The organism is Ktedonobacter racemifer DSM 44963, from assembly GCF_000178855.1.
Lineage (GTDB): Bacteria > Chloroflexota > Ktedonobacteria > Ktedonobacterales > Ktedonobacteraceae > Ktedonobacter > Ktedonobacter racemifer.
The window spans coordinates 1,960,652-2,018,322 of sequence record NZ_ADVG01000002.1 but is presented as its reverse complement, the minus strand read 5'-3'; the positions used below and the strand labels follow the sequence as shown (position 1 = coordinate 2,018,322).

The following is a 57,671-nucleotide window of genomic DNA, read 5'->3' as shown; positions in this document are numbered from 1 at the left end:
GGCTTAGCCCTTGTTGTGGCTGAATGGCTGGAAGCGAACCTGAACTGGCTGACATTCCACTAGGCCATGGGCGTGGAAAAGAGCCTGTATTCTGTTCTGCAACATAGCTCTGCGCACCAAGGGGGCCGGTTGGAGTATTGGAGGCATAGTGGATTGTCCCCATGCGTATGCGGTCACGTTGTTTTGCTGGACAATCAACACGATCAATCATTGCAGCCGTCAAGCTACCTTTGAAGGGCTCGGGTTGACGTGACCAATCTGCATAAGCGCGAGCAACCATTACTGTTCCATAGCGACGAGCCACCGCGATCAACTCTTGTGGATCGGGTTCTCGTCGTTGAATATTTAGCATACTGTAACGTATGTTCTCAAAGTCAATGAATAAAGCAATATCTTCGGGCACAACCTTCTCCTCTCGTTGGGAGAAACCGCGCAGGCCAAGATTTATGATTGTTCAGGTGCTCGGATAACCTTACAGTAACCCTAATACTATGAGCATATCATACTTTATTAGTAAAGTCGAGAGGCCTACGCTTTACTTAGCGTACCATCCTATGGTATATTCTTAAGTTAAGAATGGACTGTTTACAAAGAGTATAAAGTCATGGAACTAACAAAGACCCACCTCGATGATGCCGTTTGTCCAGTGGCACGTACCGCTGCGATTATTAGCGGTAAATGGACCTTGCTGATCATACGCGATCTGGCCTCTGGCCTGAAGCGTTTTCATCAACTGGAGCGATCCCTTTGTGGCATTAGCCCCAAAACTCTTTCTGAACGGCTGCGCTCGTTAGAAGTGGAGGGGATCGTCATACGACAAACCTATGCCGAAGTTCCCCCTCGTGTGGAATACTCTCTAACTGAGAAAGGGCAGGACCTTGTTTCCGTTATTGATTGTATGCGTAGTTACGGAAAACGCTGGTTGTGCCAGGATGAACCTGCCTCTGAAAGAGAATAATACACTTTCCACCCGTTTCCCTGCTTAAAATGAGAGAGGAACCGAGAACACCCCGGTTCCTTGATGCAAATGCCATACCTAATGAGTAGCGTTATAGAACGGACCCTACCAATTCTCGATCATACTGCGCCAGGAAGCGATGGAGCACACCATCATCAGCTGAAGCGTTCGCCGCAGCTGGCTGTCCTGCTTGCGCTTTTAATAGTTCATACAAACTCGCAATATCATAATGCATTTGTACTAGAAGCTGGCCGTCGCTATTAAATCCTTCTACAACAAGGCCATCCTCTTCTTCATGGATTGCGATGCTCTTCGCGCCGATCTGATCCAGAACCTGACCGACAGCATGCAAAACGTTCGCATAACTGATTGTGGCCGGCATTGAAACCTCCCTAAATAGTCGGAGACTGTTTCGTGAAAGTCTGTAGACTGCTTTGTCGAACCGCAAAGCACCATTGCTTTTCGCTTGGTGATTTGTCAGTATTCCTACTCGATACCACACTCAGAATATTTTATCATTACGTACATGGCACGTCAAGTTCACCGTTTTATGGGTTTATGTAAAAAGACAACGATAAATGCATTTATTTCTATCTTTGTTACCCTTCCCCTTGTAGAGCCTGCTCTCGCCCCTGTGGCGCTCGCCTGGATTGATAGGTGGTGGTACGCCCCTTATTTGGGGTAGTGGATGCTATGCTGTTTGGAAGTCTGCGACTGCCAGGGCGTCCATCTATTTGCCTAACCCGATGTGCCCCTTGCCCCTTATTTGGGGTAGTAGGTGTGACATCAAAAAGTTGTACAGAAGGGGCAATTTTTTCAGCGTGCAAAAAATTACCGCGAAAAAGTGTTGACAAGTTTCCGTGGATGTGGCATATTATGCAGGCACCGCGCGAAGCGAGGTGAAAACAAGATTGTACACTTAACAACTAAAGAATACATAGTTACTTCAATTTTGCTGAGCGAGCACGTTGACACGTAAGTGTTCAACCGTGACGGAAGTCATGTTCAGCTCGTGACAGTGAGAAAAGAAGACCGAGATCCCATACAACAAGGGTAACACTAACAAGAAGAAGCAGACAAGGCAGAACAAGCGAAACAGAGTACGAGGTGGATGCCTTGGCGCTGAAGACCGATGAAGGACGCGGAGACCGGCGAAACGTTCAGGGGGAGCTGCATCCAAGCGATGAGCCCTGAGATTCCGAATGGGGCAACCCCTCCAGAGTGATGTCTGGAGACCTATCGCTGAACACATAGGCGATATGGAGGATCGTGGGTGAACTGAAACATCTCAGTAGCCTGCGTAAGAGAAATCAACCGAGATTCCCGTAGTAGTGGCGAGCGAACCGGGAAGAGCCCAAACCATCTATTCCTCGTGAATAGGCGGGGTTGTAGGACTTCTATCAGCAGACGTTTTCTTACTCGAAGGCATTGGAACGTGCCACCAGAGGGGGTGAGAGTCCCGTAGAGGACGAGAGAACGACTGTGAGAAGTATCCTGAGTACCACGAGACACGTGCAATCTTGTGGGAAGCTGGGGGGACCACCCTCCAAGGCTAAAGAACTTCAGCGACCGATAGCGAACAAGTACCGTGAGGGAAAGGTGAAAAGTACCCCGAGAGGGGGATGAAAGAGTCCCTGAAACCACGTACTCACAAGCAGTCAGAGGCCACTGTGCCGTTGCGGCACCAAGGGCTGATGGCGTGCCTTTTGTAGAATGATCCGGCGAGTGCATCGCACGTTGCAGGTTAACCAGCGCTAAAGCTGGGGAGCCAGAGGGCAACCGAGTCTGAAACAGGCGTACTGTGTAGCGGCGATGCGACCCGAAACCGTGTGAGCTACCCATGAGCAGAGTGAAGCGGATGTAACAGTCCGTCGAGGCTCGAACCCACCAGTGTTGCAAAACTGGGGGATGACTTGTGGGTAGGGGTGAAATGCTAATCGAACACGGAGATAGCTGGTTCTCCCCGAAATGTATTGAGGTACAGCCACCTGAAACGACTATCCTGGAGGTAGAGCACTAGATAGGCTAGGGGCCCTGTGCGGGTTACCAACCCTACTTAAACTCCGAATGCCAGGACAGGATCCAGGTGAGTGAGACGGCGGGGGCTAAGCTTCGTCGTCAAAAGGGAAACAGCCCAGACCATCGGCTAAGGTCTCCAAATCGATGCTCAGTGTCAAAGGGGGTCAATGCGCCCAAACAGCCAGGATGTTGGCTTAGAAGCAGCCATCATTTAAAGAGTGCGTAATAGCTCACTGGTCGAGTGCAATGGCACCGACAACGTATCGAGGCTTAAGCATCGTACCGAAGCCGTGGATCTCTACCTTGTGTAGAGATGGTAGGGGAGCGTTCTCGACGCCTGAGAAGCCAGACCGTAAGGACTGGTGGAGGTAAGAGAAGTGAGAATGCCGGAATGAGTAGCGTAATGTCTGCGAGAACCAGACACACCGAATGCCTGAGGGTTCCTGGGCAACGTCAATCGTCCCAGGGTGAGTCGGGCCCTAAGCCGAGGGCGTCATGCCGTAGGCGATGGAAAGCAGGTCAGAGAATCCTGCACCGGAACGTTTCGTTATGAGCAATGGGGGGACGCGGTAGGGAAGGTGAGCCGATCGAATGGACAGGATCGGTGCCTCTGTTGAAGCGCGTGACCGAGGAAAATCCCGGACACAGTATGCGTAACACTGAGGCCGAGCGCCCGCGAGGGTGCGGAAGTCATTGGTCCCCAGGCCGTCAAGAAAAGCCTCTCGCCAGAAATTGTTCCGCCCGTACCGCAAACCGACACTGGTAGGCAGGGGGAAATCTCCCCAGGTGATCGAGCGACCCTCTGTTAAGGAACTCGGCAAATTAACCCCGTACCTTTGGAAGAAGGGGTGCCTGCGTAGCTGCCTCCCTCGGGAGGTGGTGAGAAGGTTGCAAGAAATCGGCTCAAGCGACTGTTTACCAAAAACACAGGTCTCTGCGAACGCGAAAGCGGAAGTATAGGGGCTGACTCCTGCCCAGTGCCGGAAGGTTACGAGGAGTGGTGTGCGTAGCCACGAATCTAAGCCCCGGTGAACGGCGGCCGTAACTATAACGGTCCTAAGGTAGCGAAATTCCTTGTCGGGTAAGTTCCGACCCGCACGAAAGGAGTAACGACTTGAGCGCTGTCTCGACAGAGGACTCGGCGAAATTGAAGTACCCGTGAAGATACGGGTTACCCACGACAGGACAAAAAGACCCCGTGGAGCTTTACTACAGTTTGGCCTGGAAACGAAGTATGGTGTGCGTAGCATAGGTGGGAGCCGGAGAACTCATCCTTGTGGGGGTGAGGGAGGCAGCAGTGAAATACCACTCTCACCATGGTTTGTGTCTCACACGTCACCGTGATCCGGGACGTGAACAGGGCCAGATGGGTAGTTTGACTGGGGCGGTCGCCTCCCAAAGAGTAACGGAGGCGCCCAAAGGTTCCCTCAGGGTGGATGGACATCACCCTTTGTAGAGTGTAAAGGCACAAGGGAGCTTGACTGTGAGGCTGACACGCCGAGCAGGGACGAAAGTCGGGCTTAGTGATCCCACATTCCCGTGTGGAAGGAGTGTGGCTCAACGGATAAAAGCTACCCCGGGGATAACAGGCTTATCTTGCCCAAGAGTTCACATCGACGGCAAGGTTTGGCACCTCGATGTCGGCTCGTCGCATCCTGGGGCTGGAGTAGGTCCCAAGGGTTGGGCTGTTCGCCCATGAAAGCGGCACGCGAGCTGGGTTCAGAACGTCGCGAGACAGTTCGGTCTCTATCCGTCGTGGGCGTCGGAAAAGTGAGGGGAGTCATCTTCAGTACGAGAGGACCGAGATGGCTTGACCGCTAGTGCGCCAGTTGGGGGGCCTCCTCCAGAGCTGGGTAGCTACGTCAAGAAGGGATAAGCGCTGAAAGCATCTAAGCGCGAAGCCGACCCGAAGATAACTTTTCCCACTCTCTTTTGAAGAGTCAAGATCCCAGGAAGAAGACCTGGTGGATAGGCTGCGCGTGGACGCCTGGTAACAGGTGGAGCGGAGCAGTACTAATGATCGTACGGCTTGTTTCCCAGTGTGTTTCTTCATGAGTGGTGTGCGTCTCCTGTTGTGTGTGAGAGCGGTCTTTGATCGGACCTGAGCACGAGCGAGAGGGCTTGGCGGCACGGGGAGCATGAGCGGGCCAGCGTGGCTCAGCAAAATTGAGGTAACTATGAATTCTTTAGTGTGATGTGTACAGACAAATAGCCGTTGTTATGCGATAAAACGCATGACCACGGTCTTTTTGTTTTTGGTTAGTTATTCATTTGTCTTCACCAAACATGGCAATCGCGCAATGAATTTCTTGCTGAACTTCGGTATCCTCTTCACTCATTAGGGCTGCCTGTAGCGCCTGGTATGCCTCCAGGCCCTGGAGCCTGCCCAGGGCCCATGCCGCGTGCCCACGGACCAGCGCCTCCTGGTCGTGCAATGCGCCGATAAGGGCGGGCACAGCTTCTCGGTTGCCACTATTGCCCAGGGCGACACAGACGTTGCGCAGCAACCCCCGACGCTTGGTACGCTTGATGGGGCTATGCCGGAAGCGCTCACGGAACTCCTCTTCACTTAGGGCTAGAAGTGGTATAAGCTCCGGCTCACTGCCCACGGCTGGCCGTTTAAGGAATTCCTGGTGAGGCTGGAAGGTCGCCTGGCGCTCTGTGCTGCGGCGATTGACGGCCTCCAGGGCCACAAATTGAGGTTGCCCTTGCTGATCGCGTAGGCCCAGGCGACGTTCCGCGACCTTGTTGACGGGACAGACCTCCTGACAGATGTCGCAGCCGAAGATATAGTTTCCTATCAGCGGGCGGAGTTCAAGAGGAATGCTACCGCGCAACTCGATGGTCAAGAAAGAGATACAGAGCCGATTATCGAGTTCGTAGGGGTTGGTGAGCGCGCCTGTCGGGCAGGCATGCAGGCATATTTCACAGTGTCCACAATTGGCTTTGAGGGGTTCATCGGGCTCGAGAGGAACATTCGTTACGATCTCGGCCAGAAAGAGCCATGATCCCCAGCCATGCGTCAGAATATTGGTGTTTTTTCCATACCAGCCCAGTCCCGCACGTTGGGCCACAGCGCGATCTACCATACGGCCTGTGTCGACGAAGAGCCGAGCTTCGGCCTCACTTCCCAACTCGCTGCGCGTATACTCCCTCAGCCACTCGGCAAAACGCTGTAACCTGGGCTTAATGATGTCGTGATAGTCATCGCCCCAGGCGTAGCGCGCGATACGCCCACGTGGCCCCTCCCCCTCTTCGTTTCCTGGCTGCTCTGTCAGGTAAGTCATACCCAGCGAGATAATCGATTGGGCCTCGGGAAGAAGCGCATCCGGGTGGCATGAGACATCTGCGCGCTCGCTGGTATACCAGGGCAATCCATCCATCAAGCCCCGGCTGATGCGCTCTTTAATAATCCCTTTGGCCTCGGTAAAGGCTTCTGCCGTGGTGATGCGGACGGTGTCAAAGCCCAGCTCGTAGGCGTATTCTTTTACAACTTGTGTCTCTAACATGCTGCTATCGCTCTAGTTTGTGATTTCACGTTGTTTGTTGAACCACCAGGAGATGCCCAGGAAAAGTACCAGGTAGGCGGCGATAACGAGGAGGGCATGGAGATTGCTCAATTGAGCGGTTTGCAAGCTAAACACGTATGCTGCCTGATTTTGTATCAAGGCCTCCAGGTTATTGCTGATAAAGAGATCGGGAAGCTGGTGGAGAATGTCGCCAATAATATTCTGAAAAAGGGGGGCGCTTAACAGAAGTGTTCCTTTAAGAATATTCTCCAGCACCCACCAGACGAGAGCTCCTGAGACACCGGCTGCCGAGTTGCGTCCTACGGTTGCCAGGGTCAGGGCGAGTATGCCATACCAGAAAAGATTTAGGATCTGAGCCAGGAGATAAAGCAGAAAGTGCCAGGCCCAGGTCGCATCCACAAAATCCAGGTTTGTGGCGTTTCCGATGACGAGATTCAGGATAGTACTACTGATCAGGCCTGCCAGAAAGAGCAGGAGAAAACCCAGTATGCTTGAGAAAAGGATCGCTCCTACCTTGGCGTATAAAAATTGGGCGCGTGTTGGACCACGTGTATAGATCAGACGTACTGTGCCCACATTATACTCGCCACCCACAATAGTACCGGCGAGTATGACGATGAGGATAAGCCCACCAAATTGCATAAGTTGCGTAATGGTGTTTACCGCATCAGGCAGGCCCAGCACACCGTTATATTGTTGCAATTGTGCGCGCTGCTGAGCCTCGGCGCGTGCCAGGTCCTGCGCGTTTGCCGGGTGGTCTAGGCAATATGGTGGCTTGAGTTGCCCGTGGGTTGTGCAGCGAGGGGGAAGCCAGTTGCGCGTTGGGGTGCCAGCTAGAAAGAGCGCAGGTAAGGCGATACCCACGAAAGAGAGTACCATCAAAAGTATGCCTACAATGAGGAGCACTTTAGACATTCCTCGCCGACGGAGCTTGTAGAGTTCTACACCGGTCAGACGTATAATTACACTCAGGTAGTCCTGGCGTCCCATGACAACAGTGTCACGCCGTGATGGGGTCTGCGAGGAAGTCACAATGCTGGCTTGATGCTCGTGCTGGGCCTGGCTATCCATGTTTTTCCTCCCCTTCCAGGACCTGGTTACTTTCATGTATGATGACATCTGCGTGCGCAAGATGCTCGGCCAGCGCCTCCATGCCTGTATGGTTGCCTGCTCCACCTGTGGTAACTTCGAGGAAGACATCCTCCAGGTTCCCCTCGCGCGGGCGGATCTCCGCGGCAAAGATGTCATTGTGCGCAAGCAGGGCATTGACCTCTGATGAGTGGGTGATGGGCGCCTCTATCAGGAGTACTGGCTGCATGTCCCGCTTGTTCTCCAGCTTTACCCCATGCAGCCAGGTGGATGCGTGTTCCTGGTGCTGCTGTATGATAGCGAGGGCGCGCTCGCTTTCTTGTGGCGTATTTAGTCGAACTTCAATCATCTCGCTTATCTGGAGCAGAGTGGGGACTTCACCCTGCTTGAGTAAGTTCCCTTTTTGCATGATCGCGACGCGGTTACAGACCTGTTGGACCTCGTGGAGCAGATGGCTGGAGAGGAAAATGGTCTTACCTAACTCTGAGAGGCGCTTGATTAACTTGCGAATCTCAATCATACCGGCTGGATCCAGGCCATTGGTTGGTTCGTCGAGTAGGACTAGCTCTGGATCGGTCAGGAGCGCGGCGGCGATGCCCAGGCGCTGTTTCATTCCAAGCGAATACTGGCGGAAGTTTAACTTCTGGTAGGAGCGCAACTCAACTATTTCAAGTACCTCGGCCAGGCGGCGATCATTGGATTTCCCGGACATCATGCCCGAGGTTGCCGCTACAACGCGCAAGTTATCGAGTCCAGAGAGATAAGGGTAGAATACCGGCGTCTCTACAATAGCCCCTACACGTTGCAGAATATGGGGCAGTTGGTGCGCGTTATCCATCCCAAAAATAATCGCGCTGCCAGCTGTTGGACGAATCAGGCCCAACAGCATACGAATGGTCGTGGTCTTTCCTGAGCCATTGGGACCCAGGAAGCCAAATACATCTCCGCGCATGACTTGTAGGTGTAGATCATTGACCGCCACCAGGTTTCCAAACGCCTTGGTGAGTCGATTGGTGCTAATCACAATATTCTTGTCATAAGAAGGAGAAATATACTTCACCGGTTGCTCCCTCTGGAGAAAAAGCTTCTTTTCATATCCCACTTTCTAACTCACCCAATGTGCACGTTGTTGGCGTGATACCTCGCGCCTGCGGCTTTCACTCCATAGACGCCACGTTTACGGCGCGTCGATTTATCATAATGAATTACACCCCACCCTCTACCCGTCGCTGACAGTATGCATGCTTTTGTGGCTGGTGGCAAGTCCTTTGGTTTTATCTCGTACACTAGAAATGTTGAAGCATTTCCATGTTTAAGGTCTCTCATGCCGCTTCCAGCAAACCATGCAAGGAGTCTAACATGCAAGATCAAGATCCTAGGAGCCATCTTCCTGATAAGCCAACGGTACCGTTGTCCGGCCACGCACATCCTCCAGTGCATGAGGATGAGGCGCAGGGGCCACCCACTGTTGAGAAACAGGAGCCTATTGCATCAAGCTCATCAACCTATCCGCCTGGAACCGATGTTGTCCCGGCAGATACCATGGCGGACAAGATTTATGAGGCGCCTACCTATGAGGCGCTCCACGCGTACGATGAGCTTCCCCGTTCTTCAGAACCGGCCACCCCCCCATCCTCACAGGAGTATAGCTATCCACCACCTCTGATTGATGAACTACATCCATCATTTGAACACGAGTATGCCAGCTATCATTATCCACCACCTCTGGCGGAGCCATCGCCACCCCAGAGCTTTTGGGCACACAAGCCTGCGCGCTTCTGGTTGGTAGTGGGAACGCTAGTACTCCTCCTGGTTGCGCTACCCATCGTTCTGTTGCAGGGGATCTCGTACTTAAATCGCCCTACACCGATGAAGACGCTTGATACCTTTTGTGACAGTCTCGTGCATGAGCAATATCCCCAGGCATATGAGCAGTTTGGACCCGGTTTACAGTCGAGGTTACCGCGCACACGCTTTATTGTATTGCTGGCGCAGGATCGGGTGGTAAAGTGTACTCATGGAGTCGCCGATGAAAGTAACTCACCGGTTCGCGTAAATTTGAAACTTGTTCATGACTCCCAGGGGATTAATAGCGATGTGGTGACTGTAAAGCGGGAGGCGGATAATGAGTGGAAAATTGAAGAAGTCCAACGGGCTTATAACAGGCAATGAGGAAAGGCGCGTTGAGAAACTGCTCAACGCGCCTCTTGTTTATTTCGCCATCCAACTTGCTTACTTCTTATCCGAAACCCTGAGCGCGAAGCACTAGTGACGCATGCCCCCGAATGGGGTTGGGTTTCGGAATAAGATCTTAGAACATAGGAATCTTGACACCCTTTTCCCTGGCACATTCGATAGCAATATCGTAGCCTGCATCAGCATGGCGCATGACGCCCGTTGCTGGATCGTTGGTAAGTACGCGTTCTAGACGTTTTGCGGCCTCCTTCGTCCCGTCGGCGACGATGACCATGCCCGCATGTTGGGAATAGCCCATGCCCACGCCGCCGCCGTGGTGCAGGCTCACCCAGGTTGCGCCGCTCGCGCAGTTGAGCAGTGCGTTGAGCAGCGGCCAGTCCGATACCGCGTCAGAGCCATCCTTCATGGCCTCGGTTTCGCGGTTGGGGCTGGCGACTGATCCTGAATCGAGATGATCACGACCAATCACTATCGGCGCACTGAGTTCGCCAGAGGCCACCATTTCATTGAATGCAAGGCCGAGCTTTGCGCGTTCGCCCAGCCCCACCCAACAGATGCGGGCGGGCAGGCCCTGAAATTTGATTTTCTGCTGCGCCATATCCAGCCAGCGGTGCAGATGCGGATTATCTGGTATAAGCTCTTTCACCTTAGCATCCGTCTTATAAATATCCTGTGGATTGCCAGAAAGTGCCACCCAGCGGAATGGGCCGATGCCTCGGCAGAATAGCGGACGGATATAGGCAGGCACAAAGCCGGGATAATCAAAGGCATCTTTCACACCAGCATCATACGCTACCTGGCGGATATTATTGCCGTAATCAACCACTGGAATACCCTGCCTGTGAAATTCCAGCATGGCGCGCACTTGCGCGGCAATGGATTCCTTCGCACGTTCGGTATAGCCTTGAGGATCACGCCTGCGCAGTTCATCAGCTTCCGCAAGGCTCATACCAGCGGGGATATACCCATTAAGAATATCATGGGCAGAAGTCTGATCTGTCACCATATCCGGCCTGATTCCCCGACGCACCAGCTCAGGATATATTTCAGCCGCATTGCCCAGTAGACCGATGGAGAGAGGCTGTTTCTGCTCGCAAGCTTCACGGATTTGATCAAGCGCTTCATCAAGCGTGCTTGCGATTGCATCGCAGTAACCAGTATCGAGGCGCTTCTGTATATGGGCAGGGTCACATTCCACCGCAAGCATGGAAGCGCCTGCCATTACGGAAGCAAGGGGTTGAGCACCACCCATCCCCCCTAAACCCGCAGTCAATATCCATTTGCCGGAGAGATCGCCGCCGAAATGCTGGCGGCCCATTTCGACGAAAGTTTCATACGTACCCTGCACGATACCCTGACTACCAATGTAGATCCACGATCCGGCAGTCATTTGGCCGTACATCATCAGCCCCTTGCGGTCGAGTTCGCGGAAGTGTTCCCACGTCGCCCAATGCGGCACCAGATTAGAATTAGCGATAAGCACCCGTGGCGCGTCAGTATGGGTTCTGAACACACCAACCGGCTTGCCCGATTGCACAAGCAGGGTTTCGTCCTGCGCCAGGGTTTGCAGCGTCTCGATAATGCGGTCGAAACATTCCCAGTTACGTGCTGCCTTGCCGATGCCACCATAGACAATCAATTCATTGGGATTTTCGGCAACTTCGGGATCCAGGTTATTCATTAACATGCGCATTGCGGCCTCTTGCTGCCAACCTTTGCACGAGAGGTTTGTTCCTCGTGGTGCGCGCACTGGTCGGGGACCCGCGAGACCTGGCTTCTTTGCCGGGTTTGTATCTGGCATGTGTATCGTTCCTTTCCTTATTCGGGATAATGAATCTGTACTAGTATATACCAAATAGAGAGTAGCAAGATCAAATGCAAGCAGGCACCTGGCGGTGTGGCTATGAGGCATGGCGTGTCTTGGCTCCTGCTCGCTTCTGCTTGTTCGCAATTGTCACCTTATGCTATAATCTTACGGAGAAAAGTATCCTTTCTGTGCGCTTATCACGTACATAAAGTCGCAATCATAGAAGGCTGTGGGCGCCTGCCCGGTGCCGGTGTATATTTACATGTCTTATCTACGATTCCAAGTTTAGCGCTTATTATGAAGATTTGAAGGGCCGCCCGTCGTGGCGTAAGCCGATACTGTCTCCCCTGCTCCCTGCGCCAGTCACCATATATGTGGATTGGGCTGGTATGTGGGATGCTCAGGAAAGGACCTTAAAATGCTTGATCCCGATAGCGAATTGTCACCTCGATACCAATCGGTAACCACAACACCGGACTGGTATCAAACCAATATCCCTTGTCAGGTGGGCTGTCCGGCACACACCGACGTGGCTACCTACATCGGTCTCATTTCCCAAGCCCGTTTCGACGAGGCGTATCTGCTCAACCGCAAAGCCAACGTTGTGCCAGGCGTGCTGGGTCGCACCTGTGCTCGTCCGTGTGAGCCTGTCTGTCGCCGTAATAAGGTTGATGGCAAGCCGATCTCCATCTGCTGGCTGAAGCGCGCCTCCGCCGACCATCGCGAGTATCGCCACCATGCTGAGCGTCCTCCGGTTACGAAGGATAAGAAGGTTGCGGTCATTGGCGGTGGCTCGGCTGGCCTGGCCTGCGCACGCGATCTGCGTGAACTGGGGTATCCTGTGACTATGTATGAGCAGTACCCTGTTGCTGGTGGCGTGATGATCAACGGTATTCCCATCTGGCGTCTGCCGCGCGATGTCACGCGTGAAGAGTGCGATGAATACATGGCCGACCTGGGTGTGGAGGTCAAATACAATACACGCGTCGGTCGTGACGTGCAGCTTACAGACCTCCTCAAGGAGTATGACGCCGTCTACATTGGTGCGGGCTGTTACATTCCAAATCCGATGACTGGCCCCGATAATAAGGTGGTCAAAGGCGCTGATCTCTATGGCGTCGAGGATGGTATCGGCCTCCTTGATAAAACCAACTTCGGTGAGCCTGCCTTCATTGGGAAACGCGTAGCGATCATCGGTGCGGGCTTTACCGCGATGGACTGCTGTCGTACCGCGATCCGCTTTGGTGCGGAGAAAGTGTACGTCATGTATCGCCGCTCTGAAGAGGAGCAGCCTGCCGACGAGTACGAAGTCGACGAGGCCAAGTTCGAGGGCGTGGAGTTCCAGTATCTCGTCTCACAGACCGAGGTGCTCTCGAAGGATGGCGTGCATGCGAGCGGTGTACGCTTCGTGCGTAATAAGCTAGGTGATCCCGATGCCAGCGGTCGCCGTCGTCCGATCCCCGTCCCCGGCACTGAGTTTGAGATCGAGGTCGATAGCGTTATCCCTTGCTTTGGTCAGTATAGCGATACGACCTGGCTGCAGACCGAGGAGCTTGGCCTGGAGGTCAACAAGTGGGGTGTGCCGCTGATCGACGTCGAAACCTGGATGACGAGCCACGCTGGCCTCTTTGCCGGTGGTGACTATACCCAGGGCGCGCGTAACCTGATCTCGGCCGTGGGTGATGGTCGCGATGCCGCTGGTGCGATTAATCGCTACCTGGGCGGACAGGATCTTCCGGCGGAGCCCGCAGAAGAGATTGAGCTTCCTGACTATCGCCGTGGTATGGTCGACAACTATGAGTCGATTCCTCACCAGTTGATTCCATCCCTGCCGCTGTCCGAGCGTTATAGCCATACACGCGAGACCGAGACTGGCTACTCTCCACAGGAAGCCGTCGTACAGGCGCGCCGCTGTCTCCAGTGTCAGTTGAATATTATGATCGACCCCTCGATCTGTATTCTCTGTTCTGGCTGCGTCGACATCTGTCCTTATGACTGCATCAGCATGGAGGGCCTCTCACGCGTAGTGAAGGGTGATCCTATGCACCAGGGCACAAGCACCTGGGAGGGTGGCGCGGACATGATCATCGACGAGGAGAAGTGCATCCGTTGTGGTCTCTGCGTCGTGCGCTGTCCGACAGACGCCATCAGCATGGTCCAGTTCGAGGTATCCAGCCCCAATAGCCGCTGGAGTGTCTCGAAGATTCCTATGCTCAACGTATAAAATAATACGAAGTAAAAGAGCAGGTGGCTGGTTCTATATGTAGAACCGACCACCTGCTCTTTTTGTTAGTTACCAACCAAAGCTATCGAACCAACGCTCCTCACGATAATTCTCTAATGCCTGGCGCACATAAGGAATGATGTTTTTTGGTAAGCCAGTAAGCGGATACCAGGCTAATTCATCGCATTTATGTGGTTCGTTGTTACGTAATTCTCCGCGCCAGCGCTGTGCCGCCAGGAAGAAGTCAATACGCTCATCCCCGGCTTTGCGATGCATGATGCCGACGACCTGCAAATCCGCAGGGCTGATCTCAATGCTCGCCTCTTCATATGCCTCGCGGATCATGGCCTGCTTGACCTCTTCCCCGCCATCGAGATGTCCCGCGATAACACTATAGTTGCCATCCTCGTAGCCTGTGTTATAACGCCGCAAAAGGAGTATGGATTGTTCCTGGACTAAAAAGAGATGGACGGCCACGGGCAATGTCGCGTGAACTGTAGACATAAGCATTCTTCCTGTTTACAATGAGAAAAAATATATTGCTTTTATTATTTCTACTGATGAGAAGTAAAGATGGAAAAACACCTCGTACAACTGAGCAAGACGATGGCGTATGTCCTACGCCATGATCCACAGAGCCACGGGCTGACTCTTGACGCGGAGGGATGGGTCTCGCTTAAAGATCTGCTGGCCGCTCTGCGTCAGCAACGGAGCTACTGGGCCACGCTGAAGGAGGCCGATCTGCTGGCGGTACTGGAGCAGTCTGAGAAGCAGCGCTTTGAGGTGCGTAATGGCAAGATTCGCGCCTACTATGGTCATTCAGTACCTACAAAAGTCGAGAAGCAGCCAGTAACACCTCCAGAGATCCTCTATCACGGCACGACGCCCCAGGCAGCCAATCTGATTAAAGGCAGGGGGCTGAGTCCTATGAAGCGCCAATATGTGCATCTCTCTGCCGATGAAGAGACAGCAATGGTCGTTGCGCGCAGGCGCACAAATCATCCAATCATTCTCAAGGTCCATGCGCGCAAAGCCGAGGCGAATGGCGTGCGTTTCTATCTTGGTAACGATATGGTCTGGCTTGCTGAGCCGATACCCTCGGATTACATCCAGTTTGGTTAACACCTCGCGCCTGCGGTGCTCGCTTTGATAGATGGTGTGATGCATGTGGAGAGCCTGCGACTCTCCACATGCATCACACCATCTATCAAAAAAACTGCGTTTAGTGTGCTTTGTGGTCTGCTACTTTTTGGCGGAGGAACTCGAGGACAACGCGGTCGATGCGTGCGTCTTCAAACCAGCGTTCCTCCAGGTTCTCGCGGCCGCTAAAGGCGCGGAAGGCTTCGCGTGTAGGTTCATCATAGCGGCTGGTGATAGGGCTCTGATAATCACCTGTGATGGTGAGGAGCTTTTGCAATTCCTGAGCCAGGGAGGCATCGATAGTCAAGATGTCGGCGGGATCAGGGCGGAAGAGATAGAGTTTGTGCAGTTCGAGAATGCGTTTGAGTTCATCGATAGGGGTTGGATGATCATCGACGCGCAGGTCAATGAAGCGGTCGGTATAACCACCGTAGCCTGCGCCCTCTTTCACAACAAGTAGGGCCGCTGACTGCTGTCCGCGACCATCGCCACCGGCGGCCTGGCCCGCGGCCAGGGCTGCCAGCAGGCGGTCACAGAGAAGTCCGCCTGTCTCCTCAAAGGTTCGTGCCATGGCCTCGACGGTGTCTCCACTGACCAGGATATTCCCCTGGCAGGCATAATGCTCGCCTGTGAGCCCACCCGCCCAGTGAAAGCAGCGTTCGCCTGTAAAGCTTACTGGCTGGCCTGTCATGCCAATGATGCCAACCTGGCGATCTGCTCGCCCTTCGTCGCTTGCCAGAAGGTGCTTCAGGGTTTCCTGGGCGGAGCGTCCTGCCGCCAGGTGGTTGAGTCCCTGAATTCCATAACCAGTGTTCGCCAGGGCCTGGGTGGCGATGGCGCCAATTCCGGCTTTGGCCCAGGGAACGACCGCCCCTACCGAGAGGAATTTGGATTGTACGGCTATGCCGAGCTCACCGCGCTCTGGATCTCTTGCGACTATCGAGTAGGTCATATGCAGCCTCCATCAATACATGGATTAGTGCGGTCATTATAGCATGCCCATCTTATTCTGCCTATATGCTCGCTTGCTATAGTTTTTGTTAGCCTGATAGTCATGTGTGTGCGTCTGAATGGCTATGCCTTACAGATTGTTTATTTACGCCTGCTTAACTGCGAATCTCATGAGAAAACATCTTGACAATTATCGCTGTTTTGCGCAAAATTGTAAAAAGCCCCGAAACCATGAGAGAAGCTTCTCCTAGGAAGCGTATATCTTATTACAGTGAAAGGGCTTGTACCATTGATCAGTGTATTTCACTTCTTGTATGTCTTTAGCAGGCTTGGTTTTTTGTTTACCTGCAAGGAGCGAGAATACACAGGTCTGCAAGGAGCAAAGATGGTGCGACATGATTGGTCTGATGATGACCTGGCCCGACGGTTGCATGAGCGTGATCCAGAAGCGTTGGAGACTCTCATCACCCGCTACTCTCGTGAAGTATTTTATTTTATCCGTGTCGTCCTCGACGGCATTGGGGTAGCTCAAGACGCTGAGGAGTGCGTCAACGACCTTTTCGTAGCTGTCTGGCAGGAAATCGATACCTTTGACGCCAGTCGAGGGACGTTGCGCACCTGGTTGACCATGCGGGCGAAGTATATTGCTTTGGATCGCAGGCGCCAGCTGTGTCGTAGGCAAACGCATACCCTGCAATCCGCTGATGAAACACGTCAGTGGAATTCCTCAGATGGTAGTGGAAGTCGTAAATTTTCTGGTTGGGGCGAGACAGATGCGCGTGTAGCGCTTCCTCCTCATCCAGAGACCAGTATGGAGAACCTGTTAGAGCAAAGTGAGAGACGCGAGGAACTGCGTCTCGCCCTGGCGACGCTGCCTGAGCTCGATCGTTACCTTATTTACCAACGCTATTTTAAGTTTGCTAGCACCGAAGAGCTGGCGAAGAAGACTGGGCTGACCCGTCACGCTGTAGATACCCGTTTGTGGCGGGCGCGAAAGAGCTTACGAGAAACGCTCAAGGAGCACGCCCATGAGTATGAGCGAATTTGATCGACGCTTGCAGGAGCCAGATAAAGATCCCTCTGCACTCTATCTGGAGAAAGAGGGACGGCTACCAGATGACTTTTCGAAAGAAGATCTAGACTTTGCCCATGAGTTACAGGGGCTCTTCTCACCTGCGGATGAGGAGCTGCCTCCCTACTTTGTGCAAACGCTGCTAGACGCGGAGAATAGTCGTTTCCAGCCCGCTACTCAAGGACTAGAGCAGCGGACATACGCTCGTGTGTTTCGTCGCCTACGCCTGCATCGCCACCTTTTTCGCTTCTCGCTTTGGCAGTGGGTATCTCAAATGGCTCCGGTACAGCGTCCTCTGGCTGTTGTGGCTTCTTCTTGCTTTTTATTTATGCTGGCTACAATGATGGCCACAGGCAACGCCTTTGCCTCGGGAGTCATCTATCTCGTTGCGGGACCGCATGCAGGCGTGGTACAGACACGCTTGCTTCCCAAAGAGTTGGATGCAGCAAAGACCTCTCCCCAGCCGTTGCGGGCAAATATTGAGAATGAACCAAAGCAGATTAGCTTTCTGGAAACCGTTTCACGCCTGCAATTCCCCCTCTACTGGCCGAGTTATCTGCCTGAGAACTATACGATGGAGGAGGCCTACCTGATCCAGAACCAGGGTGTGTTCTGGACGGATGGCCCCGTCCTGCAATTAGTGAGCCATTATTCAGCACCTGGTTTGAAACCGCATGGTTCGGGAAAAATTACCATCTGGGAATTGAAGCCACGAGTCAAGGTTATTCAAAATGTTTCGCTTGGTTCGGCGCATGAGCTACGGATTGGTCCCGATGGTCAGGCGGCTATCACTGTTGATGGCAACTGGGTGTATAATCTGGATAATAGTACCCATGAGTGGGTTCATGATGGTCAGATTGAGTTGATCTATGAACGCGATGGCGTGATCTTTTGGATTCAGGGCGATCAACGTGATGGAGTCACGCAAGATGTACTTAGCCAGATTGCTACACAGTTAAACCAGTTTAATGTACAGCGCGTCTTCCGGACCATGGGGCATGTGAATAGTTTTCAGCAAAGTACAGAATATCCTGCCTGGATGGTGCGAACGCTGCTCGTGGATAAAGATAATCCCGATGGCCCTTCGCTCCTGGTGCTTCCGCCTGATGGGTCTACACCAACGAAAGATCAACGTGGCGTCGATAACTCGCCCTGATATGCTGTAATTTCTTGATCTGTTTAAGAGTGAACGTGGGGAGTGCAGAGGGGCTGACGCCCCTCTGCGTCTCATTCCCCTGCCGCCGTAGCGGCAGACATGCCAGTCAAGTGAATGTGGGGAGTGCAGAGGGGCGTCAGCCCCTCTGCGTCTCATTCCTCTGCCGCCGTAGGCGGCAGACATACGAAAAAACGGGTGTATGTGAAAAAAAGAGGCGCCGCGCTGGAGAGAACCAGGAGGCGCCTCTTTCTCTTTTTACTACTTGCTTGTTTGCCATTGATATTCTCAGGGTGTTTGAATACAGCCACTCCTCCGGCAACGATAAACTCTCCATTGCTGGGGATGTATAACATGACGCCCTATCCTGGTGGGCAGGTTTCCGGGCAGCTGACGCTTGGCGACCTGGCACTGCCTTCCGCTCCCAATCCACTCTTTGCCAGCACTTCAGCCGACCTGGCGCTCGATAGCGCGCTCTGGGGCCAGCCTGTGGTTTTTGATAACCACTTCCAGGTTCACGCCGATGAACTGACCGAGGTGCCCCTGCCTGAGAACGGTGGGGTGACCGATGATGGCAAGACGATTACTATGCACCTGCGCCCCGATCTCCGCTGGTCGGATAATCAGCCTATACAGGCCGCGGATTTTCGCTTCTGGTGGCGCTTAAACCAGGACCCTCAGACGGGGGCGATCCTCCGATCAGGCTACGACCAGATCGACTCCATTGAAACGCCTGACACTTTGACCGTGGTGCTACATATGAAGCGCCCCTTTGGCCCCTATCTCTTTTATCTCCCGCTTGCCGCGCCTGAACATGCCTGGGGACACTTGCGCCCAATTGATTTACAGAACATCGTCTCCATTTATCAAGCTCCGCAGGTGACAAGTGGCCCTTATCAAGTCGAGCGTTTCGAGCCAGGAAAACGCTATGTGCTGACGCCTAATCATGCCTATCACTCAACGCTTTTTCATGGCCCCTACCTGGCTGGTATCACTTACCAGGTGTATTCCTCAGCGCAGACTCTGGCTCAGGCCGTCCGCCAGGGCACGGTCACAATCGCGCAAGGCTATCAAGAGCCAGATCTTCCACTTCTGCGCGGCTTGCCGGGACAGGTGCAGCAGGTGAGTGTGCCGACCGCCTCATATGCCCACCTGGATCTGAATCTCGACCATCCACTCCTGCAAGACCTGCGCGTGCGCCAGGCACTACAAGCAGCAATCGATGTTTGTGGATTGCTACACGACGTCCTGAAGGATTCTGCTTGTCAGCGACGTGTCAACCAGGTTGAGCCATCCCCCTCGTTGTACTATGATGCGGCGCTTCCGTCTGCGAAATATGATTCCGCGCTGGCGCGCCGTTTGCTGGCCCAGGCAGGTTGGAAAACCAACCGCACAGGTATCTTAGAGAAAAACTCACAGCCGTTTATGTTACGCCTGGTGACAACATCGCAGGATCCAGTGCGCCTGGCTGTGGCACAAGCACTTGAGCGCGACCTGCGTGCAATTGGTATTCAATTGACGATCACAACCTATGATCTGAACAGTTTCTTTGGACTCTCTACCAGGGGAGGCGTGCTGGCGACGGGCAAGTTTGACCTGGCGCTGTTCACCTATTTTAATGGCCCGGAGCCTGACGAGGCCTACAGCGTCTTTCACTCCTCCCAGGTGCCAGGTGAGCAGCAACCAGGCGGGAGTAACTATGGGCGCGTGCGCGATGCCCAGCTTGACCAGGCCCTGGAGCAAGGCCGCTCACTAGTCGCATTCTCCGCGCGCCGTGAGGCTTACCAGCGTTTTCTCACGCGCCTGAATGCCCAGGTCTATATGCTGCCGCTTTACTGTGAGCTGAATCTGCTGACAGTTGATGCCCACCTGCACAATGTCTTTCCGGACGCCAATCCCTCCTTGAATACCTGGAACATCTCTGACTGGTGGTTGAGTTCCTAGTACTTTGTCAAAGTTGATTGGAAAGGAGGGGAGTGCAGAGGGGCGTCAGCCCCTCTGCGTCTCACCCCCTGCCGCCGCAGGCGGCGTGAAACCTTTCGGATGAAGATTGATAGAGCTTTGTCAAAGTTGATTGGAAAGGGGTGAGTGCAGAGGGGCGTCAGCCCCTTTGCACTCACCTCCTGCCGCCGCAGGCGGCGTGAAACCTTTCGGATGAAGATTGACAGAGCACTGGTGAGGAGGATTTAAATAGTGATTGTTGTATCAGAGCGAGAATTGGTAGATAAAAGCGTTTCATTTTGTCTTCTTATGCGATATATATAGTAGAGATAGGGAAAACAGCAGGAACAAAAATCGGCCTTAGCTGCGTTACCTATAGGGTATGGAACCCCGCGAAGAAATGCTTCGCATAGAAATGCACAGTAATGGTATGTCATAATCTCCACTGGCCCATTCTGGAACATGAAACACTGCAACTTTTTTACGCTCTCATCCGTATTGTAGATGGCTGAGAGAAAGCAAACGGTGTTGATGGAAATGGTTGTTTTGTGTATCAGGTTGAAATTATGGGTTGTCAGAGCGTTCCTCTAGACAATATTGTGTTTCATCTGGTATGCTATTTATCAGTTGGAGGATCCGTCTGATGCGTGTAAAAAAACACGTTGAAGACGCTTCGTTGGCAATGACGGCAGCGGAGCTACTTCCCACCTCAAAGGAGAGGCAAATGAAAGCTGCTAAGGACAAAAGTTTGAAGGCTCGTGGTTTGACCCGTGGTTTGACCAATCTACGTATTCTACGTCAACGTCAGGGAATAAGCCTGAGCCAGTTAGCTAATCTCAGTGGTCTTCGTCGAGATACTATTACTTCTTTGGAGACAGGGCGTGTCGAGGCTCAGCCATACCATTTGCGTATGCTAGCTCGCGTCCTGGGTGTTCCAGCGCTTGAACTGGTTTCTTAATCGTCACGCAGCGCATACATTCTGGTATGTATATGCGTGAATATAGTTCTCGACTCTGATCTGAGAAACGCACATAAGGGCATCTATCTTCTTCTTTTCTAGATGCCCTGGGTATAATATATTCTTCTTTGGCTCTTCCGCGCAGGGGCTGTCGCTTTTGCCCCCGCGCCAGGAATGAGGTGGTTTTCCTTTTTTCTTTATTTGTGACTTTTCGCGCCTGTGGCGCTTACTAGTGAACTACCGCTGAGCTAAAGACGCAGCGGCTTCTTCGGAAGTCACTGAAGATTTGGTTCAGTAGCTTCTTCGGAAGTCTGAGTTCACCAGACTCAGCCCCAGAAATGGGCGCTACGTTTGATAGGTCATGACACCTGCGGTTGACGCATCAGACCGCTGCTCTGTCGCTGAGAGTTAAGTGTCGCTGAGAGTTAAGTAGGCTTGAGGAAAGGGCCGGTGCTCTCGGTGTAAAAAGCCTTTTGAACATTGTCGAGATGAAGCCGGATTCCCTTCGTGGTTATAGCGAAGGGATACGCACTACCTGCCTTCGGGCAGAGTTTTTTGAGTCAATGGATCGTCTCTTGCTCAAAAGAACAAGAGGCGGTCCGGCGATTCATCCACGAGGCTGAAGACCTCGTGGTTTTCTCGCCACGCCTATATAAAAAGAGAAGTGCGGATTGAGCGGGCAGAAGCCCGCTCAATCCGCACTTCTCTTTTTATTAGAGATTTTAGGGGCTGGTAAGAGAAAACTGGAACTCTTTGGATATCTGAAAGAGGAGTTATATTCGGCTTGATTTTGGTGCTCTCTGGGTGTATGCTATTAATTAATCGGTTAGTTAATAAATTCGTATGCTCGACAAGAGTGGGAGTAGTGATGTATGGCCAGGACCCCGAAGGTCGTTGAGGATCGACGCGAACAGTTGTTGGATGCGGCAATACGCGTCTTTGCGCGCAAGGGCTTCTCACGTGCAACGAATAAGGATATTGCGCATGAGGCCGATGTGACTTCAGGCCTGATCTATCATTATTTTGAGAGCAAGGAGGCTTTGTTGCAGGCAGTACTTGAGGAGCGCTCTCCCCTGGGGCTGCTGCGCTCTCTTTCTCTACAGGTGATGGAGTTGCCGCCGGCACAATTTTTGCCTTTGCTTGTATTACAGATACTCCAGCTTGTTGAGGGGGAGCAATTTGTGCAGATTATTCGTGTTATGTTGCCAGAAATACTGCATAATGCGAGCGCCCTGCCTGTAGCTCCCAATGTGCTTCAGCAAGCGGTAAATATGCTTGCTAGGTATCTTGATCAACAAATGGAGCAGGGAAATTTACGTCGTTTAGAGGATAACCGTCTGGCAGCACAAGCATTAATAGGGAGTGTGATTGGTTTTGTGTTGCGGCGCCAGATCTTTCTTGATTCACAAGCGCTTGCTTATAGCCAAGAGCAAGTTGCAAATACTATCGCTGATATTTTTCTTCAAGGACTCTTACCAGATTGAGTCTCAAGCTCTTTTTTTGCTCTGCTATTAATTGTTTGGTTAATTAATATGAAAGGCGGCTCTTTATGAGGAAGGCCGGGGATGCAGCAATGGAGCAACGGTCACGGGTAGGCGAGCCTGTGATTGTGCTTGAGCATGTAGCGAAGCGCTTTGGTAAGCTTTATGCGCTAAAAGACCTTTCGCTGACGATCAACGCGGGCGAGACATATGGCTTTATTGGCCCCAATGGTTCAGGGAAGACAACGCTTATCCGTTTGCTGGTAGGTTTATCGCGACCCACACAAGGAACTATTTCTATTCTGGGAAAGCGCGTGCCTTCCCAGGCGGTGGCCCCTGCCATCGGATATATGACGCAGGCCAGCGCGCTCTATAATGACCTGACCGCGCGTGAGAACCTGGAGTTTTTCGCGAGTATTTATGGCTTACGCGGAGAGGAGCGCCGCAGGCGTATCAATGAGGAGCTTGAACGTGTGGAACTGACCGACCGCGCCTCAAGCCTGGTAGCTCATTTTAGCGGCGGTATGAAACAGCGACTCTCGCTGGCCTGCGCCCTGGTGCATCGACCCCAGGTCATTCTGCTGGATGAGCCAACCGTGGGCGTGGATCCTGAGCTACGTCTCTCTTTCTGGCAGTATTTCGTGCAGCTCAATCGTGAGGGCGTGACGATTATTGTATCGACTCACCATCTCGATGAAGCCAGCCGCTGCACGCGTCTTGGATTGTTACGCTCGGGTGAACTCCTGGCACAAGGCGCTCCCACAGAGCTTCTGGAGCGTTCGGGGAAGAATTCGATGGAAGAGGCCTTTCTCTTCTTTGCGCATCAAAATATGCCCTCTGGTGCTACAGAGCAGGGACAAGTGTATACAAATACTACGTCTGCCCAGGATGAACAGGAGGTTCAGTCATGAGCTTTGCGCGTATCTTCTCTCTCGCACAGCGCATTATGCGCCAGATTATTCGCGATAGACGCACGCTCGCGTTGATCTTTGTGATTCCCATTGTACTGATGACGTTGCTCTACCTGGTGCTCTCTAATACGACGACGGTGTATACTCTGGCCCTGGTACGTCCTGAAGGGGTGGGTAGTGAGCGTATTAACACTTTAATTGACCAGGTGCTTCCAGGGACCGATAAGCTTAAGACGCGCTCCATTGCTGGCAGTCAGGTTGATGCTACATTGAAGAATGGCGATGCCGACGCCGCGTTAGTCTTTCCCTCCGACTTTATGGATCAGCTCACGCGAGGTCAGAAGCCGAGCGTACAGGTGGTACTGGAAGGCTCTGATCCTAATGTGGCGAGTGTAATGCGCCAGCAGGCGGAAGGTATCGCGCGCCAGGTTGGCATCCTGCTCACACTCTCGCGCCCTGCTTCTGGTGTGCAGGGGCAATTGCCAGATCTTAAGCAGCTTCCATTCACGCTTGCGGAGCCACGTTACCTGTATGGCGGCGCTGACTATACCTCGACGGATGCGCTGGCTCCAGTCTTTATTGGAATCTTCTCCTTCTTCTTTGTCTTTCTCTTGACCTCGGTATCGTTTTTGCGTGAGCGCTCGCAGGGGACGATTGAGCGCGTCCTGGTCTCGCCCTTGAAGCGCGCGGAGCTGGTAACCGGGTATATATGTGGTTTTACGCTCTTTGCTCTGGTGCAGGCCTTGGTGATTCTCCTCTTTGTCGTCTTTGTCCTGCGGGTGCATTATAGCGGCAACCTGGCGCTGGTATTTCTTGTCTCGCTCTTATTGACTATTGGCAGCGTCAACCTGGGCATCTTTCTCTCGACCTTCGCCCGTAACGAGTTCCAGGTTGTGCAATTTATCCCTTTGATTCTGGGCGTCCAGATTTTTCTCTCGGGCGTCTTCTGGCCAATCAAGCAGCTACCTGCGCTGCTGCAACCCTTCACCTATCTCCTGCCGCTCACATACGCCAACGACGCCTTACGCTCGGTCATGCTGAAGGGGATGGGGGTCACACAGATCTGGCAGCAGCTTGGAGCGCTGCTGGTCTTTGCCTTACTGATGGTGGGCTTGAGTGCGCTTACTATGCGCCGCGAAGCGGCTTAGGAGCCTTTACCCTGTTGTTGTTTCTGGTTGCTCTTTTGTAGTGTGTATCCTGGAGTATAGGCCTTACGCAGTGTGCAGATGGCGTTATCTGCTAGCGGATGATGCCATCTCTGGTTCCAGCAGTGGAGCTGACGGACAGGAGAAGAGTATATGCAGAATCAGACCATTTCTACCGCCCATGAAATACTTGATAGCGTCGAGACCTCGTGCTGCATTGTCGGTGGTGGACCAGCCGGGGTGATGCTGGCCCTGCTGCTGGCGCGGCAGGACATTCCGGTTATACTCCTGGAGGCGCATGCCGATTTTGATCGCGAGTTTCGTGGCGATACGATTCACCCCTCGGTCATGACGATTCTCGATGAGCTTGGCCTGGCCGAGCGTTTTCTTCAGCTACAGCACACAGAGATGCGTGAGATGGTCTTTCAGACCTCGCGGGGAGAGGTGCATCTCGCGAATTTTGCTCACCTGGCAAAAACAGCGAAATATCCCTTTGTGGCGCTCTTACCCCAGGTCGACTTCCTCAATTTTATTACACGCGAGGCGAGCCGCTATCCCTGTTTTCAGCTTGTGTTTAATGCCCAGGTGGATAGCTTAATCGAGGAAGAGGGCGTGGTCCATGGAGTGCGCTACCGAGGGAAGGATGGTTGGCACGAGGTGCGCGCCCCCCTCACGGTAGGGGCAGATGGTCGCTTCTCGCGTATGCGCAAACTAGCGGGTATGGAGCCTATCAAGGCCTCGCCACCGATGGATATCCTCTGGTTCCGTCTCTCGCGCCAATCGGGGGATAGCAGCGAGACTTTCGCCCGTTTTGGGGCGCGTGCCATCCTGGTGCTCTTGAATCGCTTCGATTACTGGCAAGTTGGCCATGTTATTCCCAAGGGGCAGTATCAGCAGGTGCGCGCGGCGGGCCTTGAGCATTTGCGGGCCGTGGTGGCCGAGACACTGCCCGAGCTTGCTGAACGCGCCCAGGAGCTACGCGATTGGAAGCAAGTTTCGGTTCTCTCGGTCGAGGCGAGCCGCCTCCCCCAATGGTATCGCCCAGGCCTGCTCTTGATTGGCGATGCCGCGCATGTCATGTCCCCAGTAGGCGGCGTGGGCATTAACTATGCGATCCAGGATGCGGTCGCGACCGCCAATATCCTGGCGCCTGACCTGCAACGTGGGCAGCTACCGCTCAAGCATCTTGCCGCTGTACAGAGGAGACGTGAAATTCCCACCAGGTTTATTCAGCTTGTACAAACCTTTTTGCAGAACCGGGTCTTCGCGCTAGCGCTGGCACAAGATCAAGATCACCCCTTTACGCTTCCCCTGCCCCTGCGTGTGCTGGGCAAGTTTCCCCTCCTGAGCGGCCTGCTTCCCCGCCTGATGGGCCTGGGCCTTTGGCCCGTACACGTTAACAGAAAGTAGACTGAAGCGACGTCATGCGCCACGTTCGTGGCGCATGACGTCGCTTCAGTCTATCCCCCATACGCCAGGCTGCCGAGTGCTCCCAAAGCGCCCAGGGCACATGCCGCGAAGAAGAGGAGGATAAATGAAGGGGCCAGAATAGCGCCTATGGCCCTCCCTGTGTTAAGACGATGTACGGCCTTCAGCGCGAAAAAGCCCAGCACAAGCTGATAGCAGGCGAAGATGGCCGCGATGATGAGAAAAGGTACTGTATCAAGGAAGGAGAGTATGAGGCCTAACAGGCCGCTGATGATACCAAGGGGGACCCAGAAGAGCAGAAAGGCGTGGCTTTGTTGCACAAAGTGACCCTGGCCCCCAAACATTCTGGCACAGATCAAGACGACGCTTTGCCAGATGAAAAAAGCTAAAGGAATAAAGGCGATAATAGCGAGGGAGGCCGCCATCTCAAGCACATGTCGCGCGGTCGATGGGAGTGAGATGGTGCCGGTCCCCTGGGTGTTGAGGCTTGCCAGCCCACCCGAGAGGAGCAGATTAATATAGTAGATAACACCAGTAACAATAGCATAAATGAGCAATTGGATCCAGACGAGGTCCCACTGACCTCGTGTTGCCTCCTGCGTAAGGGTCTGCGTGCCTGGACGCGTTAAGACGCGCCAGTACACCTTGGGGAGGCGTAAGAGATCATCTTTCAGTGAGCCTGGCTCCTCTAACGTCTGGGAGCCATCGCCCTGCGGTCCATAGTTGTAGTCGCCCTGGGGACCACCAGGCTGTGGATAGGGATTATACTGCGGGGGGCGCTGGCCTGGGCCTCCATAGCCGGGATAATCCGTCCTGGGATCTTGTGACATAACAGAAACTCCTCGCACGAAAATGTATCCATCCTATTGTACTCACTCTCACCTCCCTTTGCCAGTAGTGAGAGGGGTTAGGAAGAGTGCCAGGTCGGTGTGGGCACAAGCCCACACCGACCTGGCACTCTTCCTACTGACAAATTTGTGTAAGAGTTGCTCTCTGGTTATGGCGTGGCATATGGATGTGTGGAGATGGTCATAATGATAATGACTATGATGATGATGCTCAGGAGAAAGCTAAGGACAACCGCCAGGCCCACGGGTATAAAGACGACCGCCAGGGCGCGCCCGATGCTCAGGCGATGCACGGCCTGAGTCGCGAAGATGCGCAGGACATAGAAGTACACGCCTATGATCATACCCAAAATGAGTTCCAGCACCCCTCCAAGAAAAGGCACTAACGAGAGAATAGAGATGACCAGCGTGGTGGGAACGATATAGAGCATGTTTGCGTATGCCTGCTGACGGTAACTGCCACTCCCTTTGAAGAGCTTGGCGATCAAGAGGTAAATGGCTTCACCCAGGAGGTATCCGAGGGGAAAGAAGATGATGCCAAAGAGTCCTTCAACCTGAAATGCGGTGCGAAGAAAATCTGCTGGATTAAAGCTATAGGGATAGCCCCCGGCGCTCTGAGAGACATGCTGATTAAAGCTTAAAAATTGAAAGTAGATATTGAGATAAGAGCCAGGAATATAGGGTTGTAGAACTAGCGCGCCACCCCCGATTACACCATAGAGAATGAGCAGGACCCAGATGACGCTCCAACTGGCCTTGCCCTTCTCCTCGACAAAGGAGCGTGTGCTTGGCTTCCGCACTACCTTCCACCATTGGCCAAGTAACTGGCGCAATCCCTCTTTGAGGGTAAGAGGCGTGGGTGGTGGCTCTGGAAAGTTATTATCACCTGCTCCCTGGGGAGGATAAGGAGGTATAGGTTGGGGATAGGCACCCTGAGGAGGATAAGGAGGTATCGGTTGGGGATAGACACCCTGAGGAGGATACGGAGATATCGGCTGAGAGTAAGCGCCTGGCTGGGTATAAGCTGGCTGCTCCGGTGTTCCATTTATATTCTGCCCGCCAAATTCTATATATTCTGACTCCCTGGGCGAGGACTCCTGAGGATGTTCTGGCGTCTTCCCCTCTTCTGGTTCATGCGACATATAAATTGATTCTCCTTGCTAAAAAGCGCTATGTGCAAAAAACACTATGGGCCATGGATCGATGTATTTGTATGCTAGTTGATAATACGTACATCGGGGTGTAATGTCAAAGGGCGAAATGTGTAACACTTTGCGGCTTGAGGCTTCTGCTTGCAGTTTAATGGTTTTCTTGCGTATAATGGCGAGAGAAAAGTTTCAATACGTTTCTTACTTCTGATCCGAAAACCCTGAGCGCGAAGCGCTAGTCACGCGAGTGACGTTGGGTTTCGGAATAAGATCTTAGTGTTGTTGTGGTGTGGCGAAACGATGGGGTTTCTAGCCACGGCTGCCACGTGTTTTGCATTCTGACATCAAAGTTGATGACTATCGATGCATGGCACCTGCTGGCAATCCCCGCGTCCCGCCTCATGCTAGCGTCTATGGCACAATGAAAATAGGAGTCAAGAGACCGGTTTTGTGGGAATGATGGAAGACGTATAGAGGGGCCTCTCACCTGTCTTCCTGCCGCATATTTGTCTACAAGCTTGTTATGCGTACCGCTCTGGTTAGATGGTTCGTCTCTCAGCACAAAGGAGTGACTTGGTATGGCTATAGAACCACGCGTTATCAAGTTTTACGAAACAACGCTTCGCGATGGTGAACAAACACCAGGCGTCAATTACTTTCCTGAAGAGAAGCTTGCAATCGCACAAGCTCTGGCCAACATGGGCTTTGATACCCTCGATTGTGGTTTCCCTGTCTCTTCCCCCGGTGAATTTGAGGCGGTCCGCCTGATTGCTTCCAAGGTAGAGAACGCGGATGTCTGTGCCATTGCGCGCGCGCAGATATCCGATATTGAAACTGCCTGGGACGCGGTCAAGATCGCCGCGCGCCCCGCGATCCAACCTTTTATTGGCGTCTCTCCCCTGCATCGCGAGATTAAAATGGGCAAGACGCGGGCCGAGGTCCTGGAGATGGCGCGTGTCGCCGTGGCCCATGCCCGCCAGTATACCGAAAATGTGGATTTCGCCCTCGAAGACACGACGCGTACCGAATACGACTTTATTCTTGAGGTCTGTGAGGCCATCATCAAAGAGGGTGTGCGCTTTGTGACCCTTTGCGATACTGTGGGCATTGCCCTGCCCTGGGAGTTTGGCAAGCTTGTCGCCGACGTCAAGCGCGAATTTCCCCAGTGCCGCATCTCTGCTCATTGTCATGATGATTTAGGGCTGGCCGTTGCCAACGCGCTGGAGGGTCTGCGTAACGGTGCCGAGCGCGTTGATACAAGCTTCAATGGCCTGGGTGAGCGGGCTGGTAATGCCGCGACCGAAGAGGTGATCATGGCGGTGCGCACGCGTTCCGCCGCACTGGGCCTGGATGTGCATGTGGATACGACGAAGATTACCTCGACTAGCCGCCTGATCGCGCACTATTCTGGCATGGAGCCGCAATGGACGAAGAGCATTGTGGGCAAGAACGCCTTCGCGCATGGCGGTGGTATTCACCAGGACGGTGTGCTAAAAGATGCGCGTACCTATGAGATTATGACGCCCGAGTCCATCGGCCTCTCCGCCGCTGATCGCCGTATCTTTGTTGGCAAGCTCTCAGGCAGAGCCGCGCTTGCAGCACAGATGCATGATCTTGGCTATGATCTGGAGAGAGAGCAACTCGATCAGGCCTTCCAGATGGCGAAGCTCTTGCTGGGTAAAAAGAAGACGCTCGAAGAACTAGATATGCGTTATATTGCCGAGGTGGCTCAGGGACGAACCAATTATATTGCCTGAACTGCGCAGTCGCTACGTTGTAGGGGCTATGCTTGCATGGCCTTGTCCCACTTATACAATCACCAATGGAGATGTGATGATGCCAAAGACAATGTTCGATAAGATCTGGGATGCTCACGTGGTTCGCGCCGTGTCGGGCGAGTCGACGCTGCTCTATATTGATCGCCACCTCGTCCACGAAGCGACCTCGCCCCAGGCCTTTGCTGGCCTACGTACAACTGGCCGGGCTGTGCGTCGCCCGGATGCTACTGTGGCTGTGCTTGACCATAATGTCCCCACGGTGGCTGGACGCCGCATGCTCGATGTCGTCGATAATGAGAGCGCGCTCTGTATCACAACTCTGGAGCAGAACGCGCGCGACTTTGGCCTGACACTCTTTGATATGCAGGACGCGCACCAGGGGATCGTACATATCATTGGCCCCGAATTGGGCTTGACCCTACCTGGAATGACCCTGGTCTGTGGTGATTCGCATACCTCGACGCACGGCGCGCTCGGCGTCTTCGCCATTGGGATTGGCACCAGCGAGGTCGAGCATGTGCTGGCGACGCAGTGCCTCCTGCAGAACAGGCCGAAGACCATGAATATTCGCATTGAGGGTCAGCTCTCGCCAGGCGTGACGGCGAAGGATGTGGCGCTCTACGTCATTGGCCAACTGGGGACTGGCGTGGGCACCGGGCATGTAATCGAGTTTAGTGGTTCGACCGTACGCGCTCTCTCGATGGAGGGACGCATGACGCTGTGTAACCTGGCGATTGAGGCGGGTGCGCGCGCGGGCATGGTCGCCCCCGACGAGATCACTTTTGCTTATATCAAGGGACGCCCCTATGCCCCCCAGGGCGAGCTCTTTGAGCAGGCGGTTGCGACCTGGAAGCTGCTGCCCTCGGATCCCGGCGCGACGTTCGATGCCGTGTACGAGGTGCATGTGGAGGGCCTTGCCCCCCAGGTCACCTGGGGCACGAATCCAGGCATGGTCGCCGATGTGAGCGGCGTGGTGCCCGATCCAGCCCAGGAGCAAGATCCTGTGAAGCGCCAGGCGATGGAGCGCGCGCTGGCGTATATGGATCTCCAGCCCGGTCAGCGGATTGAGGATATCCAGCTCAATACCGTGTTCATCGGTTCCTGTACCAACTCGCGCCTGGAGGACTTGCGCCTGGCCGCGCAGTATATCAAAGGGAGGCACGTCGCTCCCACGGTGCGCGCCATGGTTGTGCCAGGCTCGACGTCGGTGCGCCGCCAGGCCGAAGAGGAGGGGCTTTCCGATATCTTCCGCGAGGCTGGTTTTGAGTGGCGAGAGGCCGGATGTAGCATGTGTATCGCCATGAACGGCGACCGCCTCTCCGCCGGTGAGCGCTGTGCCAGCACCTCCAATCGTAACTTTGAGGGTCGCCAGGGACGCGGCGGACGCACACACCTGGTCAGCCCAGCCATGGCCGCAGCTGCTGCCTGCGCCGGTCACTTCGTCGACATTCGTACCCTGAACTAGCTTCTTAACCCGATGGGCAAGTTATTCTGGGTAGTGGATGTGGGTTGGCAGCCTTCGGCTGCCAACCCACATCCACTACCCAGGCGAGCGCCGCAGGCGCGAGAAGTCAACAGAGGAGAGAGATACACCTATGGAACCATTTACCACGCTGACAGGCCTGGTCGCTCCCCTGGATCGCACCAATGTCAATACCGATGAGATTACGCCAGCGCGCTTTCTCAAGACCATTCGCCGTAGCGGCTTCGCGTCCGCGCTCTTTGCCAACTGGCGCTACCAGGGCGATGATAAGACACCCAACCCTGAATTTGTGCTTAATCAGCCTCGCTATCAAGGGGCCAGTATCCTGCTGAGTAACGATAATTTCGGCTGTGGCTCTTCGCGTGAGCATGCTCCCTGGGCCATTCTGGAGTATGGCTTTCGCTGCCTGATCGCGCCTAGCTTCGCCGATATTTTCTATAACAACTGCTTCAACAATGGCATGTTACCCATCACGCTAGATGAGGCCACGGTGCGCCAGCTTTTTAGCGAGGTCGAGACCCAGGAAGGCTATACCTTGCGGGTTGATCTGGCGGCGCAGACCGTGACGAAGCCCGATGGCGGCATCCTGCGCTTTGAGATCGATACCTTTAAGAAGCATGCCCTGCTCAATGGCCTCGACAATATTGGCTGGACGCTTTCGCATACTACGGATATCTCGGACTACGAGCAGCGCAGGCGCGAGGAGGCCCCCTGGCTCTTCGCCGCGCCCTCAGGCACCGCCTCTTGATAGTTAATGTGATATGCATATTCTTTCGGGTAGGTGGTGTGTACTGGCGGCAGCAGGCCAGCCAGTACGCACCACCTACCCAGGCGAGCGCCGCAGGCGCGAGAAGTCCATGCCAGCATGGACCCTACTTATTTCGCTAGAAGGAGTCGCTCGTGACGACGCAACAGATAGATGCTTCCCTGGTCCCCTATCAACTTCTCAATGAGGAGGGCCAGCTTGTTGGACCTATGCCCGACCTGGGACCCTCACCCTCTGAGACCCTCCTGGGCTTTTACCGCGCGATGAGCCAGGCACGTATCTTCTCGAATAAGATAATCGCGCTCCAGCGCCAGGGGCGCGCTACCACATTCGGTTCGCTGCTGGGTCAGGAGGCAACGGCTGTGGGCCTGGCTGTGCCGCTCCAGCCCCAGGATTGGCTCGCGACCTCCTACCGCGAGATTGCCTCGCACATCGTCAAAGGTGTGCCGCTTACCACCCTGATCTACTCTTTCCGTGGCTTTACGCCGACCTACCCCAGGGAGACTCATTGCTTCCCCATCCAGATCGTCATTGGAACGCAGATGCTGCATGCTGTAGGGTTAGCCATGGGCGCGAAGCTTTCGGGCGACCCGGCGGTCGCGGTAGGCGTCTGTGGCGACGGCGCGACCTCTGAGGGCGATTTTAACGAGGCATTGAACTTCGCAGGTGTCTTCCAGGCGCCCGTGATACTGGTAGTGCAGAACAATGGCTGGGCGATCAGCGTGCCACGCCATCGCCAGTCTGCTGCGCCCTCCTTTGCCGCGCGTGGTCTCGGCTTCGGTATTCCTTCGCATCTGGTGGATGGCAATGATATCCTTGCCGTCTACGACGTGATGCTGCAGGCCGTTGAGCGAGCGCGCTCAGGGGCTGGCCCTACACTGATTGAGACACTGACCTATCGCATTGGCGCGCATACGACCGCCGATGATCCCACGCGTTATCGTGACGCCCAGGAAGTTGCCTCCTGGCAGGGGAAAGACCCCATCACACGCCTGCGCCGCCTGCTCTTCGCGCAAGAGATACTGACCGAGGCCCAGGACCAGGAGATGCAGCGTGAGCTTGAGGATGAGATCAACCAGGCGGCGAGTGAGGCGCTGGCGATGCCACCCAACGCTCCCGACGCCTTTTTTGACTGGATGGGCGAGGGGCTTTCACCACGCTTGCAGGCCCAGCGCGAGGATCTTCTCCACTATATGCGCCAGCGCCAGGATGGAAGGGAGTAAGCCACGATGCAGATGACGATGATTGATGCCTTGAATAGTGCCCTGGCCTTAGAGCTAGAGCGGGATAGGCAGATTGTGTTGTTGGGACAGGATATTGGTGCCAATGGGGGCGTCTTCCGGGTTACCGAGGGCCTACAGCGTCGCTTTGGCGAGCAGCGCGTCTTTGATACTCCGCTCGCGGAGTCGGCTATTATCGGTAGCTCGGTTGGTATGGCGGTGTATGGGATGCGCCCGATTGCCGAGATCCAGTTTGCCGGTTTCCTCTATCTCTGTATGAGTCAGCTTGTCACCCAGGCTGCGCGCATGCGTTTTCGCTCAGCTGGTGTCTACACCTGCCCCCTGGTGGTTCGCGCCCCCTATGGTGGAGGTGTGCGCACCCCGGAACTGCATTCCGACAGCCTGGAAGGCATTTTTATGCAGACGCCGGGCATCAAGGTCGTGCTCCCCTCCAATCCCTATGATGCGAAAGGCTTATTAGCCTCCGCCGTGGCTGATCCTGATCCAGTGCTCTTTCTGGAGAACATCAAGCTTTACCGCTCATTTCGTCAGGAGACGCCTGAGGATCACTATACCATCCCACTGGGCAAGGCCGGTGTGGTGCAGGAGGGCCAGGATGTTAGCCTGATCACCTATGGCGCGATGGTTCCCGTGGCGCAAGAGGCCGCCAGGCATGCGCAGGCAGAACTGGGCGCCAGCGTGGAGATTATCGACCTGCGTACCATCTGGCCACTTGATGAAGAAACCATCGTGTCCTCAGTTGAGAAAACGGGGCGCGCCGTAGTGGTACACGAGGCACCGCGTGCTGGCGGAGTCGGTGCCGAGGTCGTCTCTATCATTAACGATTCGTGTCTCTACTCCCTGCTCAAGCCAGTCGCGCGCGTGACCGGCTATGATACACCCTTCCCTGTACCCGGCCAGGAGGATTACTATCTCCCCACTCCCGCCCGCGTCTTTGATGCCCTCAAACGCGTACTCGAACCCTGATCTCGTAAAAGGGGAGGTGCAGGAGGGTCTCCCTCCTGCCGGGGCGTGGGGTGTCCCCACAAACTTCTTCCCCTTTCCCTTTATGATCAGCATATACGCAAAAGCAAGATCTGGAGTTAAGAACTGATGGAAGAATTTCGTTTACCCGACCTGGGAGAGGGGATGGAGGAGGCAGAGGTTGTGCGCTGGCTGGTCCAGCCCGGCGAGACTATCAAGCTGGATCAGCCGATGGTGCAGGTGGAGAGTGATAAGGCTGTGATGGAGATTCCCGCCCCTGTGGCGGGCAAGGTCGCGGAGATCTACGTGCCTGCGGGCGAGGTCGCGAAGGTAGGGGCGCGCCTGGTCTCCTTTGAACCTTTGTCGTCTACATCCTCTATAGCAACCTCCTCTCAGAGCAAGACCACTCAGGCCACGCAGCCTGAGCGCGGCACATCCACCGCTGTTCGAGAGCGAGAGGCGCCGCACGATATCTCGCCTCAGGCTGGCAGGCCGCGCGTGCTCGCCGCGCCCGCGGTGCGCAAACGCGCCTTTGAGCTGAACATTGACCTGGCGCAAGTCCCGGCTTCGGCCTCGCATGGCCGCGTGACGATGCAGGATCTAGAGACCTTCCTTAAGCAGCCAGAGGCCAGACCCGAGGCAGCCACGCACCCCGTCACGAATGGTTCGCGCAATGGGACTGTCCATGTCGTGTCTGGCAGCGAGGCGGCGGAAGAGCGCCAGCCACTGACGGGCCTGCGCAAACGCATCGCCGAGCGTATGGAGCTTTCCTGGCGCACGATTCCGCATGCGACCGCCTTTGACGATGTCGATTGTAGCGCGCTGGTGGCCCTGCGCTCGACGCTCAAGCCTGTGGCGGAGCAGCGCGGTGTGCGCTTTACCTATATGCCCCTTCTTGTCAAGCTCCTGATCCCCGTATTGAAAGAATTTCCTATCTTTAATGCCAGTTTGGATGAGAAGAGTCGCGAGATCGTCTACAAGCGTGTTTATCATATAGGCATCGCGACCGACTCGCCCGAGGGCTTGTTGGTCCCTGTCTTGCGCGATGCCGACCACCTGACGTTACTGGAGATCGCGCAGCGCCTGGAGCACCTGGTCGAGGGGGCGAAGCAGCGCAAGCTGGCCCTGCCAGAACTCTCAGGCAGCACCTTTACCTTAAATAATGTCGGTGGGTTTGGTGGTAGTAGCGGCACACCCATCATCAACTATCCCGAGGCCGCCATTCTCGCTGTGGGGCGCATTCAGGAGAAGCTGGTGCTGGTGGATGGACAGGTCCAGGCACGTCCAACCATGCCGCTGGCGCTCTCTTTTGATCACCGCTTGATCGATGGCGCGCAGGCGGGGCGCTTCCTGGGGCGCTTGAAGGAGCTGATTGAGCGGCCACAACAGGTCATGCTGGATATGGTGTAGCCGCTCTTGAAGCGCGCTAGAAAGAGGTCTCTGTATGGTTGTAGGCGATGTAACCACTGCTGTCGATGTCCTGGTGCTGGGCGCGGGTCCTGGAGGCTACGTGGCCGCTATCCGCGCCGTCCAATGCGGGCATCATGTGACGCTGGTAGCTCCAGGCGCTGCGGGAGGCACCTGCCTCAATCGCGGCTGTATTCCCCTTAAAGCTCTGCTCTCGGCCAGTGAGCGCTATAGCCAGTCTCAGGCAAGCGAACTGGCTCCCTTTGGCATCCACGTTGAGGCGACCACCTTTGACTGGTCTACAATGCAGGGCTGGAAGGAGGGCGTGGTGGCGCGGCTCTCTAACGGCGTGCGCCAGCTCCTCACGGGCAATCGCGTGGAAATGGTGACCGGCACTGGCTGGTTTATCAATGAGCGTGAGGTGCGTGTGGAGGGAGTTCATGGCTCACACCGCTTCAAGTTTGACCACTGCATCATCGCGACTGGGGCTGTGCCAGCGACGGTCGCAGGGCTGGAGTATGATGGGCGCGAAATTTTGTCGCCTGAGCAGGCATTGGCTCTTCCCCAACTGCCTGAGCGCCTGGCTATCTCAGGTGATGACTATATCGCGCTCGAACTGGCAACAGTCTTTGCGCGCCTGGGAACACATGTGACGCTCTACACTCCAGGGGAGCAGGTGCTTGCCTCCGCCGAGCCCGCACTACTGCGCCTGCTCCAGGCGGGACTGCGCAAGCAAGGCATTCAGGTCAAGAGTCGCTTTGACCCAACAACTATTACTGAGCGCCCGCTGGTACTCTCGGCTGGCGTTGCTCCCCGTGTACAAGATCTCCACCTGGAGGCGGCGGGAGTGCGTCTCAATGAATATGGCGGCATCGCTGTAGATTCTATGCTCAAGACCAGCACCGAGCGCATCTATGCCGTGGGCGATTGTACGGGCGCCTATACACTTACCAGCCCACTTACCAGCCCACTTGCCAGCGTGGCTATGAAGCAGGGGAAGGTCGCCGCCGAGGTGCTCTCGGGCCAGCGAGTGCAGTTCGCGCCCCTGGTCATCCCGCGCGTGGTCCATACCCAGCCTGAGTTTGCCTCCGTTGGCTATACGCTCGAAGAGGCGACACAGGCGGGCTATAAGGTCAAGAGCGCGCGCTTCCCCCTCGCGGCGAATGGACGTGCCCTGACGCTTAACGCCGACAATGGAGCCGCCTTTGTCGTTGCCAGCGCCGAGGATGAGATTCTGCTTGGCGCGACGTTGGTAGGGACGAGGGCTGGAGATCTCATTGGTCAGGTTGCCCTCGCGCTGGAGATGGGGGCCACCCTCACCGATCTCAGCGAAATTCTCTATGCGCATCCCGGCTTGAGCGAGACATTGCTCGAAAGCGCAGAAGGCGCGCTGGGGCATGCTATCCATATGCTCAACAAAAATGCCTGACCCTACAATTTGCTCTTGTACCTTGCTGGCTAATATAATAAACGCTTAATAGAAGTTCTTCTATTAATTCTAAGCTGTATACACTAACCAGGAGAGGTAGCTATTTCTAATGGTGGATCTGCAACCAGTAAATAAGGTACGAGTAGGCGTTATTGGTTTAGGTTTTGGTGGTGAGACAATTCTGCGGGCTTATAGCAATCTGCCCCAGGTAGAGGTCGTGGCCCTGGCAGGTCTGGAGGAGGACCGCCTTGAGCTACTCGGCAAGAACTACCAGGTTCCTCATCTCTATCGCTTCTACGAAGAATTGCTTGAACGCGATGATCTCGACGCGGTCAGTATCGGTGTGCCGAATTTTCTGCATGCGCCAATCGCGCTTGCTGCTCTTGAGCGTGGGTTACACGTTCTCTGTGAGAAACCCCTGGCGCATACGCTGAAAGATGCCGAGGCCATGGTTGAGGCGGCCACAAAGGCCAACCGCGTCTTACAGGTCGTCTTTAATCACCGCGAGCGCGGCGATGTGCATGTCCTCAAGCGCTATATCGATGAGGGGAAGCTGGGCAAGATTTATTATGCTAAGGCGTACTGGATGCGCCGCCGGGGCATTCCAGGGGTTGGTTCCTGGTTCGTCAATAAGGAGAAGTCCGGTGGCGGCCCTCTCATCGACCTGGGCGTGCATATGCTGGACATGGCGCTCTATCTGCTCGACGAGCCTGAAATCAAGACGCTTTCCGCGACCACTTATAGCGAACTTGGATCAAAGGGTGTGGGTTTTAATCTGAATGCAGGCAAGCACGAAAAATCGAATAACTATAATGTTGAGGACCTGGCGGCGGCGTTTATGCGTCTCTCAACCGGGGCTACGCTCACTCTAGAGGCCAGCTGGGCTACGCATAGCAGCTTTGGCGATGACTATGGTATTATTCTTTATGGTACCGAGGGCGGCGCTGAGATCAAGGTCCAGAACTACTCGACCGAAGATACTCTACGCATCTACACCGATGTGGCTGGCACTCCCGCCACTATCAATCCCAAGGTATCGCGGGGCGAGTATCACCAGGCCGTGGCGCGCCAGTTTATCGAGAATATCAATAGTGGCAACTGGTCACTGCACAATGGCAGCGAAGGCCTGCGCCGTGCACGCGTCATTGATGCCTGCTATACCTCCGCCCAGCAGGGCCGCGAAGTCGCCCTCGACGCCTGATCTAACGCCATCAGCAACTTGTTTTGGGTAAATGGGTGTGGTATGTCCAGTTCCCACCTTTTCAGGTCAGGTAGTGTGGTGCGTCCTGGCGGCCTTCGGCCGCCAGGACGCACCACACTACCTGACCCAGGCGAGCGCCGCAGGCGCGAGCCGTCACGCCAACAAGTTGCAAAAGAAAATAAAGGAAAACCCATTGCATGCAAAGCGAACCATCTATCTCTCGCACCGCCTTGATCACTGGTGGCTCACGCGGTATTGGAGCCGCTGCTACCCTGGCCCTGGCCGCGCGCGGCTATAATGTGCTCTTCAATTATCGCAATAAGTCCGCGCGTGCCGAAGAGGTCGCGGCAGGTGCTCGTGAGCTTGGAGTGCAAGCCGAGGCGCTTAGCTGTGATATCACACATGCCGAGGACCTGGCCCGGCTCTTTAGCACGTTGGGAGAACACTTTGGCTCGCTTGACCTACTGGTCCTTAATGCTTCTGGCGGCATGGAGCGTGATCTCCTGACCACAAATCCAGATTATCCAATGGTCATCAACCGCGACGCCCAGGTGGCTCTGCTTGAAGGCGCGCTCCCCTATATGACGCGTGGGGGCGCTGTCGTCTTTGTCACCAGCCACTGGGCGCACCTGTATGGTCGCGTAAAACAGATTCCCAACTATGAGTCCGTCGCCGCCTCCAAATACGCTGGTGAGCAGGAACTGCGCGCGCGCCTGGCGGAGTTGACTGCTCATGGAATACGCCTGGTGGTCGTTACGGGCGACCTGATTGAAGGCACGATCACGCCCAAGCTTCTTGAGCGCGCCGCGCCTGGCCTGGCCGATGGCCGCCGTAACTCGATTGGCGCGCTTCCGACCGCTGAAGAGATGGGGGAGGTCATCGCTGCCAGTGCAGTGGATGCCTCGCTCCCCACCGGTCATACCGTCGTGATTGGAGGCTCGCTGGAGGACCTGCTGCACCAGTGGGTCTAACTCTTCGCGCCTGTAGTGCTTAGAGGTAGGAGAAACAAGAATGTCGGTTGCAAACGCACGCGTTTGCAACCGACATTCTTGTTTCCCTGAAAAGGAAAAGTGGGGAGTGCAGAGGGGCGTCAGCCCCTCTGCGTCCCTTTCCCCTCCCGCCGCAGGCGGTATGAATCCCTTTCAAACGAAATTGAACAGAGCATTAGTACTATGTCGTATGAGTATGATGGAATTGGGGGGGACACGTATCTACTCGCATGCAAAATTGGATGGGAGGTTGTTTTCGCGCATGAATATCTTTCGTACCAAGTCTGTGGAGCAGTCTATACGCGACACCGAAGAGCCAGAACATAGTCTGCGTAAGACGCTCGGCCCCATTGACCTCATCGTCTTCGGCATTGGCGTCATCATTGGCACAGGTATCTTTGTCCTGACTGGCACCGCCGCCGCGAATTATGCTGGTCCGGGTATCGCCATCTCGTTTATGATCGCGGGCGTGGCCTGTGGCCTGGCCGCTCTCTGTTACGCAGAGTTCGCCAGCTCTGTTCCGGTTGCGGGGAGCGCCTATACCTACTCATATGCTGCCCTGGGCGAGTTTATTGCCTGGATCATTGGCTGGGACCTGATTCTAGAGTTTCTGGTTGGGGCCTCTACCGTCTCTGTCGGCTGGTCTGAATACTTCACGACCATTCTCAGAAGCCTGGGGATCATGGTTCCCGGTACCTTGACAGGAAAGGCCGCGCTTATTCCCGTGCTGCCGGGTCTGCACCTCAATCTCCCCGCGGCTGCAATTGCTCTGATCCTGACCTGTGTGTTGGTGATTGGCGTGCGTACCAGTTCGCGCTTTAACCTGGCCGTGACCATTATCAAACTATGTGTGGTCACCTTCTTTATCGTCTTCGGCGTCTTCTTTGTGCATCCCCTCAACTGGACACCATTCATCCCACCTGCGCAAAGCATTGCTGGCAAAGGGGGGCTGGCGTCGCCCTTTCTCCAACTGATTCTGGGTTTCCCGCCCCAGGCGTATGGCCTGGGTGGCCTGGTGACAGGCGCGGCTATCGTCTTCTTCGCCTATATTGGCTTTGACATCGTGGCGACAACGGCTGAAGAGACGAAGAAGCCCCAGCGTGATATGCCCATTGGCATCCTTGGTTCACTGGTTGTCTGTACCGTGCTCTACATTGTAGTCTCGCTAATCCTGACGGGCATCGTCTCCTACAAAACACTCAAGCAGTTAAATACCGCGGCCCCCATGGCGACCGCCTTCGAGGTCATTGGTAAGCCCTGGGCAGCGGGCCTGGTCTCGGTTGGCGCTATATGCGGCTTAACGGCGGTCATAATGATTCTTATGATGGGACAGAGTCGCGTCTTCTTTGCCATGAGTCGTGACCACCTGCTCCCGCCCTGGTTCGCGCGGGTGCATCCAAACTTTGGCACGCCCTATCGTATTAGTATCATTACAGGAGCTATTGTAGCGATTATTGCTGCCTTTACACCTATCAGCGATCTAGCAGAGCTGGTCAACATCGGCACCTTGCTGGCTTTTGTTCTGGTTTCCATTGGTGTGCTGGTTCTACGTCGCACTCAACCAAACATACATCGCTCATTCCGTACTCCTGGTGTTCCCGTTGTGCCTATCCTGGCTGCGCTCGTCTGCCTCGGGTTGATGCTTTACCTGCCACTCATCACATGGATTCGTTTTGTAGTCTGGTTGGCAATTGGAGTTGCTGTCTACTTCCTCTACAGCATGCATCATAGCCGCCTTGCCAATAAAGAAATAAAAGAGATTGGGAAAGACGCAGTCTTAGAAGATAGCACAGCAGCAGGTAGCGACTAATGTCTCTCTAGACATATAATCCTCAATGAGGGGCGGGTAGTAAGGACGCCCCTCATTGAGGATTATAATGAAAATTACGACATCCCAGAGAAAGATCACTTATTTTGCTCTTAGTCGTAACGCTAATTTAGCCTGACTAAGATCTTCCCTTACAACATTCCCCAAATTCCCAATCTTGTCCCCGCACGCCCAACAAATTCAAATCACTACGATTTGGTGTATAGCTTTTGGGGTAGTTCTTACTCGGCTCCATAGCCTGCCCTTTACAGTCACCCACATTCCGCAGTTTGGAAATTGAGTTTTCAGAATTATTGTAAAATGCCCTCACTTATGCCTATTTTGCCTGTCTTACTCTTTTTGGGCAGAGCAACTAAACCAGGGTTTTCAAACGCAAGTGCAAAAACTAGATCGTACGCTCTTTTTCTAGTACTTTTAGTCATTGCGATGATCGAACAAAACAGGCAGGAAGAGCAATAGTAAATATCCAAAAAAGCGTTTTTCAAACTGCGGAATGTGGGCAGTCAGGTTTAAGAGGCAGAACATGTACTACATCTCTACCTCCGTGATTCACATCAGAATTGTGATTTATAAGGTAGCCCTCTGATAAACTATGTACTCGCTGCAACTCTGGAAGATCATTAATGCTATGAAGCATATTATCAACCTACTTTCTGCTCCAGACGCTTTTGTGCTACTTAGACTTGTTTTTTGCATAATTATCTATAACATAACAAAAGCATATTCTGATGAATATTAATAATTATATCACATGGATCAGTTTATATCTATGTTAACATTCTAAAGCAACTTAGACACATTGCTTTTTTGAGAGGTAGCTTAAAGGGTAGCAGACAAGGGGGCAGCTCTGTAAAATGGATATGAAGGTGTGAGAGATAAGCAGGAAAATTTTTTTGACAGGTGCTAAAGGGGTTTTCGAGGGAAGCTAAAGGGAGAAGGCCCTAGTATGCATTACCTTGTTGCATATCCTTGTTAAAGGGAGAGAAACATATTTGGCTTTGAGATCTCAGAGGTAAGGAAAAGGAAGATTGCGGCAGGTGAAAGATGGCTGGAAGCGCTTAGAAGGCCGCTTAACAGGGCTGCAAAGATGCTTTTTGTGCTACCCTTTAAGCGGCCATATATGTTACCCGTTCCACTCCAGAAGTGATATATTGTGTCCATGTGAATATGATACTTATGATGGGACAGAGCCGCGTCTTCTTTGCCATGAGCCGCGATCACCTGCTCCCTTCCTGGTTTGCACCCGTGCAAACCAAGCTTTGGCACGCCCTATCGTATTAGTATCCTGACCGGAGTGATGGTGGCTTTCATCGCGGCCTTTACAGTATCTTAAAATGATGACAAATATGCCTATACGTCATCCGTTCAGACGGCTAGCCGTCTGGGGAGAACTGCGGCTCCCGCTACTCCTCGCCCCACTTGCAAAGGGTCGGAGTTACTTTTGCATAAGATGTTGTAGGATCCGTTGATATCGGCATGAATGAGGCGTCCATCCCTGGCACGATACCAACTGCGAGCCACACGCTTGCCTGAGAACACCGGCTTCACAGCAGCGTTGGTTTCATACGTTGGGATGGGGTCGTCGTCCAGAAAACTGGCCTTGCTGGTGTAGCTTTCTTCTTGAAGGATGACCCTGATCCCCACCAGGTGCGCTTTGTAGGTCAACTGCTCAATGAAACGAGCATGGGGAAGCTGCACAAACTGCTGGTTGTTCCTGCGCCCCATGCTCACCTCTTGTTTCCACAAGGGATTCTTGCCAATCACCAGCGTTCCGATGCCTTCGCCCACCAGCAGATCAATGATCCGACGGCTGGCCGTGTGCAGATAGGCATCCACACGGCGATTGCGCTTCGTCGTCACACGGGCCAACTGGCGCGAGGTGTATCGGTTCTCATGCGCGAGGCGTTGCTGCTGCTTGGCACGCTGTTTATTATAGAACTGATTGAGGCTTTTGAGGGGTTTGCCACTCACCAGACGAGGCACAAAGCCAGGTTTGTCGCTGGTGATGGCTGCCAGCACATTGACACCCACATCCACGGCTGCCCGAAGCTGTGGGTTGACCGCAGCCGGTTGGAGCTCCTGCTCATAGACGACCTCCAGCATGTAGCCATCAGCGCGTGGAACGATGCGAACCTGCCTGATGGCTTCCCAGGTAATCTGAGTTGCTATCTCAATGGGCAATCCTGATGGGACCAGCTTGCCCGTGCGCTTGAATGCTCTCTTCCCCAGGGCTTTTTTCTCGTAGATGAGCAGGAAACGGCCTTTGGCCTTGTCTTGATAGCCAGGGATCTTGGGGCGTCCGGTGAAGGCAGAGGGGTCTTCGCGGTAAGCCTCCATCACGCGCAAAAAAGCTGACCCAATTGTGGTGGAGCTGAATGAGGATGGCATTACTGACTTTGCGAGGCAGGGCACAATAGGCCTCGTGGTGTTTCAAGCGATGGAAGATGGCAGCGTAGGGCAGGTAGGTTCCCTCGTGAATGAAGGCTTGTCGGATCTGGTAATTGGCCTGGTTATAGAGGTTTTTGGAGGCAAAAGCTGCCCGATCAATGAGGGCAAAGCGTGCATCCTGGTGACGAATGAGATGTCGTTCGACCAACTGCACCTTGCGCCTCCTCCTTTTCCAACAACACGTCCTTCGTGTCGGTGAATCTCTCTCTTGGCGTTTCATACAAGAACATGCTTTCTAACGAAACTCTACCAGAGACATCTCCATTTGTCAATATCTAGCATAATTCCTTGGAAACGTTTATCACACCTCGTTCACTGGTGAAGCCTGAGGGATCTCCATCGACCTGGATGGTGATGGCGTGCCTGGTGCGTATCTCTACCTCTTTGCATGTCTCATAGAGTACCCATTGCCGCCTCTGGCGTCGATGGAGAAGTACGTCGATACCCATCAAAAGTGTATTGATGAGGTCTTGACTGCGCGCTATGCAGACATCGAGTAGCCCGTCGTTACATTTAGCTTGCCACGTGTACTTGATGGCCCCACCATAGAGCTGTGTATTGCCAATCACAATCTGCATAGCATGCGCCTTGATCGATTTCTTCCCATCGATATGGAGATAGACACGAAAGCCTTTGAATGTTAGAGTCTTCCAGAGTCCAACCAGGAGGTAGCCCGGCACTCCTAATTTCTTCGCGGGCTTCTGCTCTACTTCGTGTGTGACCTCTGCATCCAGGCCAATGCCTGCCATTAGTAGAAAATAGCGATCGTCGACCTTGCTCAGGTCGATGCGCCGCCGTTGGCCCTGGAGCAGGATATCTCGCGCTGCTTCATTCTCCAGTGGGATGCCCACTTCACGCGCCCAGACGTTGACCGTTCCACTGGGTAAGATGCCGAGCGCGGTCTCGCTACCCGCCAATTCCTGGATGACCTCATTGATCGTGCCATCTCCACCAATTGCCACTACCACGTCGATGTTTCGCTCAACCGCCTCACGGGCAATGCGTCCCGCATCTCCCTGCCGCTGCGTAAGTTGCAAATGGGCGTCCCAACCTTGAGCCTGGAGAAACTGCACCGTCTCGTCTACCTGCTTTTTATTATCGACATAGCTACCCGAGGTGGGATTAGCGATCAGAACCGCACTTGTAGGCTGGATTTTCTTTGTAGAGGAAGCTGATTGTATTTGTTTTTGCATACTGTCTCTTCCCTTGGGTTGTGATTATGTTGCTGGCTAATTTATGTATAGGCACATTAATAGTGATTAATTGTTGGAGCTAGTCCCTGTAGGTAATACGTCCTCATTAACTCCCTAGATTTGCTCATTAAAATAAAAAAGAGGGGCTGTGCAGCCCCTCTTTTTTTATTTTACTCTTTAATTCACGCGTGGCACGCGGGCCAGGATTTCGGCGACGACCTCGTAGTTGATTGTGCCGAGTCTTCTGGCGATCTCTTCGGCGGTTAGCTCCGCCTTGCCCTGCCGGCCAATAAGTACGACTTCGTCTCCCATACGCACCTGGGGGATGGCGCTGACATCAATCATACATTGATCCATACATATGCGCCCGATGAGGGGGGCCTCCTGCCCATGAACGAGAACACTCTCCCAGTTGCGCGGTGCTCTGCGGAAGCCGTCCGCGTAGCCTACCGGCAAGACTGCGATGCGCGTGGGGCGCTCCGTCACATAGGTGCAGCCATAACTGATGCATTCGCCCGCGGGAATCATCTTCACCTGCGCGATCTGCGTCTTAAAGGAGAGAGCCGCTTTAAAGCCATCTGGTACCCTGACCTCTTCCGAGGGGTCCAGGCCATAAATCGCGATGCCGGGGCGTACCATATTGAAGTGCGCCTCGGGGAGGCTGAGCGTTGCCGCGCTATTGGCCGCGTGTACCACTGGAGGGCATATTTCCGCCCGCTCAAGCAGTTCTAGAATGTGCTGGAAGCGCGCGAGCTGGGTGTGGGCGTATGTCTTATCATCGGCATCCGCGCTGGCAAAATGGGTATAGATGCCCTCTACCTCCAACCCCTCCAGCTCACCTGCTTCGCGTACGAGGGCTAGAATCTCTTCTGCCTGCTCGCTACGGATGCCGAGCCGGCCCATTCCAGTATCGACCTTTATATGGACACGTACAGACTGGCGTAGCGCCTGGGCCGCGCGGGCGAGGGCCTGGGCCGATTCGCTGCTATAGAGGGTGATGGTGACGTCCAGGCGCACGGCCTCGCGCATCTGCCAGTAGGGAACATAGCCGAAGATCAGGATGGGCGCGTCAATGCCAGCCTCACGCAGGGCGGCGGCCTCGCTAAGTGTGGCGACCCCGAGCATGCTTGCGCCGTTGTGCAGGACGGTGCGCGCCACCTTGAGCGCGCCATGCCCATAGGCGTCGGCCTTTAAGCTGATCAGGATCTGGACCCCTGGCCCCACGATCTCGCGTATTTTGCGCACGTTATTGCCGATGGCGCTCAGGTCGATCTCTACCCAGGTGGGGCGCTCGGTCTGTAAGACCAGGATCTGCTTCCAACCGGGCGTCTGACGCACTAATTTCTCCTGCGCCTCTTCGGGATGGGCCATCAGCATCTCGGTGACGCGCTCCATGCGTGTGGCCTCTGATCCCTTGAGCAGGACGACGTTGCGCCCAGCCTCGCCCTCGCGCTCCAGGTATGCACGTGCCAATTGCGCGGCGTCCTCGTGGGTGGAGACCAACTCTATCTGTTCGCTCGCTAGCCCGGCTTGCCTGGCGCTCTCCGCGATCAGAGCGGTCCGCTCGCCGCGCAGGATAAGATAATCGACCTTGCTGGCGGCCTGCTCGCCTATCTGCTCATACCAGTCATCCTGGTAGTAGCCGAGATTAAGCATCTCGCCCAGGATGGCAATGCGTTTGCCGCCTTCGTTGGTCAACTCGTCAAGGGCCTGGAGTCCCGCCAGGACGGAACCCGGTGAGGCATTATGTGTGTCATCCAGGAGCCTGGACTCATAGACGCCTGGAAGCGGATTAAGCCTGCCTTCAATGGGGCCAAGCTGCTCCAGGGCCTCGCTGACCTCCTCCGCGCTCATACCACATGCGCGCCCGATTCTATAGGCTGCGAGCATGGTACTGATATGCTGACGTCCCAGCAGACGCGAGGCCAGGGTAAGTGTTCCCATCTCACCCTCTTGCTCCAGGGTAAATGAGAGACCCTCCCAGCCGACTCGGATTTGTGTCTCATTGATCTCACGTATCCCGAGTGGACGAATGTCTGGCACAGCTGAACCGCGTTGCTGTTGATAGTGGGCGACGATCTCCACTAACCTGGCATCACTGTCATTGAGCCAGAAGCAGCCCTCGGGTGGCAGGCTATAGAGCAGCTCGCTGAGCTCTTTCGCCAGGTGTTCAAGTGAGCCAAAGTATTGGAGCTGGACGGGAGCGACATTGGTAAGGATGCCGATATGGGGCTTTACCATCTGGCATAGCTTATGGAGTTCGCCGGGGTGATCGCAGCCTAACTCCAGGACCGCGTACTCATGCTGTGGCTCCAGCCGCCCCAGCGAGAGGGGAATGCCCAGCAGGTCATTATAGTTCTTCCAACTGCGAAAGGTGGCATAGTTGCGCGAAAGCACGCTGGCGATGGCCTCCTTCATGCTTGTTTTGCCTACGCCGCCCGCGACCGCGATAATGGTTGGCTGCCAGCGTTGCAAAATCTCGCTGGCATAAGCCCGTAGCGCCTGGCGTGTATCTTCAACCATGACGGTCGTGATCTGTTTGAGCCGCTCCTGCTCTGCCTCTGGCATACTTTCGATGTGGCGTGTCTCCACCAATAGCCCGGTTGCCCCTCGCTCGATAGCATCAAAGAGATAGTCATGACCATCCCCGCGCTCTCCACGTACCGCGACAAACATCTCCCCAGGCAGGATCTGCCGAGTATCATGACTAAAGCCCTGGAAGCGCGTCTGCTTCTCTGGACTCTGGAGTCTGCCTTGCGTGGCGGCCAATAAATATGCGAGCTGTATCACAATCTATCCTCCGTTGCTATTACCTGTTTTTTCACCATGACTGGTGGGAACAGCGCAAAGTGGGAACGCCCCTGCCCCCTTTTGTCGCCCTGCCCCTATTTTATTCTACCGGCCCACCAGCTTGCTCTCATCAGCGATCTATGAGGAGTAATTGGTAGTAAGGTAGCCCGACGGCATTTTTTCTATCATCCTCAGGAAGCTTTGGCTCTCCTCTTACCTCGAAAAGTCGTCTAGCCCTACAGTTGGAGATAAGGATACCACTGACGTATCACATGGGCACTCAGACAAACGAGCGATTTCCCCGACAAAAGTATGGCACAGCTTACTTGTCTCTCGAAAATACCCCATCATTGTAATATATTTCTTGAGGTTAGAGCAGGAATGCGTCTTCGTTCTCAGGGATGGGGGTACGTGAAAGGGAGAGCTACCGCACGATGTCGAATACCAAACAGACCCAGCATGTCACTCCTGCATCGAGTGACACGCTCCTTCCTCTGCTTGAGACGCTTCCAGGTGCCCTGTTTGTCGTCGATGACGCCGCCACGATTGTGTATGCCAATGCGAGCGCGCAGGCCATCCTAGGCGCCACACGAGAGGACGTAGTGGGCAAGCCCTTGTGGTGCGGCGCTCCCCAGTTGGTGAGCACCGCACTCTACCAGGCCGTCCAGAAGACCAGACAGACCCGAGCACCAGGCGAAGTGGAGTATGTATCTCCCGTGATGGGGACCTGGCTGCACGTGCAACTCTCTCCCACGCTTGGGGGGCTGATGGTGCAGGTCCACCAGGGCAGAGCCGCAGCCCGATGCCAGGAGACGGTTCCCCAGGGCGAGCGTCTCTCCATCGAGGACCTGAATGGCTTGTTTAGCAGGATCGGCGTTCTTACCCCTGAGGGGATCGTCCTGGAGATCAATGAGGTCCCCCTGGCGGAGGCGTGCGTCCGACGCGAGGAGGTCATTGGTCACCCGCTCACCGAAACCCGGTGGTGGTCCTGTTCTCCGACCAGTCAAGAGCAGCTGCGTGCCGCCATCGCGCGAGCCAGCAGAGGTGAAATCGTGCGGTTCGAGGCGGTGATTCACCCCAGGGAAGGCCTGGACCGCTACCTGGACGTCGCGGTCACCCCCCGCAGGGATGCAGATCACCACATCGCGTACCTCGTCATCGCTGGCATCGACATCACCGAGCGCAAGCACGCCGAAGTGGAAATCCATGCCCTCATCGATGCCATCCCCCAGCTGGTCTGGACCTCGCAACCAGACGGCTCTCATGACTCGTTTAATCAACGCTGGTGCGACTATACCGGCCTGAGTACCGAAGAGGCCCAGGGGGAGGGATGGATGCAGTGTCTGCATCCGGAGGACCGGCCACGCGTCCGCACCGCGTGGCAGCGCGCCGTCCAGACCGGCGGGGTGTATGAAACGGAACTGCGCTTGCGCCAGAACACAATCGGGGAGTATCGCTGGTTCTTAGCCCGCGCCATGCCCGTGCGTGATGACACCGGCCAGATTCTCAAATGGTTTGGCACCAGCACCGACATTGAGGAGCAGAAACGGGCGGAGCAGCAGCTCAAAGAAAGCCGAGAGAGCTTGCGCGTGCTGACTGAAACGGTGCCGCAGATGGTATGGGTGGCACGACCCGACAGTCTGCACGAGTACTTGAACCAGCGCTGGCAGGACTATACCGGGTTCACGCTTGATCAAACGCAAAACGACCGCTGGGCTCATCTCCAGTTCATCCATCCTGAGGATCAGGAAGGCACCCGAGCCCGCTGGCAGCATGCCCTGGACACGGGAACCATGTATGAGCACGAAGAGCGTCTCAGAAATGGCCAGAATGGGGAGTATCGCTGGTTCTTAACGCGTGCCATGCCTATGCGCGATGAAGGCGGTCAAATCGTTAAGTGGTTTGGCACCTGCACCGACATCGAGGAACAGAAACGAACGGAGGAAGCTCTGCGCCAGAGTCAGGAGCGCATCCGCGCCCTCATCGACTCCAATATTGTCGGGATTACTTCTACCGAAGTGGAAGGAGAAGTGATCGTGGACGCCAATGAGGCGTTTCTTCACATGACCGGCTATACCCCAGATGAGGTGCGCAGCAGAACGCTGACCAGGGCGAGGATCACTGTCCCCGAAGATGCGCCGCTCTTCGAGCGCTCGATCCAGGAGATTACCGCACGCGGGCAGACCCCCCCTTTGAGACCGAACTGGTGTGTAAAGATGGCAGTCGTCTGCCCGTGTTGGTGGGCGGCGTTATCTTCCAGGACCAACTGTGCCAGATGGTCTCCTTTATACTGGATAATTCGGCGCGTAAGGAGTTGGAACAACGCAAAGATGCCTTTATCAGCATGGCCAGCCATGAACTGAGAAACCCGCTCACCGCCTTGAAGATGCAGACCCAACTGGTGCGCAAACGACTGGAAATGCAATCCCAGCACGAGGCAGCCACAGCGCTTTCCCGGGTGGAGGGTCCCGTTAAACAACTCGAACGTCTAATCAGGGAGTTACTGGATGTCTCCAAGATCCAGGCGGGCAGACTGGAGTATCGGCAAGAGAGGGTGGACCTCGACGAGTTGCTGCGGGAGATCGTCGACACTATGCAGCACACCCATCCCAGCCATACCATCCTGGTCCGTGGCGCAGTGGAGGTCAGCCTGCTGGCGGATCGAGACCGGCTGGGACAGGTCTTCACCAACCTGCTCAGCAATGCCATCAAGTATTCTCCCGATGCCAAGACCGTCGAGATGAATTTCTCCGCCTCTGACGATGCAGTTACGATCCGTGTCCGCGATCATGGCCTGGGCATCCCGCGAGAGCAGTGTGACAAAATCTTTGAGCGGTTCTATCGGGTCACTGATCCCAAGCGGAAAGCGATTCCGGGCCTGGGCATGGGGCTCTATATTGTGGCCGAGATCGTCAACCATCATGGAGGAACCATCGCGGTGGACAGCGCAGTTGGGAAAGGCTCGGCCTTTACGGTGACCCTTCCTCTCATGAGGAATATCCGAGCATTTGACGAGCACGCTACGCGCGTCAACTGAGACGATGATGGCGGCGGAAACTGTTTCGGCACGGCTGCCACTCTAAGGATATCAATAGGTTGTTGAATAAGCAAAGTGAAGCATTGCCTTACAATTCAATGCATCTGCACACCACTATAGGGAGATATAATGCATGGCACCCATATCCTTCACCAACCCCTTTAATTGGAGCATCGTCAGCGTTGCAGTAACGCTCGACGCAGGCAGCCCCGATTCGCGGGTGATTTCGTCGATATGTTTGGATTCATGGTTGAGGAGTGCGAGCAGGCTCTCTTCCTCGGCGTTGGCGGGGAGTTCTCTCTTAGCCTCGATGTGCTGGGGAAGCATGTAAATATTGAGGCGCTCGATGATGTCTTCGACGCGCGTGACCAGGTGCGCGCCATCCTGAATAAGCTTGTTGACGCCCTCGCCACCGGGAGAGAAGATGCTATGTGGCACGCCAAAGACCTCGCGCCCCTGTTGCAGCGCCGAGCTAGCTGTGATCAATGCCCCACTTCTCCTCAGAGGAGGGACGCAACATTAGGAGGATTGCACTGGATCTCAAAATTTGGGTTATGACCTTTCTTCCAAACAATGGCCTTTATCCCCAAGAAGGAAACAGCTTCTCTCTTCTCTTCATATGAGAATTCATGGTTAAAGTCGCTTAACTTCTCGCGCCAAACTGCACATTTCTCATGGATCCTATCTAACTTTTCCTGTATTCTCTTCCATTCCTCGTGAGCTTGTTTATCATATGCCAACTCACACATATAGCCTTCTTCCTATTCTACTAATTGCTGTAGTTGAGCGTTCAGAAACTCTAGAGTTTTGCTGTCTGGCTGATAAGTCATCATTAAGTTAGCCAAGTTTTTCCTCATTACCTCCAATTGGGTACTGATTTCTTTGAGTTTTTTCATGATTTGTCTCCGCCTCGATGCGGTTGGGTCTTCAGACCTCAACGCATTCACTCGTTCATCGATCAGGGAGGGATTCTGTATAATTTCTGACGCTGTTTGCCATGCAGCTTCATCAATGGTGGTAGTAAGAATACTACAGCCCTTGCATAGGCCAACGGTAGATTGTTGATTTGTACAAATGTACAAGGTGTAGTATTTTACACTCTTATCTTTTCTAACCCAGGCGTGGAGGGTGTTTGAAATTCAAGAATACTGACAGTGCCCCCTCCCCCTCTTCCATTAGGAGGGAATCTGAGAACTCTCACTACTTTTGCAACTGAATGCCGCCATCGTCGTGCGAGTTGCCAGGGGCGGATAATGCATCGTAGGAGACACAGATAGCCCCAAATCAGGACGGCACCAGTTCCCATAAACCAGAAGGGCGAGTTTGGTAGGGTTGGGGAATTTCCATGTGTCATAGTTCTATTTACCAACACTAATGTTATGGTTATGAGGATGGTGAGCAATGGGATGATTATCCAGGGGACCCATGAGAGATTGATCCGTGAAGGAACCGACAAGCCACACATAGGACATGTCGGTCTCTCTTTTGCGAAGGGGGTACCATCCTGGGGGCATATTTTAATTTCATCGTATGGATTCATAGAAGCGTACCTCGAAGCGTACCTCGCAGATTTTATAGAAGCGCTCCAATTGGCATTGAGCACACCTCTGGAGAGCCTTTCCTACTGATAGAAACGAGAAGCAAGTACGTTTCTCAAATAGCATGGGGACCGCTCTCGCGCTTCTGCTCGTAGTAGAAAATGTCGTGACCCCATACCTACATGTATGTGCAAAAAAACGTGACGCGCCCCCCGGTGAGCTCAGTAGTCAATTTCTCTGTGACCTGTCTGCCATAGCTGGTCATGCGCCGCGTGCCCACGATGCCCAGAGCGTACTGCTGATCATCCTCGTTCAAGCGGCCATAGATATAGAGCACAGGTGGAGCATACTCAAATTTGCTCAGGAGCGGCGGATACTCATCATCTCTCCAGGTGATTACGCGCATCCGGCGTTTCTCCAGGCGCTCCAGTTCCTGCTCTGGCACGATGCTGGCGCGCTGGTGCAGGAACTTCTCCGCGGTTTTCTCATCCAGACCTGCGCTGCATAGCTCCGCGAGTCCGGCCTGCCACGCGGCCTGCATATCGCCCTGAACGTAGTCCTCAAGAAGGCGAAAGCGGACCGCGCCAATGCCCATCACGCGGCTAAAAGCGATCCAATGCATCAATTGTTGCAGCGGGAGCGTCTCGGAGGGGTAATAATGTTTAGAATACTGTTTAGCTGTCTGTGGGGCTTCTTCATGCACTTCCATCTTCTTCCTCTGCTTCTTACTATTTTTTGTTAAATTTGGTAGGTGGTGTGGTCCCCCTGGCGGCCTCCGACCGCCAGGGGGACCACACCACCTACCAAATCACTCCTCATTTGTGAAGGAACCAAACTGTTCGCCTGCTCCAGGGTGTGACGCTCCTGGAGGCGGGAAAGGAGGTAACATATTGCCCGGCTGGGCGGGTGGTGGGGCTGGCTGTGTATAACGCCCAGGATTGGTATAGTGGGCGTAGGGATCGATGGGCGTGAACGATTGTGGCCCCGGCCCCCAGTGGGCCTCGTCGAGAATACGTTGGGCCTGGGCGATGGCCAGCTTTCGTTCCTGCTGGATGCGTACCTGTCTGCGGTAGATGAAGTAACTTGCGAAGGCGACGCCAGGCGAAGCCAGGAGGAATATGCCCAGGACCAGGAGTAGTGTGCTATAGGGCACCGGGTTGCTGCTGCTGGAGGTAACAACTTGCTTGGTCGGTTGTGGATCTTGTTTCTCCTGGTCTGGAGTGAGGATAGACGATTGATGCTGAGAGAGACGCCAGGCATTTTCGAGATGGGCCTCATCCATGCCCAGGCTTGCCTTCAAGTCCTCATCAAAGTTCGGATAGCTACTATTGCCCATATCTTTGATAAGCGTATGCATCTTCGCCTGCCCAAAGGTATTGTACATATAGGTGACCAGGTCCCAGCTCTGAGCATAGGCCAGGTAGGCCTGATTGCTATCGGAGGGAAAGCGGTCCTCGATCCCGCTCAGGCGTAGAATCTGGTGGTTTTTGAGGCCCTGGCGTAGCTGATAGGACAACTCGCCCTCGTGATACTCCTGGTTATAGACCGCAAGCCCCTCGTCGAGCCAGCGCGGAATATCGACGACGCCACCATCTGTCAGCTCATGCAATACCAGGTGCGACATCTCATGTGGCATATCGCGGATAAGCGTGTTATCCTGAGCGTCTTCGACGACGAACATCCCCTGGCGAATATCGGGGAAGGCGATGCCTCCCACCCATTCTTCGGTATTGGGTGGAAGCGCGCTCTTAAATGCATTTGTATCTTTGTATATCCAGAGCGTGATTGGTTTGGTCGGTGCGCCTCCTAGATTGCTAGTCAGACGTTTGACGGCTTTATCCACGCCAGCGCGCAACGACTGAACCTCGGCGCCATCGCTATTATAATACTTGATCTGGAACTGCTGGACATCGGTCTCCTGCCAGGCGAAACGCTGGTCGTTGACGTCAAATTTCTGTGTAGTGCCGGTATGGTCGGCGCCCGCGTTGTCCTCTATCTCCCAGTGGTAGGAGATGGGTGTGCCCGGAGAGAAGAAGTCATCCGCTTTTTGCATATCTTCATGCCAGGCGAGATGGACGCTCGTGCCAGGCTTTGCGACTGTGACTACGTGAACCTCGTCTCCATTAAGAGAGGGGGCCTGGATGTAGAGGGTGGCCTGCGTAATCTTGCCACCCGCGTCATTTACTGTGAGCGAGAAATCGATGCTATCAGGGAAATGGACCTGCTGTGTCTGAGAGGTGATGGTGATGGCATCTCGTGCCACCCCGCTCTTTGCCAGCATAAGCGAAGTTATACTTAATAATAAAGTGCAGCTCAGGGCGAGAGAGAGAAAGAATTTAGCGAAAGCATAGCGGTTCTTATATATATGCATACGAAGTGTAGGATGCATAAACCTGCTGGCTCCTCTCAAGATCTATAGACTCAACAATGGAAATATATCATTCCGCATTGTACCCGATTTTCCCTGCTGCTGTATACTCTCTCCCCTTTTCTTGCTATTCCAAGATGTGTCATTTGATGCCCCTCCCACCACCTACCACAAAAACACAACATATAGATATGGTGGTGGACCGGTGTTGCCAGTCCACCACAAGTGCGTGTCACATTGTTGCACATCTTCGCCCATAGGCCCCACGTTTACGATTCCGCTGAAAATGTTGAGCGCTGCATTCTGAGCTTGACTCACTTGTCTCCGGTTTATCCTTCCGCCATGGTTTTATGGCGCTTTCTCCAACTTGACAGGTAATATGTGCATACTCTAGAATGGAGCAGCGAGAATAGATGTGGTTTTCTTCCTGCCACAAAAGAGGTATGCAATGGCAGACCGCACCAATCGTGCAGGCCAATATATTGGAGATTATCAATTATTGCGTAGGCTGGGGGATGGTGGCTTTGGCGATGTCTATCTTGGAGAGCACAAACATACTCATGCCCAGGCTGCTGTCAAGGTGCTTCATGCACGCCTGGCAGGTAGCGACGAACTCAAGGAATTTATTAACGAGGCCCGTACCTTCCGCCTGCGCCATCCCCATATCACTCAATTGCTTGATTTTGGCATTGATAGTGACGAGATTCCTTACCTTGTGATGGATTATGCCTCTCACGGCACCCTACGCGGCAAGCATCCTAAGGGAACACAGGTATCGCTCTTTACCGTGCTCTCCTACATCGCACCGCTCGCTTCTGCATTGCAGTATGCCCACGATCAGCATCTTATCCATCGAGATGTGAAGCCGGAAAATATGCTGCTGGGAGCTCACGACAATGTACTGCTCAGCGACTTTGGCATTGCAGTCGTCGCACACAGTTCTCGCTCACTGAACACACACGAAGGCATCAACGGCACGCTGCCATATATGGCTCCCGAACAACTTCGGGGCAAACCGTGCCCAGCCAGCGACCAATACGCCCTTGCCATCGTCGTCTACGAGTGGCTCACCGGCAACCGCCCGTTCAAAGGGACAGCCATTGAGATAGCAATGCAACATCAAATGACATTGCCCGCTTCTCTGCGCGAACAGGTGCCAACCCTCTCCATCGAGGTGGAACAAGTTGTGCTGACTGCACTCGCTAAGGAACCTGACAAACGCTTTGCCAGCGTTATGGCCTTTGCTAAAGCCCTTCAGCAAGCCAGCGAGGTGCAGGATACGCCCCCCTGCGTTGTGCCTCTCCCATCCTCACTCAACACGTTACCTCTGTCCGGAGTAGCGGTACCAATACCAACAGAGGAGCCAGTTAAGGTGGCTGCACCTCTGGAAAGAGAATCCGTCTTTACCAATAAGCTTCTTTCTCCTCCCATTTACACACAACCCGCATCGCCTTATCCCACACATGAACTGATCAAAGCGGCAGGTGCTACAGCTATCCCACAGTCTGCTGTTCCCTCCAGAACCTCTCTTTCTGTGTCATCACCTCGCGGGAAAAGAAGAGTTCGACCACTTGCTCTCTTCCTTATCGGTCTTGCCGTCCTTGCTATTATTGGAAGTATTGGTCTGTCGGAGATGACAACGCTGATCCCCACGCACCATGCGAATGCCACAGCGACAGCACAAATGATTGCCGGGGAAACGGCAACCGTGAAAGCGGTCACAACAGTGACAGCTTCCACGTACAATCAGACAGCCACCACTAACGGCATTATGTTTGGCTTCGACTCCCAGCGTACTCGCAATAATCCTTTTGAGCATACCTTAAACGCTACAACGGTTCCCGGTCTCAAGATAGCATGGACCTCCAGCCCAACTGGTAGCTTCATTGGTTCGTCGCCAGCGGTGGTCAATGGCGTTGTCTATGTAGGTTCTAATGATCACAAGCTCTACGCCTACAGGGCTGTGGGGTGTAACATGAGCTCTTGCTCCCCGCTCTGGTCCTCCAACCCTACTGGCGGCATCATCAACTCCTCGCCAGCGGTAATCAATGGCGTCGTCTATATAGGCTCTGATGATCACAGGCTCTATGCTTACAAGGCCGAGGGTTGTGGCAGTGGCATAAGCACCTGTTCCCCGCTTTGGTCCTCTGATCCCACTGGCCAGGCTATTGAATCCTCGCCAGCGGTAATCAATGGCGTCGTCTATGTAGGCTCTAATGATCACAAACTTTACGCCTACAAAGCCGAAGGTTGTGGCGCAAGCACCTGTTCCCCGCTCTGGTCCTCTGACCTCACTGGTGGCATCATCTACTCGTCGCCGGCGGTGGCCAATGGCATCGTCTATGCAGGCTCTAATGATCGCAGGCTCTATGCCTACAAGGCCGAGGGTTGTGGCAGTGGCATAAGCACCTGTTCCCCGCTCTGGTCCTCCAATCCAACTGGCAATCTTATCAACTCGTCGCCAGCGGTGGCCAATGGCATCGTCTATGTGAGTTCTCATGATCATAAACTCTACGCCTACAAAGCTGCGGGTTGTGGTACGAGCCTCTGCCCCCCACTCTGGACCTCCAGTCCAACCGGAGACTTTATCTATTCCTCGCCAGCGGTGGCCAATGGCATCGTCTATGTGAGTTCTCATGATCATAAACTCTACGCCTACAAAGCTGGTGGCTGCGGCACGAGCATTTGCGCTCCACTCTGGTCCTCCAACCCTACTGACGGCTGGATCACCTCCTCGCCAACAGTAGCCAATGACGTCGTTTATGTAGGCTCTGATGATCACAGGCTCTATGCTTACAAAGCTGATGGCTGCGGCACGAGCATTTGCGCTCCACTCTGGTCCTCCAACCCTACTGGCGGCTGGATCACCTCCTCGCCAACGGTAGCCAACGGCGTTGTTTATGTGGGTTCTAATGATCACAAGCTTTACGCCTATCACCTGTGACGACTCCCCACGGCTAGGAAACCTGGCGATCCTTTGAGATTTTCCTATTTTGGTAGAACTGTTGGATTGACGGGTAGTGGTTTACAGAGATCGTGGCGAGAAAGTCCCGGTCATTGATGCCTGACACTTACACACAACTATTGGATCTGGAGAAAAAATGTGGAGGCGATGCGCTGCACAAGCCTCGTTTTTCCCACACGAGAAGTGGCCCGCTTGTCTCAGAAGAAGCCGTGTGTCTCGCCAGGCTTGAAGCACATCATTGCGCATCA

40 protein-coding genes, 1 rRNA gene and 3 pseudogenes (1 of these 44 cut by a window edge) are annotated in these 57,671 nt (G+C 54.3%); 26 read left to right on the top strand and 18 right to left on the bottom strand.

The window, feature by feature from the left end:
• On the bottom strand, positions 1-403 hold the start of the coding sequence (locus KRAC_RS62425; RefSeq protein ID WP_007911938.1) for an NYN domain-containing protein. 953 nt of this gene lie to the left of the window's left edge; only the first 403 of its 1,356 coding nucleotides appear in the window; it begins with the start codon at positions 401-403; the stop codon falls past the left edge of the window.
• 201 nt (positions 404-604) lie between these two features.
• Between KRAC_RS62425 and KRAC_RS24925 the strand changes: the two genes are divergently transcribed.
• Positions 605-958 (top strand): winged helix-turn-helix transcriptional regulator, encoded by a 354-nt coding sequence (locus tag KRAC_RS24925; RefSeq protein ID WP_007911937.1) that lies wholly within the window; start codon positions 605-607, stop codon positions 956-958.
• 91 nt (positions 959-1,049) lie between these two features.
• On the opposite strand, the gene KRAC_RS24920 is transcribed toward KRAC_RS24925, so the two are convergent.
• On the bottom strand, positions 1,050-1,340 hold the full coding sequence (locus KRAC_RS24920; RefSeq protein ID WP_007911936.1) for a hypothetical protein: 291 nt from the start codon (positions 1,338-1,340) through the stop codon (positions 1,050-1,052).
• Between the two features lie 702 nt (positions 1,341-2,042).
• Between KRAC_RS24920 and KRAC_RS24915 the strand changes: the two genes are divergently transcribed.
• Positions 2,043-5,014, top strand: a 23S ribosomal RNA gene (locus KRAC_RS24915).
• Between the two features lie 230 nt (positions 5,015-5,244).
• On the opposite strand, the gene queG is transcribed toward KRAC_RS24915, so the two are convergent.
• From queG to KRAC_RS24900, 3 genes are read right to left on the bottom strand one after another with little or no spacing between them, the layout of a single operon-like run.
• Positions 5,245-6,486 carry a tRNA epoxyqueuosine(34) reductase QueG gene (gene queG, locus KRAC_RS74655; protein ID WP_007911935.1) on the bottom strand — a complete coding sequence of 414 codons (1,242 nt, stop codon included), beginning with the start codon at positions 6,484-6,486 and terminating at the stop codon, positions 5,245-5,247.
• Positions 6,487-6,498: 12 nt separating this feature from the next.
• Positions 6,499-7,578 (bottom strand): ABC transporter permease, encoded by a 1,080-nt coding sequence (locus KRAC_RS24905; protein WP_007911934.1) that lies wholly within the window; start codon positions 7,576-7,578, stop codon positions 6,499-6,501.
• Complete coding sequence (locus KRAC_RS24900; RefSeq protein WP_007911933.1) at positions 7,571-8,656, bottom strand: ABC transporter ATP-binding protein; 1,086 nt, start codon at positions 8,654-8,656, stop codon at positions 7,571-7,573. The genes KRAC_RS24905 and KRAC_RS24900 overlap by 8 nt, the downstream gene beginning before the upstream one ends.
• Before the next feature lie 299 nt (positions 8,657-8,955).
• Between KRAC_RS24900 and KRAC_RS24895 the strand changes: the two genes are divergently transcribed.
• Positions 8,956-9,768 (top strand): hypothetical protein, encoded by an 813-nt coding sequence (locus tag KRAC_RS24895; protein WP_007911932.1) that lies wholly within the window; start codon positions 8,956-8,958, stop codon positions 9,766-9,768.
• A 139-nt stretch (positions 9,769-9,907) separates the two neighbouring features.
• Here KRAC_RS24895 and hutU read toward each other — a convergent pair whose 3' ends face one another.
• Positions 9,908-11,593, bottom strand: coding sequence for a urocanate hydratase (hutU, locus tag KRAC_RS24890; protein WP_007911930.1), 1,686 nt, complete (start codon positions 11,591-11,593; stop codon positions 9,908-9,910).
• A 424-nt stretch (positions 11,594-12,017) separates the two neighbouring features.
• Here hutU and KRAC_RS24885 point away from each other — a divergent pair, with 424 nt between their 5' ends.
• The gene (locus KRAC_RS24885) at positions 12,018-13,823 is read left to right on the top strand and encodes an FAD-dependent oxidoreductase (protein WP_007911929.1); all 1,806 of its coding nucleotides are present in this window, start codon (positions 12,018-12,020) and stop codon (positions 13,821-13,823) included.
• Positions 13,824-13,892: 69 nt separating this feature from the next.
• On the opposite strand, the gene KRAC_RS24880 is transcribed toward KRAC_RS24885, so the two are convergent.
• Positions 13,893-14,327 carry an NUDIX hydrolase gene (locus KRAC_RS24880; RefSeq protein ID WP_007911928.1) on the bottom strand — a complete coding sequence of 145 codons (435 nt, stop codon included), beginning with the start codon at positions 14,325-14,327 and terminating at the stop codon, positions 13,893-13,895.
• 69 nt (positions 14,328-14,396) lie between these two features.
• On the opposite strand from KRAC_RS24880, the gene KRAC_RS24875 reads away from it, so the two are divergent.
• Positions 14,397-14,945: an RNA 2'-phosphotransferase gene (locus tag KRAC_RS24875; protein ID WP_007911927.1), complete on the top strand. Its 549-nt coding sequence runs from the start codon at positions 14,397-14,399 to the stop codon at positions 14,943-14,945.
• Between the two features lie 100 nt (positions 14,946-15,045).
• Here KRAC_RS24875 and KRAC_RS24870 read toward each other — a convergent pair whose 3' ends face one another.
• Positions 15,046-15,915 carry a DUF1028 domain-containing protein gene (locus KRAC_RS24870; RefSeq protein ID WP_007911926.1) on the bottom strand — a complete coding sequence of 290 codons (870 nt, stop codon included), beginning with the start codon at positions 15,913-15,915 and terminating at the stop codon, positions 15,046-15,048.
• Positions 15,916-16,299: 384 nt separating this feature from the next.
• Here KRAC_RS24870 and KRAC_RS24865 point away from each other — a divergent pair, with 384 nt between their 5' ends.
• From KRAC_RS24865 to KRAC_RS24825, 8 genes are all read left to right on the top strand, one after another.
• Positions 16,300-16,962, top strand: a complete 663-nt coding sequence (locus KRAC_RS24865) for a sigma-70 family RNA polymerase sigma factor (RefSeq protein ID WP_007911925.1) — start codon at positions 16,300-16,302, stop codon at positions 16,960-16,962.
• A complete protein-coding gene (locus KRAC_RS24860; protein ID WP_169460941.1) occupies positions 16,949-18,142 on the top strand; it encodes a hypothetical protein in 1,194 nt (397 codons plus the stop codon). Before KRAC_RS24865 ends, KRAC_RS24860 begins: the two co-directional genes overlap by 14 nt.
• Before the next feature lie 351 nt (positions 18,143-18,493).
• Positions 18,494-20,083: a peptide ABC transporter substrate-binding protein gene (locus KRAC_RS24850; protein WP_007911923.1), complete on the top strand. Its 1,590-nt coding sequence runs from the start codon at positions 18,494-18,496 to the stop codon at positions 20,081-20,083.
• Positions 20,084-20,804: 721 nt separating this feature from the next.
• The gene (locus tag KRAC_RS24845) at positions 20,805-21,038 is read left to right on the top strand and encodes a helix-turn-helix domain-containing protein (protein WP_007911922.1); all 234 of its coding nucleotides are present in this window, start codon (positions 20,805-20,807) and stop codon (positions 21,036-21,038) included.
• An 872-nt stretch (positions 21,039-21,910) separates the two neighbouring features.
• Positions 21,911-22,522 carry a TetR/AcrR family transcriptional regulator gene (locus KRAC_RS24840; protein ID WP_007911921.1) on the top strand — a complete coding sequence of 204 codons (612 nt, stop codon included), beginning with the start codon at positions 21,911-21,913 and terminating at the stop codon, positions 22,520-22,522.
• Positions 22,523-22,611: 89 nt separating this feature from the next.
• Complete coding sequence (ccmA, locus tag KRAC_RS24835) at positions 22,612-23,430, top strand: heme ABC exporter ATP-binding protein CcmA (protein WP_157507268.1); 819 nt, start codon at positions 22,612-22,614, stop codon at positions 23,428-23,430.
• On the top strand, positions 23,427-24,578 hold the full coding sequence (locus KRAC_RS24830) for an ABC transporter permease (RefSeq protein ID WP_007911919.1): 1,152 nt from the start codon (positions 23,427-23,429) through the stop codon (positions 24,576-24,578). The genes ccmA and KRAC_RS24830 overlap by 4 nt, the downstream gene beginning before the upstream one ends.
• Before the next feature lie 150 nt (positions 24,579-24,728).
• The gene (locus KRAC_RS24825; RefSeq protein ID WP_007911918.1) at positions 24,729-25,985 is read left to right on the top strand and encodes an FAD-dependent oxidoreductase; all 1,257 of its coding nucleotides are present in this window, start codon (positions 24,729-24,731) and stop codon (positions 25,983-25,985) included.
• A 50-nt stretch (positions 25,986-26,035) separates the two neighbouring features.
• Here KRAC_RS24825 and KRAC_RS24820 read toward each other — a convergent pair whose 3' ends face one another.
• Both KRAC_RS24820 and KRAC_RS24815 read right to left on the bottom strand, forming a co-directional pair.
• On the bottom strand, positions 26,036-26,833 hold the full coding sequence (locus tag KRAC_RS24820) for a Yip1 family protein (protein WP_007911916.1): 798 nt from the start codon (positions 26,831-26,833) through the stop codon (positions 26,036-26,038).
• A gap of 167 nt (positions 26,834-27,000) precedes the next feature.
• Positions 27,001-27,993 carry a Yip1 family protein gene (locus KRAC_RS24815; RefSeq protein ID WP_007911915.1) on the bottom strand — a complete coding sequence of 331 codons (993 nt, stop codon included), beginning with the start codon at positions 27,991-27,993 and terminating at the stop codon, positions 27,001-27,003.
• 584 nt (positions 27,994-28,577) lie between these two features.
• Here KRAC_RS24815 and KRAC_RS24810 point away from each other — a divergent pair.
• The 8 genes from KRAC_RS24810 to KRAC_RS24775 all read left to right on the top strand — a co-directional run bounded on the left by KRAC_RS24810 (position 28,578) and on the right by KRAC_RS24775 (position 38,267).
• Positions 28,578-29,756, top strand: a complete 1,179-nt coding sequence (locus KRAC_RS24810) for a 2-isopropylmalate synthase (RefSeq protein WP_007911914.1) — start codon at positions 28,578-28,580, stop codon at positions 29,754-29,756.
• Positions 29,757-29,832: 76 nt separating this feature from the next.
• Positions 29,833-31,242 (top strand): 3-isopropylmalate dehydratase large subunit, encoded by a 1,410-nt coding sequence (gene leuC, locus KRAC_RS24805; protein ID WP_007911913.1) that lies wholly within the window; start codon positions 29,833-29,835, stop codon positions 31,240-31,242.
• Positions 31,243-31,372: 130 nt separating this feature from the next.
• Entirely contained in the window at positions 31,373-32,008 is a 636-nt protein-coding gene (gene leuD / locus KRAC_RS24800) for a 3-isopropylmalate dehydratase small subunit (protein ID WP_007911912.1), read from the top strand.
• Between the two features lie 152 nt (positions 32,009-32,160).
• The gene (locus KRAC_RS24795; protein ID WP_007911908.1) at positions 32,161-33,249 is read left to right on the top strand and encodes a thiamine pyrophosphate-dependent dehydrogenase E1 component subunit alpha; all 1,089 of its coding nucleotides are present in this window, start codon (positions 32,161-32,163) and stop codon (positions 33,247-33,249) included.
• A gap of 6 nt (positions 33,250-33,255) precedes the next feature.
• Positions 33,256-34,233, top strand: coding sequence for an alpha-ketoacid dehydrogenase subunit beta (locus tag KRAC_RS24790; RefSeq protein ID WP_007911907.1), 978 nt, complete (start codon positions 33,256-33,258; stop codon positions 34,231-34,233).
• Positions 34,234-34,359: 126 nt separating this feature from the next.
• The gene (locus KRAC_RS24785) at positions 34,360-35,640 is read left to right on the top strand and encodes a dihydrolipoamide acetyltransferase family protein (RefSeq protein WP_007911905.1); all 1,281 of its coding nucleotides are present in this window, start codon (positions 34,360-34,362) and stop codon (positions 35,638-35,640) included.
• Between the two features lie 34 nt (positions 35,641-35,674).
• Positions 35,675-37,066 (top strand): dihydrolipoyl dehydrogenase family protein, encoded by a 1,392-nt coding sequence (locus KRAC_RS24780; RefSeq protein ID WP_007911903.1) that lies wholly within the window; start codon positions 35,675-35,677, stop codon positions 37,064-37,066.
• Between the two features lie 109 nt (positions 37,067-37,175).
• Positions 37,176-38,267, top strand: coding sequence for a Gfo/Idh/MocA family protein (locus KRAC_RS24775; protein ID WP_007911901.1), 1,092 nt, complete (start codon positions 37,176-37,178; stop codon positions 38,265-38,267).
• Positions 38,268-38,328: 61 nt separating this feature from the next.
• On the opposite strand, the gene KRAC_RS71620 is transcribed toward KRAC_RS24775, so the two are convergent.
• Complete coding sequence (locus KRAC_RS71620; RefSeq protein ID WP_157507033.1) at positions 38,329-38,466, bottom strand: hypothetical protein; 138 nt, start codon at positions 38,464-38,466, stop codon at positions 38,329-38,331.
• Between KRAC_RS71620 and KRAC_RS24770 the strand changes: the two genes are divergently transcribed.
• The 3 genes and pseudogenes from KRAC_RS24770 to KRAC_RS79670 form a co-directional block, all read left to right on the top strand.
• Entirely contained in the window at positions 38,465-39,238 is a 774-nt protein-coding gene (locus KRAC_RS24770) for an SDR family oxidoreductase (RefSeq protein ID WP_007911900.1), read from the top strand. The genes KRAC_RS71620 and KRAC_RS24770 overlap by 2 nt on opposite strands.
• A gap of 280 nt (positions 39,239-39,518) precedes the next feature.
• Positions 39,519-41,066, top strand: a complete 1,548-nt coding sequence (locus KRAC_RS24765) for an amino acid permease (RefSeq protein WP_040444877.1) — start codon at positions 39,519-39,521, stop codon at positions 41,064-41,066.
• A gap of 1,179 nt (positions 41,067-42,245) precedes the next feature.
• Positions 42,246-42,408: pseudogene (locus KRAC_RS79670) on the top strand (amino acid permease); the annotation flags it as partial.
• A 41-nt stretch (positions 42,409-42,449) separates the two neighbouring features.
• Here KRAC_RS79670 and KRAC_RS24755 read toward each other — a convergent pair.
• From KRAC_RS24755 to alr, 3 genes and pseudogenes are all read right to left on the bottom strand, one after another.
• Positions 42,450-43,686, bottom strand: a pseudogene (locus tag KRAC_RS24755) (RNA-guided endonuclease InsQ/TnpB family protein).
• Between the two features lie 121 nt (positions 43,687-43,807).
• A complete protein-coding gene (locus tag KRAC_RS24750; RefSeq protein WP_007911895.1) occupies positions 43,808-44,725 on the bottom strand; it encodes a diacylglycerol/lipid kinase family protein in 918 nt (305 codons plus the stop codon).
• Between the two features lie 177 nt (positions 44,726-44,902).
• Positions 44,903-47,515: an alanine racemase gene (alr, locus tag KRAC_RS66455; protein ID WP_007911893.1), complete on the bottom strand. Its 2,613-nt coding sequence runs from the start codon at positions 47,513-47,515 to the stop codon at positions 44,903-44,905.
• Positions 47,516-47,949: 434 nt separating this feature from the next.
• On the opposite strand from alr, the pseudogene KRAC_RS62415 reads away from it, so the two are divergent.
• Positions 47,950-50,552, top strand: a pseudogene (locus KRAC_RS62415) (PAS domain S-box protein).
• A 114-nt stretch (positions 50,553-50,666) separates the two neighbouring features.
• Here the strand turns inward: KRAC_RS62415 and KRAC_RS24730 are convergent.
• The 4 genes from KRAC_RS24730 to KRAC_RS24710 all read right to left on the bottom strand — a co-directional run bounded on the left by KRAC_RS24730 (position 50,667) and on the right by KRAC_RS24710 (position 54,371).
• Positions 50,667-51,056 carry a DNA-processing protein DprA gene (locus tag KRAC_RS24730; RefSeq protein WP_083814811.1) on the bottom strand — a complete coding sequence of 130 codons (390 nt, stop codon included), beginning with the start codon at positions 51,054-51,056 and terminating at the stop codon, positions 50,667-50,669.
• Entirely contained in the window at positions 51,053-51,301 is a 249-nt protein-coding gene (locus tag KRAC_RS24725) for a hypothetical protein (protein ID WP_007911881.1), read from the bottom strand. Before KRAC_RS24725 ends, KRAC_RS24730 begins: the two co-directional genes overlap by 4 nt.
• 967 nt (positions 51,302-52,268) lie before the next feature.
• Positions 52,269-52,799 (bottom strand): DNA-processing protein DprA, encoded by a 531-nt coding sequence (locus KRAC_RS24715; RefSeq protein ID WP_007911874.1) that lies wholly within the window; start codon positions 52,797-52,799, stop codon positions 52,269-52,271.
• A 99-nt stretch (positions 52,800-52,898) separates the two neighbouring features.
• Positions 52,899-54,371 (bottom strand): peptidase MA family metallohydrolase, encoded by a 1,473-nt coding sequence (locus KRAC_RS24710; protein ID WP_157507030.1) that lies wholly within the window; start codon positions 54,369-54,371, stop codon positions 52,899-52,901.
• Positions 54,372-54,906: 535 nt separating this feature from the next.
• Here KRAC_RS24710 and KRAC_RS62410 point away from each other — a divergent pair.
• On the top strand, positions 54,907-57,402 hold the full coding sequence (locus KRAC_RS62410; RefSeq protein ID WP_007911862.1) for a protein kinase domain-containing protein: 2,496 nt from the start codon (positions 54,907-54,909) through the stop codon (positions 57,400-57,402).
• Positions 57,403-57,671: the final 269 nt, after the last annotated feature.

Coding starts and splice junctions, on each gene's coding strand:
- KRAC_RS24865 (WP_007911925.1), top strand. CDS start 16,300: ATGGTGCGACATGATTGGTCTGATGATGACCTGGCCCGACGGTTGCAT.
- KRAC_RS24880 (WP_007911928.1), bottom strand. CDS start 14,327: ATGTCTACAGTTCACGCGACATTGCCCGTGGCCGTCCATCTCTTTTTA.
- KRAC_RS24895 (WP_007911932.1), top strand. CDS start 8,956: ATGCAAGATCAAGATCCTAGGAGCCATCTTCCTGATAAGCCAACGGTA.
- KRAC_RS24925 (WP_007911937.1), top strand. CDS start 605: ATGGAACTAACAAAGACCCACCTCGATGATGCCGTTTGTCCAGTGGCA.
- KRAC_RS71620 (WP_157507033.1), bottom strand. CDS start 38,466: ATGCAATGGGTTTTCCTTTATTTTCTTTTGCAACTTGTTGGCGTGACG.
- KRAC_RS24840 (WP_007911921.1), top strand. CDS start 21,911: ATGGCCAGGACCCCGAAGGTCGTTGAGGATCGACGCGAACAGTTGTTG.
- KRAC_RS24815 (WP_007911915.1), bottom strand. CDS start 27,993: ATGTCGCATGAACCAGAAGAGGGGAAGACGCCAGAACATCCTCAGGAG.
- KRAC_RS24780 (WP_007911903.1), top strand. CDS start 35,675: ATGGTTGTAGGCGATGTAACCACTGCTGTCGATGTCCTGGTGCTGGGC.
- KRAC_RS24765 (WP_040444877.1), top strand. CDS start 39,519: ATGAATATCTTTCGTACCAAGTCTGTGGAGCAGTCTATACGCGACACC.
- KRAC_RS24920 (WP_007911936.1), bottom strand. CDS start 1,340: ATGCCGGCCACAATCAGTTATGCGAACGTTTTGCATGCTGTCGGTCAG.
- KRAC_RS24725 (WP_007911881.1), bottom strand. CDS start 51,301: ATGTGTGAGTTGGCATATGATAAACAAGCTCACGAGGAATGGAAGAGA.
- KRAC_RS24885 (WP_007911929.1), top strand. CDS start 12,018: ATGCTTGATCCCGATAGCGAATTGTCACCTCGATACCAATCGGTAACC.
- hutU (WP_007911930.1), bottom strand. CDS start 11,593: ATGCCAGATACAAACCCGGCAAAGAAGCCAGGTCTCGCGGGTCCCCGA.
- KRAC_RS24820 (WP_007911916.1), bottom strand. CDS start 26,833: ATGTCACAAGATCCCAGGACGGATTATCCCGGCTATGGAGGCCCAGGC.
- queG (WP_007911935.1), bottom strand. CDS start 6,486: ATGTTAGAGACACAAGTTGTAAAAGAATACGCCTACGAGCTGGGCTTT.
- leuC (WP_007911913.1), top strand. CDS start 29,833: ATGATGCCAAAGACAATGTTCGATAAGATCTGGGATGCTCACGTGGTT.
- leuD (WP_007911912.1), top strand. CDS start 31,373: ATGGAACCATTTACCACGCTGACAGGCCTGGTCGCTCCCCTGGATCGC.
- KRAC_RS24830 (WP_007911919.1), top strand. CDS start 23,427: ATGAGCTTTGCGCGTATCTTCTCTCTCGCACAGCGCATTATGCGCCAG.
- KRAC_RS24850 (WP_007911923.1), top strand. CDS start 18,494: ATGACGCCCTATCCTGGTGGGCAGGTTTCCGGGCAGCTGACGCTTGGC.
- KRAC_RS24875 (WP_007911927.1), top strand. CDS start 14,397: ATGGAAAAACACCTCGTACAACTGAGCAAGACGATGGCGTATGTCCTA.
- KRAC_RS24790 (WP_007911907.1), top strand. CDS start 33,256: ATGCAGATGACGATGATTGATGCCTTGAATAGTGCCCTGGCCTTAGAG.
- KRAC_RS24870 (WP_007911926.1), bottom strand. CDS start 15,915: ATGACCTACTCGATAGTCGCAAGAGATCCAGAGCGCGGTGAGCTCGGC.
- KRAC_RS24825 (WP_007911918.1), top strand. CDS start 24,729: ATGCAGAATCAGACCATTTCTACCGCCCATGAAATACTTGATAGCGTC.
- KRAC_RS24710 (WP_157507030.1), bottom strand. CDS start 54,371: ATGCTGGCAAAGAGCGGGGTGGCACGAGATGCCATCACCATCACCTCT.
- KRAC_RS24750 (WP_007911895.1), bottom strand. CDS start 44,725: ATGCAAAAACAAATACAATCAGCTTCCTCTACAAAGAAAATCCAGCCT.
- KRAC_RS24905 (WP_007911934.1), bottom strand. CDS start 7,578: ATGGATAGCCAGGCCCAGCACGAGCATCAAGCCAGCATTGTGACTTCC.
- KRAC_RS24845 (WP_007911922.1), top strand. CDS start 20,805: ATGAAAGCTGCTAAGGACAAAAGTTTGAAGGCTCGTGGTTTGACCCGT.
- KRAC_RS24810 (WP_007911914.1), top strand. CDS start 28,578: ATGGCTATAGAACCACGCGTTATCAAGTTTTACGAAACAACGCTTCGC.
- ccmA (WP_157507268.1), top strand. CDS start 22,612: ATGGAGCAACGGTCACGGGTAGGCGAGCCTGTGATTGTGCTTGAGCAT.
- KRAC_RS24860 (WP_169460941.1), top strand. CDS start 16,949: ATGAGCGAATTTGATCGACGCTTGCAGGAGCCAGATAAAGATCCCTCT.
- KRAC_RS24770 (WP_007911900.1), top strand. CDS start 38,465: ATGCAAAGCGAACCATCTATCTCTCGCACCGCCTTGATCACTGGTGGC.
- KRAC_RS24775 (WP_007911901.1), top strand. CDS start 37,176: ATGGTGGATCTGCAACCAGTAAATAAGGTACGAGTAGGCGTTATTGGT.
- KRAC_RS62410 (WP_007911862.1), top strand. CDS start 54,907: ATGGCAGACCGCACCAATCGTGCAGGCCAATATATTGGAGATTATCAA.
- KRAC_RS24715 (WP_007911874.1), bottom strand. CDS start 52,799: ATGGAAGTGCATGAAGAAGCCCCACAGACAGCTAAACAGTATTCTAAA.
- KRAC_RS24785 (WP_007911905.1), top strand. CDS start 34,360: ATGGAAGAATTTCGTTTACCCGACCTGGGAGAGGGGATGGAGGAGGCA.